Annotated in this window: 53 protein-coding genes and 1 tRNA gene (2 of these 54 only partly in view); 23 read left to right on the top strand and 31 right to left on the bottom strand. The window is 71.5% G+C overall.

All coding sequences use genetic code 11. The features are described from left to right. From ACZ5VC_RS04720 to ACZ5VC_RS04710, 3 genes are all read left to right on the top strand, one after another. Positions 1-336, top strand: partial view of a hypothetical protein gene (locus ACZ5VC_RS04720; protein ID WP_469118629.1) — the end only. 471 nt of this gene lie to the left of the window's left edge; only the last 336 of its 807 coding nucleotides appear in the window; its start codon lies beyond the left edge, outside the window; it ends in the stop codon at positions 334-336. A 41-nt stretch (positions 337-377) separates the two neighbouring features. Further along, positions 378-1,439, top strand: coding sequence for a 3-dehydroquinate synthase family protein (locus tag ACZ5VC_RS04715; protein ID WP_469118936.1), 1,062 nt, complete (start codon positions 378-380; stop codon positions 1,437-1,439). Positions 1,440-1,584: 145 nt separating this feature from the next. Beyond that, on the top strand, positions 1,585-2,247 hold the full coding sequence (locus ACZ5VC_RS04710; RefSeq protein ID WP_469118628.1) for a flavin reductase family protein: 663 nt from the start codon (positions 1,585-1,587) through the stop codon (positions 2,245-2,247). Positions 2,248-2,462: 215 nt separating this feature from the next. Here the strand turns inward: ACZ5VC_RS04710 and ACZ5VC_RS04705 are convergent, their stop codons facing one another. Beyond that, entirely contained in the window at positions 2,463-3,806 is a 1,344-nt protein-coding gene (locus ACZ5VC_RS04705) for a tetratricopeptide repeat protein (protein WP_469118627.1), read from the bottom strand. Between the two features lie 135 nt (positions 3,807-3,941). On the opposite strand from ACZ5VC_RS04705, the gene ACZ5VC_RS04700 reads away from it, so the two are divergent. The 7 genes from ACZ5VC_RS04700 to ACZ5VC_RS04670 all read left to right on the top strand — a co-directional run bounded on the left by ACZ5VC_RS04700 (position 3,942) and on the right by ACZ5VC_RS04670 (position 8,351). After that, positions 3,942-4,088: a hypothetical protein gene (locus ACZ5VC_RS04700; protein ID WP_469118626.1), complete on the top strand. Its 147-nt coding sequence runs from the start codon at positions 3,942-3,944 to the stop codon at positions 4,086-4,088. A 7-nt stretch (positions 4,089-4,095) separates the two neighbouring features. Beyond that, positions 4,096-5,262 carry a methyltransferase domain-containing protein gene (locus ACZ5VC_RS04695; protein WP_469118625.1) on the top strand — a complete coding sequence of 389 codons (1,167 nt, stop codon included), beginning with the start codon at positions 4,096-4,098 and terminating at the stop codon, positions 5,260-5,262. Between the two features lie 66 nt (positions 5,263-5,328). After that, the gene (locus ACZ5VC_RS04690; RefSeq protein WP_469118624.1) at positions 5,329-5,637 is read left to right on the top strand and encodes a hypothetical protein; all 309 of its coding nucleotides are present in this window, start codon (positions 5,329-5,331) and stop codon (positions 5,635-5,637) included. Then, a complete protein-coding gene (locus ACZ5VC_RS04685) occupies positions 5,637-5,861 on the top strand; it encodes a hypothetical protein (protein WP_469118623.1) in 225 nt (74 codons plus the stop codon). The genes ACZ5VC_RS04690 and ACZ5VC_RS04685 overlap by 1 nt, the downstream gene beginning before the upstream one ends. A 189-nt stretch (positions 5,862-6,050) precedes the next feature. After that, positions 6,051-6,467, top strand: a complete 417-nt coding sequence (locus ACZ5VC_RS04680) for an SRPBCC family protein (RefSeq protein ID WP_469118622.1) — start codon at positions 6,051-6,053, stop codon at positions 6,465-6,467. Beyond that, positions 6,467-6,895 (top strand): MarR family winged helix-turn-helix transcriptional regulator, encoded by a 429-nt coding sequence (locus ACZ5VC_RS04675; RefSeq protein WP_469118621.1) that lies wholly within the window; start codon positions 6,467-6,469, stop codon positions 6,893-6,895. The genes ACZ5VC_RS04680 and ACZ5VC_RS04675 overlap by 1 nt, the downstream gene beginning before the upstream one ends. A 778-nt stretch (positions 6,896-7,673) precedes the next feature. Continuing rightward, positions 7,674-8,351 (top strand): DUF2382 domain-containing protein, encoded by a 678-nt coding sequence (locus ACZ5VC_RS04670; RefSeq protein ID WP_469118620.1) that lies wholly within the window; start codon positions 7,674-7,676, stop codon positions 8,349-8,351. Between the two features lie 431 nt (positions 8,352-8,782). Here ACZ5VC_RS04670 and ACZ5VC_RS04665 read toward each other — a convergent pair whose 3' ends face one another. The 4 genes from ACZ5VC_RS04665 to ACZ5VC_RS04650 form a co-directional block, all read right to left on the bottom strand. Next, positions 8,783-9,313, bottom strand: a complete 531-nt coding sequence (locus tag ACZ5VC_RS04665; protein WP_469118619.1) for an LppU/SCO3897 family protein — start codon at positions 9,311-9,313, stop codon at positions 8,783-8,785. Positions 9,314-9,470: 157 nt separating this feature from the next. Next, entirely contained in the window at positions 9,471-10,142 is a 672-nt protein-coding gene (locus tag ACZ5VC_RS04660) for an HAD-IA family hydrolase (protein WP_469118618.1), read from the bottom strand. A 10-nt stretch (positions 10,143-10,152) separates the two neighbouring features. Further along, positions 10,153-11,418 carry a Gfo/Idh/MocA family protein gene (locus ACZ5VC_RS04655; protein ID WP_469118617.1) on the bottom strand — a complete coding sequence of 422 codons (1,266 nt, stop codon included), beginning with the start codon at positions 11,416-11,418 and terminating at the stop codon, positions 10,153-10,155. Continuing rightward, positions 11,415-12,578, bottom strand: coding sequence for a DegT/DnrJ/EryC1/StrS family aminotransferase (locus ACZ5VC_RS04650; RefSeq protein WP_469118616.1), 1,164 nt, complete (start codon positions 12,576-12,578; stop codon positions 11,415-11,417). The genes ACZ5VC_RS04655 and ACZ5VC_RS04650 overlap by 4 nt, the downstream gene beginning before the upstream one ends. 250 nt (positions 12,579-12,828) lie before the next feature. On the opposite strand from ACZ5VC_RS04650, the gene ACZ5VC_RS04645 reads away from it, so the two are divergent. Continuing rightward, entirely contained in the window at positions 12,829-13,269 is a 441-nt protein-coding gene (locus ACZ5VC_RS04645; protein WP_468706157.1) for a type II 3-dehydroquinate dehydratase, read from the top strand. Positions 13,270-13,391: 122 nt separating this feature from the next. Then, positions 13,392-14,180, top strand: coding sequence for a thioesterase II family protein (locus tag ACZ5VC_RS04640; protein WP_469118935.1), 789 nt, complete (start codon positions 13,392-13,394; stop codon positions 14,178-14,180). Here ACZ5VC_RS04640 and ACZ5VC_RS04635 read toward each other — a convergent pair. Then, positions 14,140-14,862: a 4'-phosphopantetheinyl transferase family protein gene (locus ACZ5VC_RS04635; protein WP_469118615.1), complete on the bottom strand. Its 723-nt coding sequence runs from the start codon at positions 14,860-14,862 to the stop codon at positions 14,140-14,142. The two genes, ACZ5VC_RS04640 and ACZ5VC_RS04635, sit on opposite strands and share 41 nt — an antisense overlap. Continuing rightward, entirely contained in the window at positions 14,859-15,089 is a 231-nt protein-coding gene (locus ACZ5VC_RS04630; protein WP_469118614.1) for a hypothetical protein, read from the bottom strand. Before ACZ5VC_RS04630 ends, ACZ5VC_RS04635 begins: the two co-directional genes overlap by 4 nt. Before the next feature lie 118 nt (positions 15,090-15,207). Here ACZ5VC_RS04630 and ACZ5VC_RS04625 point away from each other — a divergent pair, with 118 nt between their 5' ends. Then, on the top strand, positions 15,208-16,095 hold the full coding sequence (locus ACZ5VC_RS04625; RefSeq protein WP_469118613.1) for an ROK family protein: 888 nt from the start codon (positions 15,208-15,210) through the stop codon (positions 16,093-16,095). A gap of 187 nt (positions 16,096-16,282) precedes the next feature. Here ACZ5VC_RS04625 and ACZ5VC_RS04620 read toward each other — a convergent pair whose 3' ends face one another. The 4 genes from ACZ5VC_RS04620 to ACZ5VC_RS04605 form a co-directional block, all read right to left on the bottom strand. Beyond that, entirely contained in the window at positions 16,283-17,239 is a 957-nt protein-coding gene (locus ACZ5VC_RS04620; RefSeq protein ID WP_469118612.1) for an AfsR/SARP family transcriptional regulator, read from the bottom strand. Between the two features lie 344 nt (positions 17,240-17,583). Next, the gene (locus tag ACZ5VC_RS04615; protein WP_469118611.1) at positions 17,584-20,406 is read right to left on the bottom strand and encodes a helix-turn-helix transcriptional regulator; all 2,823 of its coding nucleotides are present in this window, start codon (positions 20,404-20,406) and stop codon (positions 17,584-17,586) included. A 245-nt stretch (positions 20,407-20,651) separates the two neighbouring features. Next, on the bottom strand, positions 20,652-21,734 hold the full coding sequence (gene corA, locus ACZ5VC_RS04610) for a magnesium/cobalt transporter CorA (protein WP_469118610.1): 1,083 nt from the start codon (positions 21,732-21,734) through the stop codon (positions 20,652-20,654). An 88-nt stretch (positions 21,735-21,822) separates the two neighbouring features. Then, positions 21,823-22,392 carry a histidine phosphatase family protein gene (locus tag ACZ5VC_RS04605; protein ID WP_469118609.1) on the bottom strand — a complete coding sequence of 190 codons (570 nt, stop codon included), beginning with the start codon at positions 22,390-22,392 and terminating at the stop codon, positions 21,823-21,825. Positions 22,393-22,678: 286 nt separating this feature from the next. Here ACZ5VC_RS04605 and ACZ5VC_RS04600 point away from each other — a divergent pair, with 286 nt between their 5' ends. Beyond that, on the top strand, positions 22,679-22,903 hold the full coding sequence (locus ACZ5VC_RS04600) for a CbtB domain-containing protein (RefSeq protein ID WP_469118608.1): 225 nt from the start codon (positions 22,679-22,681) through the stop codon (positions 22,901-22,903). Between the two features lie 14 nt (positions 22,904-22,917). Further along, entirely contained in the window at positions 22,918-23,709 is a 792-nt protein-coding gene (locus ACZ5VC_RS04595; protein ID WP_469118607.1) for a CbtA family protein, read from the top strand. On the opposite strand, the gene ACZ5VC_RS04590 is transcribed toward ACZ5VC_RS04595, so the two are convergent. Continuing rightward, a complete protein-coding gene (locus tag ACZ5VC_RS04590; protein ID WP_469118606.1) occupies positions 23,682-24,323 on the bottom strand; it encodes a hypothetical protein in 642 nt (213 codons plus the stop codon). The genes ACZ5VC_RS04595 and ACZ5VC_RS04590 overlap by 28 nt on opposite strands. 424 nt (positions 24,324-24,747) lie before the next feature. On the opposite strand from ACZ5VC_RS04590, the gene ACZ5VC_RS04585 reads away from it, so the two are divergent. Then, positions 24,748-25,605: a helix-turn-helix transcriptional regulator gene (locus ACZ5VC_RS04585; protein ID WP_469118605.1), complete on the top strand. Its 858-nt coding sequence runs from the start codon at positions 24,748-24,750 to the stop codon at positions 25,603-25,605. Here the strand turns inward: ACZ5VC_RS04585 and ACZ5VC_RS04580 are convergent. From ACZ5VC_RS04580 to ACZ5VC_RS04505, 16 genes are all read right to left on the bottom strand, one after another. Further along, complete coding sequence (locus tag ACZ5VC_RS04580; RefSeq protein WP_469118604.1) at positions 25,577-25,816, bottom strand: DUF397 domain-containing protein; 240 nt, start codon at positions 25,814-25,816, stop codon at positions 25,577-25,579. The genes ACZ5VC_RS04585 and ACZ5VC_RS04580 overlap by 29 nt on opposite strands. Positions 25,817-25,819: 3 nt before the next feature. Further along, complete coding sequence (locus ACZ5VC_RS04575; RefSeq protein ID WP_469118603.1) at positions 25,820-26,626, bottom strand: helix-turn-helix domain-containing protein; 807 nt, start codon at positions 26,624-26,626, stop codon at positions 25,820-25,822. Positions 26,627-26,698: 72 nt separating this feature from the next. Then, the gene (gene pepN / locus ACZ5VC_RS04570) at positions 26,699-29,290 is read right to left on the bottom strand and encodes an aminopeptidase N (RefSeq protein WP_469118602.1); all 2,592 of its coding nucleotides are present in this window, start codon (positions 29,288-29,290) and stop codon (positions 26,699-26,701) included. A 65-nt stretch (positions 29,291-29,355) separates the two neighbouring features. After that, complete coding sequence (locus ACZ5VC_RS04565; protein WP_469118601.1) at positions 29,356-30,525, bottom strand: NAD(P)/FAD-dependent oxidoreductase; 1,170 nt, start codon at positions 30,523-30,525, stop codon at positions 29,356-29,358. Continuing rightward, the gene (locus ACZ5VC_RS04560) at positions 30,518-31,765 is read right to left on the bottom strand and encodes an ATP-grasp domain-containing protein (protein ID WP_469118600.1); all 1,248 of its coding nucleotides are present in this window, start codon (positions 31,763-31,765) and stop codon (positions 30,518-30,520) included. The genes ACZ5VC_RS04565 and ACZ5VC_RS04560 overlap by 8 nt, the downstream gene beginning before the upstream one ends. Beyond that, positions 31,755-32,273, bottom strand: coding sequence for a YbaK/EbsC family protein (locus ACZ5VC_RS04555; protein ID WP_468706120.1), 519 nt, complete (start codon positions 32,271-32,273; stop codon positions 31,755-31,757). The genes ACZ5VC_RS04560 and ACZ5VC_RS04555 overlap by 11 nt, the downstream gene beginning before the upstream one ends. Continuing rightward, on the bottom strand, positions 32,245-34,050 hold the full coding sequence (locus tag ACZ5VC_RS04550) for an ABC transporter substrate-binding protein (RefSeq protein ID WP_469118599.1): 1,806 nt from the start codon (positions 34,048-34,050) through the stop codon (positions 32,245-32,247). The genes ACZ5VC_RS04555 and ACZ5VC_RS04550 overlap by 29 nt, the downstream gene beginning before the upstream one ends. Further along, on the bottom strand, positions 34,047-34,376 hold the full coding sequence (locus tag ACZ5VC_RS04545; RefSeq protein WP_468706116.1) for an avidin-fold protein: 330 nt from the start codon (positions 34,374-34,376) through the stop codon (positions 34,047-34,049). The genes ACZ5VC_RS04550 and ACZ5VC_RS04545 overlap by 4 nt, the downstream gene beginning before the upstream one ends. A 49-nt stretch (positions 34,377-34,425) precedes the next feature. Continuing rightward, positions 34,426-35,232 (bottom strand): dimethylargininase, encoded by an 807-nt coding sequence (ddaH, locus tag ACZ5VC_RS04540; protein WP_468706113.1) that lies wholly within the window; start codon positions 35,230-35,232, stop codon positions 34,426-34,428. 14 nt (positions 35,233-35,246) lie between these two features. Next, positions 35,247-36,509, bottom strand: a complete 1,263-nt coding sequence (locus tag ACZ5VC_RS04535) for an ATP-grasp domain-containing protein (protein WP_469118598.1) — start codon at positions 36,507-36,509, stop codon at positions 35,247-35,249. A 9-nt stretch (positions 36,510-36,518) separates the two neighbouring features. Next, on the bottom strand, positions 36,519-37,805 hold the full coding sequence (locus ACZ5VC_RS04530) for an MFS transporter (RefSeq protein WP_469118597.1): 1,287 nt from the start codon (positions 37,803-37,805) through the stop codon (positions 36,519-36,521). A 93-nt stretch (positions 37,806-37,898) separates the two neighbouring features. Beyond that, entirely contained in the window at positions 37,899-39,530 is a 1,632-nt protein-coding gene (locus ACZ5VC_RS04525) for a class I tRNA ligase family protein (protein WP_469118596.1), read from the bottom strand. Beyond that, positions 39,527-39,910 (bottom strand): cupin domain-containing protein, encoded by a 384-nt coding sequence (locus ACZ5VC_RS04520; RefSeq protein WP_469118595.1) that lies wholly within the window; start codon positions 39,908-39,910, stop codon positions 39,527-39,529. Before ACZ5VC_RS04520 ends, ACZ5VC_RS04525 begins: the two co-directional genes overlap by 4 nt. Continuing rightward, positions 39,892-41,208: a lysine N(6)-hydroxylase/L-ornithine N(5)-oxygenase family protein gene (locus ACZ5VC_RS04515; protein WP_468706102.1), complete on the bottom strand. Its 1,317-nt coding sequence runs from the start codon at positions 41,206-41,208 to the stop codon at positions 39,892-39,894. The genes ACZ5VC_RS04520 and ACZ5VC_RS04515 overlap by 19 nt, the downstream gene beginning before the upstream one ends. A 79-nt stretch (positions 41,209-41,287) precedes the next feature. Then, entirely contained in the window at positions 41,288-41,599 is a 312-nt protein-coding gene (locus ACZ5VC_RS04510; RefSeq protein WP_469118594.1) for a hypothetical protein, read from the bottom strand. A gap of 438 nt (positions 41,600-42,037) precedes the next feature. Next, positions 42,038-42,110, bottom strand: a tRNA-Arg gene (locus tag ACZ5VC_RS04505). Positions 42,111-42,424: 314 nt separating this feature from the next. Between ACZ5VC_RS04505 and ACZ5VC_RS04500 the strand changes: the two genes are divergently transcribed. From ACZ5VC_RS04500 to ACZ5VC_RS04470, 7 genes are all read left to right on the top strand, one after another. Beyond that, complete coding sequence (locus ACZ5VC_RS04500) at positions 42,425-44,017, top strand: dynamin family protein (protein ID WP_469118593.1); 1,593 nt, start codon at positions 42,425-42,427, stop codon at positions 44,015-44,017. Positions 44,018-44,022: 5 nt separating this feature from the next. Further along, a complete protein-coding gene (locus ACZ5VC_RS04495) occupies positions 44,023-45,735 on the top strand; it encodes a GTPase (protein ID WP_469118592.1) in 1,713 nt (570 codons plus the stop codon). A 161-nt stretch (positions 45,736-45,896) separates the two neighbouring features. Continuing rightward, positions 45,897-46,364, top strand: a complete 468-nt coding sequence (locus tag ACZ5VC_RS04490; RefSeq protein ID WP_469118591.1) for a single-stranded DNA-binding protein — start codon at positions 45,897-45,899, stop codon at positions 46,362-46,364. 227 nt (positions 46,365-46,591) lie between these two features. Next, entirely contained in the window at positions 46,592-47,989 is a 1,398-nt protein-coding gene (locus ACZ5VC_RS04485; protein WP_469118590.1) for an LAETG motif-containing sortase-dependent surface protein, read from the top strand. 238 nt (positions 47,990-48,227) lie between these two features. Beyond that, on the top strand, positions 48,228-49,892 hold the full coding sequence (gene ettA, locus ACZ5VC_RS04480) for an energy-dependent translational throttle protein EttA (protein ID WP_469118589.1): 1,665 nt from the start codon (positions 48,228-48,230) through the stop codon (positions 49,890-49,892). Positions 49,893-49,894: 2 nt separating this feature from the next. Beyond that, a complete protein-coding gene (locus ACZ5VC_RS04475) occupies positions 49,895-50,341 on the top strand; it encodes an acyl-CoA thioesterase (protein ID WP_469118588.1) in 447 nt (148 codons plus the stop codon). Further along, positions 50,338-50,997, top strand: coding sequence for a DUF8010 domain-containing protein (locus ACZ5VC_RS04470; RefSeq protein ID WP_469118587.1), 660 nt, complete (start codon positions 50,338-50,340; stop codon positions 50,995-50,997). The genes ACZ5VC_RS04475 and ACZ5VC_RS04470 overlap by 4 nt, the downstream gene beginning before the upstream one ends. A 633-nt stretch (positions 50,998-51,630) precedes the next feature. Here the strand turns inward: ACZ5VC_RS04470 and ACZ5VC_RS04465 are convergent. The 3 genes from ACZ5VC_RS04465 to ACZ5VC_RS04455 form a co-directional block, all read right to left on the bottom strand. Beyond that, positions 51,631-52,599 carry an ABC transporter ATP-binding protein gene (locus ACZ5VC_RS04465; RefSeq protein WP_469118586.1) on the bottom strand — a complete coding sequence of 323 codons (969 nt, stop codon included), beginning with the start codon at positions 52,597-52,599 and terminating at the stop codon, positions 51,631-51,633. Further along, positions 52,596-55,397 (bottom strand): ABC transporter permease, encoded by a 2,802-nt coding sequence (locus ACZ5VC_RS04460; protein WP_469118585.1) that lies wholly within the window; start codon positions 55,395-55,397, stop codon positions 52,596-52,598. The genes ACZ5VC_RS04465 and ACZ5VC_RS04460 overlap by 4 nt, the downstream gene beginning before the upstream one ends. Positions 55,398-55,468: 71 nt before the next feature. Further along, positions 55,469-55,515, bottom strand: partial view of an FtsX-like permease family protein gene (locus ACZ5VC_RS04455; protein ID WP_469118584.1) — the 3' portion only. It continues 3,238 nt past the right edge of the window; the window shows 47 of its 3,285 coding nt (coding positions 3,239-3,285); its start codon lies beyond the right edge, outside the window — the gene reads right to left on this strand; it ends in the stop codon at positions 55,469-55,471.

Genomic DNA, 55,515 nt, shown 5'->3' with positions numbered 1-55,515 from the left:
TCCGGAATACGTCCCGACCTACGCCTGGAACTCGGCCGCAGAGCCACCGTCGAGGGCCGCGACCGGCTCGCGGCCCCGGCCGCCCTGCCGGTGTCCGTCGCCGACGAGCGCACGTCCGAGGCCTGGCGCGCCTACCTGCGCACCCTCGACACGGCCGTCGGCGACCAGGAGGTCTCCGGCGAACTCCCCGGCAACTACCTGCTGTTCGAGCACACACACCTGACCCACCAGCGGCTCGGTGTGTCCCAGGAGTCCGAAGCGCTCGCCGCGCTGATCCTGCGGACCGCCCCCGAGTCCGCCCTCGCTTCACCCCTACCGGTCTTCCAGACGGCGTGACCGGAACGACAACCCACCACGGGAGGACCTCCATGGCCTTGATGACCGCGCCGGAGACCGGCGCCTCGTCCACGGACCCGGGCGAACGAAGGAGCGTCGACGTCGACCTCGGCGACCGCTCGTACACCGTCCACATCGGCCCCGGAGTACGGCACCTGCTCCCCGGGATCGTCGCGGAGACCGGCGCCCACCGCGTGGTGGTCGTCTCCGCCCGCCCCGAGGACTGGGTGCCCGACCCCGGCGTACCGTCCCTGCTGATCCGGGCCCGCGACGGCGAGGTCGACAAGAACCTCGTCACCGTCGACGAACTCTGCCGTGCCTTCGCCGGGTTCGGGCTCACCCGGCAGGACGTGGTGATCAGCTGCGGCGGGGGGACCACCACGGACACGGTGGGCCTCGCCGCGGCCCTCTTCCACCGTGGGGTCCCCGTCATCCATCTGCCGACCTCCCTGCTCGCCCAGGTCGACGCGAGCATCGGCGGGAAAACGGCGGTGAACCTCCCCGAGGGGAAGAACCTCGTCGGGACGTACTGGCAGCCCAAGGCGGTCCTGTGCGACACGGACTACCTGAGCACGCTCCCGGAACGGGAAATGATCAACGGCTACGGGGAGCTGGCGCGGGCCGCGTTCATCGGCGCCGGCGACCTCAGGCACCTTCCGCTGCACCAGCAGATCGCGGCGAGCGTCGCGCTCAAGGCGTCCGTCGTGATGACCGACGAGCGGGACGCCGGCCCGCGCCACCTCCTCAACTACGGGCACACGCTGGGCCACGCCCTCGAGATCGCGACGGACTTCGCCCTCAAGCACGGCGAGGCGGTCGCCATCGGCACGGTCTTCGCGGGCCGCCTGGCCGGAGCCCTGGGCCGCATCGACGGAGGCCGGGTCGCCACGCACCTGGAGATCGTCTCGGGCTACGGCCTGCCGACGGAGCTCCCGGAGGGGCCGACGGCGTCGGAACTGATGGCCCTGATGCGGCTCGACAAGAAGGCGGAACAGGGGCTGGCGTTCGTCCTCGACGGGCCGAGGGGCGCGGAACTGGTCCAGGACGTGGCGGAGGAGGTGGTCCGAGCCACCTTGGAATCGATGCCGCGCCGCCGCTTCTGACGACGGCGGCGCCGCGACTGGGGCCCGGCCCCCCCGGACTCCGTCCGGGGGGCCGGCCTCTCAGGTTGTCCCCGTCCCCGCGTGCGTCCCTTGACTCGTGACACTTCGGCCCGGGCCGAAACGTCCGGTTCCTAGGCTGCCCGCCATGAACATTTCCCACCGGGTGATCGAACCGAGCATCCTGTACTTCGGAACGCCAGTGGTGCTCCTGTCGACGGAGAACGAGGACGGGTCCTTCAATCTCGCCCCGATGTCCTCCGCCTGGGCACTGGGCCGGACCGTCGTGCTCGGGCTGGGCCGCGACGGCCAGACCGCGCACAACCTCCGCAGCAGGCCCGATCTGGTGATCAGCCTGCCGGCCCCGGACCAGTGGCCGGCGGTGGAGCGGCTGGCGCCGCTGACCGGCCGTCATCCCGTGCCCTCCACCAAGCCCATGGGCTGCCGCTTCGAACCGGACAAGTTCGCCGCGGCCGGGCTGAGCAGCGTGCCCTCCCTGGTGGTGAGGCCGCCTCGCGTCGCCGAATGCCCGATCCAGCTGGAGGCCCACGCGGAACGGGTGCGGCCGGACGTCTCCGGAGAATGCGTCATCGTCGAGGCCATCGTGCGCAAGGTCCACGCCGACTGCCGCATCGCCGTCCCCGGCACCGACCACATCGACCCGGCCGCGTGGAGCCCCCTCATCTACAACTTCCGCCACTACTTCGGCCTCGGCCCGGAGCTCGGCCACTCCTACCGCACCCAGACTCCCCGCGTGCTGGACGGCCCCGCCGTCGAGGACGCCCTGGCCGGCACCGCACCCCACTCCTGATCCCGGACCGACCACCGCATCTCTGCGACATGCGGCACGCGTAGCCCGGCATCGGAGCGTGGGTGGTGGCGGGGGCCGGGGCCTCCGGTGGGGGGTGCCCGGACTGCAGCCTCACCGCGCTCCGCGCGAGCTCCGGTGCTTTACGTCCGGACACCCCCCACCTGCGACCCCGACCCCCTCCCGTACGTCGGCCGCGGTCCCACCCGGGAAGTCCCTCACACGCTCTGCGCCCTGAGCATGGGACGCGCCCGGTCGTACAGCTCCCGGGCGGGCGCGTTCTGCAGGTACGGACGGATGGCGGAAATCATGACCCGGACCCGGTCGTCACAGCGGCCGGACTGAACGTGCGGATAGTCGTCGAGGGCCTGGTGCCAGTCGATGCATGCCTCTTCGAGCCGGCCGATCTCGAGCTTCCGCTCGGCGAGCATCGCGTTGTACCGGACGCGTGTGCGCCGGAAGACGGGCTCCCGCAAGCGGTTCGCCAGCTCGAGGGACTCGATCGAACCCCTGACGTCGCCCAGTTCATATCGGACTTGCCCGATGTGGTAGTTCAGCGAGGAGGGATCGTAGGAGCCGAACGCCTTCGCGCGGGATTCGGCCTTCTCCATCGCGTCCTCGGCTTCCTTGACCTTCCGTAGCGCCCGAGTCCGGTCGCCCGTCCGTGCCGCTGCGTGGGCCTGCTGCCCGGTCAGGAACGCCAGCATCCGAGGACCGGCCTGCGGGGCGGCGGCGGATGCGGCGTCCGCGAGCCGCACGGACGTCTGTCCGTGACCGAGGTCGACTGCTTGCACACTCATCCCGCGCAGGGTCGTGCAGTAGGTCAGGTGATCGCCCGCGGCCCCCGCCAGCTCCAGGGCCTTGGTGTAATACCGCTGAGCCAGGCCGTCCGCGCGTTCGTCCATCGCCATGTACCCCGTGAGGTACAGATGATCGGAGGCAGCGGAGAGCATGGCCCTCCGTACCTCGTCCGGCGCTGCGGCCTTCAGGTACGGAGCGATCGTGTTGACGAGGAACGCGGCCGCCAGGGGGCGGGCCATCCGGCCGCCGAAACGGTCGTCGATATCGCTTATGTGCCCGGTCATCGAAACCACCGCATCGACCTCGGCGAATCCGATACGGGTGTGCGGGTCGCTGCGCAGCAGCGCGAAACGCTCAAGCACGTCCGGCCAGCCGGGGATCGCCAGAGCGGCGGAAAAGAGCCCTGCTCCCAGCACCGCCCGCCGCGACGGGTCCATGTCCGCGCTCCCCAGGTCGATCAGGCCTGCCACGGTATCCGTAGGTTCCGGCGAGAGATCGGGAGATGTCGAGAATCCCGCCTCGAAAGCGGTGATCGGCCTGTTGAGCCTGCGTGCCAGCGCTTCGAGGATGAGTGGGCGAACCGCCTTCCGGGGCATCGTGCCCGTCATCCAGTGAGGGACCGCGGACTCGTCGTAATCCGCGTTGACTCCCGACTCGACGCCCGCTCGACCGATCGCACGGACGAACTGACCGTTGGTCCATCCGGTCTCGGCGAAGAGCCGGGCGAGAGACGTATTCGGCGTGCGGGTCGGTCGTGTCACGGTGAGCTCCCCCGAACTTTCAAGGCTTTCAAGGTTCCGCGCCTCTCCCACCGTACTCACTTTCCGTTGCGGCCAGTTGACTTGATGTCATGGCAGGGCGGGGCCAACCGCACTGTACGAAGAGAGGAGAGGGTCATGGGTGGACAGCACGGCGGAGGCACGGGATCCGGTCAGGGCGGCAGCCAGCAGGACGACTCCAACAGCGGGGCTGGACACGGTGGCGGCGGGTCCGACGAAGGTGGCAACACCTCCGACGGCTCCGGCCCGACCACCGGGAAGTAGAGGGCCGGTGACCACGCGCGCGGAGGAGGCGCGGCCCGAGGACCTTGCCTCCCTTCTCGTCGAAGCGGGCGCGCTGAGCTCCGATTGGCTGCCTTCGTTCAAGGCGGTCCCCCGAGAGCTGTTCGTGCCGGACCGCATCTGGCCGGGCATCCCCGACGGCACTCGCCAGCGAGCCCTCATCTCGCGTGAAGAGGACCCTCAGGCGTGGCGTGCCGCCGTGTACTCCGACATTCCGCTGACGACTCAGTGGGACGACGGCCGGCACCGGGGCGACGGTCTCGGCACCATGCCCACCAGCTCCAACTCCATGCCGCGGATGGTCTTCTCCATGCTCGCCGACCTCGACGTCCAGGAGGGCCACAGGGTGCTGGAGATCGGCACCGGTACGGGCTGGAATGCCGGACTGCTCGCCCACCGCCTCGGTGACGGCAACGTCGTGAGCATCGAGTACGACGAAGGCGTAGCGCGGAGCGCGGAGGAGAACCTGCACCGGGCAGGACTGCGTCCGCCGGTGGTCGTGGGGGACGGCCGCCTCGGATACGGCGACCGAGCCCCGTATGACCGGGTCATCGCCACGTGTTCCGTCGGAGTCGTCCCGTACCCCTGGGTCTCACAGACCCGCGCCGGCGGGGTCGTCCTCGCCCCCTGGGGGCCGGAGTACGGAGGGGAGCACATCGTGCGGCTGGTCGTCTCCGGCGACGGCACGGCCACGGGTCACTTCACCCGCTCCTCCGCTTTCATGCGGCTTCGCCAACAGCGGGGGCAGCGACCGCCGTTCGACGCCTATCTGAAGGGCAGGTCCTGGCCCGCCGAAGGCCGGAAGAGCACGACCGCTCTCTCCCCGGCGGCCACCGGAGGCTGGCTTGCCCAGTTCGTGATCGGCCTGCGTGTTCGGGGCACCTTCTGGCGCGCTGAGCGCTACGAGGGGGGCGCTTACACCTTGTGGCTCTACAGCACGGACACCGCGTCCTGGGCCTCCGCGGATTTCGTACCGGACGCCGACATGTACGAGGTCTACCAGTCGGGCCCCCGGCAGTTGTGGGACGAAGTAGAGACCGCGTACCGATGGTGGCAGCGAAGGGGGCGGCCGGACCACGACCGATTCGGGCTCACCGTCACCCCGGACGGGACCCGCGCGTGGCTCGACGATCCAGCCGACCACTGGACCGTATGACGCCAGGGCCCCGGTGACGGAGGCACCCGTCCCGGGGCATGGCCGATCTGAATGGAGCAGACCGACATGACCGACCTTATCCGCGCGCTCGCCCGGTGGGCGAGGCCGCTGTTGGCGCCGCGTGGCCGCCGCCCCGTAGCCGCCTGCCAACCCGTCCGGGTGACGCGCCTCGTACCCGGACGGGTACGGCCACCCCTTCCGGCGCCGCGCTCGCCGTACGGGCTCGACACACCGCTGGACGGCGGTGCCACCGCTCTGGTCCGTCCGTACCTGACGGCCCACGAGCAGCGGCACCGTCGGCTCGCTCTGGTGCTCGCGGCGGACTTCGGCATCGATGTGGACGCGCACGTCGTCAGCGGACAGGGGGCGGTCTGATGGCAGTACCCGAACGCCTCCCCCTGCGCATGTGCGTGCGGTGCGAGAGGTTCAGCCCGAATCCGGTGGTCGTCTCCGAGGTGCACGCCGGCTCCGGGCCGGGCTTCAACGTCTACGCCTGTACGGCGTGCGCGCCGTACTACCCGGCGCCGCCGGACGTACTGGAGCTGTTCGAACCCCGCGACCGGAACGGGCGGAAGGAGAGCGACCGGCCGGCCAATTGAGCCCCGGGGCCCTGGGTTCACTCGGTCCCGGTCACTTCTGGTGGTGGCTGCCCTCTCCCCGCCTGCGGCGGTCTTCGCGGCCCCTCAAGGGCGCGCTCCCCGTCGCGTCGCTGCCCGAGGGAGGGCACTCGACAGATAGTCTTCGTGGAGATAATCTATGGACACATCATTTGGACGAGGAGGCCCCGCATGTGGGAGTACGAGCACAGCATCGAGACCGGTGCCACCCCCGAGGCGATCTGGCGACTCTGGGCCGATGTCGCGAACTGGGGCACCTGGAACGCCGAGATCGAGAAGATCGAGATCAGCGGCCCGTTCGCGGTCGGCACGGAGATCACGATGACGCCGGCCGGGGACGACCCGGTACTGCTGCGCGTCGCCGAGGTCGTCGAAGGTGAACTGTTCGTCGACGAGGTCCGCTTCGGCGACCTGCTGCTGCGCACCGTCCACCGGATCGACCGGGTCGACGAGGCCCGGAGCCGGGTGGTCTACCGCATGGAGATCACCGGCACCGGCGCGGACGAGGCCGGCCCGCAGATCGGCCCGGGCATCACCGCCGACTGGCCCGACACCATGGCCTCGCTGGTCGGGCTGGCTCTGCGCTGATGCCTCTCAGCCCCGGCGAGAGTCCAGGATTCCTGCTGTGGCACGCCACACTGCGCTGGCAGCGTGACATCGCCACAGCCCTGGCCCCCCTCGGTCTCACCCACGTGCAGTTCGTGCTGCTCGCCTGCGCCTGGTGGCTCAACACCCAGGGCGAGCACCCCAACCAGCTGACCCTCGCCCGCCAGGCCGGCACCGACGTCAAGATGACCTCCCAGGTGCTGCGCACCCTGGAACAGAAAGGACTCATCGAGCGCGAAGTCGACCCGGCCGACACCCGCGCCAAGCGACTGCGCGTCACCGACACCGGCGCCGACCTGGCCCCGCGCGCGATTGCCGCGGTCGAGCGCGCCGACGCGCTGTTCTTCCAGCCGGTGCCCCTCGACGAGGCGGTAGCCCTGCTCGGCCGCCTGGCTCACCCCGAACCCTGAAAAGCCCTTTCCGGGCGGTCCAGGGTGGTACGACTGAGGTTTTCGGTCTGGCATCGGGTAGGGACGGTCGGTGACCCCTGCGGTATGCCGGTGGTATGCGTTATGCCGAGGGTGGGTCGGAGGCCCTGCGTTCGGCGGAGCTGAGGCGTGAGCCACCAGGTCATCTGGGAACCCGAGGCCCTCGGCCAGGCGGAAAGTTCTCCGCAAGGGACGCCCCCGCCGGGTTGCGGCCGGTCTTCACGGCCGTCGACCACCTCGTCGGCGACCCCCGGCCCGATGGCGCGTTCGGCAACGCCGACGGCTGCGCATCCATGTCGGCGCCTGCCGCGTGATGTACGAGATCAACGACCAGCAGGTCCGGATCAGCGTCATCCATCTCGGACGCCTGCGCTGAAGCGCAACCGAAGGGACGGTCTTCGCGGAGGCCGCCGCCTTCGGCGTTCCCGCACTTCCCTAGGCCGGAATGGGACGGGCCGGGGAGCTGGAGCCGCCGGTCCTCGCCAGCCGTCACATTGGCGGCGAAACGGCCGCTCCGTGGGAAGGCGGGGCCAGCGCGTGCTCCCCGCCATGAGCCTCTGATGAGCCCCGCCACCACACCTGTCCGCCCTGCTCGGGTCCTTCCGGGGCTGCCTGAGACGCGTGAGGGCAGACAGGCGCGGGCGGTAGCGGGATTCCAGAAACCCGACCAATATGGGAAGGAAAGTTCCGTAAGCGTGCTTCCACGCGATTCCTCCGGGTTAGGCGAAACGGTGACCGCGTGGGCAGGAGGCACACCGAGATGATCACTCAGGCACAGATTGCCACCGTGTTGGACCACTCGGTCCATGACGCCGTTGGAAACAAGATTGGCGACGCCAAACATATCTTCCTCGATGCTGTCACCGGCCAGCCCGAGTGGGTCAGCGTCAAGACGGGTCTGTTCGGCGCCAGTGAATCTTTCGTTCCCCTTCATGAGGCCACCATGGTCGAGGACCACCTTGAGGTTCCCTACGCCAAGGACACGGTCAAAGACGCCCCCAATGCCGACGTCGACGCCGGGGGCGCTCTCTCATCTGACGAGGAACACCGCCTGTACGAGCACTACGGCATCAAATGGGAGGACGGCGGGCAGCAGGCCAGCCAGCCTGGCCAGGGCAGACGGACCCCCACTGACTCCCGGGCCGTCACCGACGCCTCCACTGCAGAGGCCTCGCTCCACTACGACGACACGACCGCCTCAGGCATCGCCCGCAGCGGCAAAGAGGACGTCGACACCAGCGCGCCCCAGCGCGATTACGACGGCACCACCGCCTCAGGCATCGCCCGCAGCGGAACAGCGTCTGCCCGATCTGACAGCTCCGAACGGCGTGAGGCAACGGCGGACTCCGAGGAACAGGGGCGCGCCGCCACGGAACAACCTGGTACAGGGCGAGCACGGCTGCGTATGTACGTGGCTCCCGAAGAGCGGCGAACGTAACTGGACGAAGAGACCAAACGCCGCCGTGAGGAAGACCTCGTGCACGAGGGAGACGTCGAGGGCGACGAGCTGTAGCAGCCCCACACACCAAGGCCGACCGGACGGCAGCCACCCGGCCGGGCCTTGACACGTCCCGCCCCCAGGCGCCTCCTGCTGCCCGGCGCTGTCCGCCATTACTGAGGTCTTGAGGGTGGGGTCGGTGGGCTCCAGGCCAGGCTGGCGGTAAGGGCATCCGTCGATGAGGCGGGGGTCGAAGCTGGGTGGGCCGTAGGCCTCGTTTACGGCTGGCGATACCTGCGACGCCGCCCCATTCCACCGCCGCCCAGCTCTGACCCGCACACGCCAACCCCGCCGGCCCGGGTCAGCCCGGGGGCCGGGCCCGCACCCCCGACCCGGCCCACCCCTACGCGCGGGGCCTCGCGGCCGCCCGTCTACTTCTTGATCTCGTCGATGCAGAGCACGAACTGCTTGCCCGAGCTGCGCCGTCCACCGCGGGTCTGTTCCTGGTAGCCGATGTCCGACGTGCCCTTGCACTGGGCGGTGTCCAGGGTGTCGGGGATCACCTTGACCACCTTGTACGTGGCCTCGGCGCCCCCGCACTCCACGACCTGCAGGTCGGGCGAGATCGTGGACCCGTTGTTCTTGAGGCAGTCCCCGGCCTCCGCGTGGTCGGCGTCGTCCTGGCTCGCGAAGTAGCCCACCACACACATGATGAGGACGACCACGGCGCCGATGCCCTTGAGGATCTTCATGATGCCTATGCCCCCGCTCCGGGACGGCGGAGCCGGAGCCGGCGGCGGGGGAGCGGACCATTGCTGTTGCTGCTGGGGCGGGTACGGCTGCTGTGGCTGCTGCTGGGGGTACCCGTACCCCGGCTGGGGCGAATACCCCTGCGGCGGCTGCTGTGCGTACGGGCCGGGCTGACCGTACGGGCCGGGGCCCTGTTGCGGCGGATGGGTCATGTGGGAGTCCCCCGTGAGCGTGTGTACGTCCTTTTGACGCGAGCACGCTATAGCAACCGCTCAACGGTCCACGCACCCGGGAGCATTGAGGCGAGCACGCGCAGGCCCCGGCCCCCGTTCGTGGGGGTCGGGGCCAGGGCCCACGCGGGAGGAGCGGTTACACCGTGTCCAGGACCGGGAGCAGGGCCAGCAGGTCCGACGGGGAGTGGAGGATCGCGTCGGGTGCCGCCGCCACCAGGTCCGCCTCGTCGACGTCCGCCCACATCGCCGCGACCGCCGCGACCCCCGCGCCCCGCGCGCTCGTCAGGTCCGTGACCGCGTCGCCGACCATCAGGGCCCTCTCCGGGGCGACGTCCATCAGCCGCAGGGCCAGGCGCACGATGTCCGGTGCGGGCTTGGGGCGGTCGACCTCGTCCGAGCCGATGATGTGCTCGAAGACGTCGGCGATGCCCAGCGAGGCCAGGAGCGAGCGGGCCCGCGGGCCGCTCTTCCCGGTCGCGACGGCCATCCGTATGCCCCTGGCGTGCAGTTCGCGCAGGAGGTCGACCACGCCGTCGAAGACCGGCACCTGGTGTTCCAGGCGATAGCTCTCCCGGACGAAGGGTGCCTCCATCTCCTTGGGAAGCCCCATGATCCGCATGATGTCGGGGAAATATCGGCCCTGGTGCCGGTTGTACTCCTCGAAGGGCGCGGGGCCGTCGCCGACGGCCTCCGCGTACGCCACCGTGAACGCCTGGCGCATCACCTCGAAGCTGTCCACGAGGACGCCGTCCAGGTCGAACACGATCGCCCGGGTGCCGCGGTTGTGCCAGTCGATGTTCTGGGTCATGGGGCTTTCCTCACCGGTGAGTCGGGGCGGGGGTCGCCCGCCCGTTCGTGGGGACGTCGGCGCTGCCCGGACGTACCGGAGATGCGATACGTACGACGGGCGCCGGATGTGCGGTCACTGCCTTGTCCTGCTGGGCGGCCTCCGCCGCCTCCGCGGCTGCTGCCGCCGCCACGGCCGCCCGCGCCTCGCGGGCCTCCCGCGCCGTCGCGTAGATCCGCTCGATCACGGTGATCGTCCGCCGTGTCTCGCGCACCGCCCGCCCGTGGCTCGCCGGGTCGGCGAGCAGCGCCGGCAGTTCGTCGAGCTGCCGCATGTACTCCGCGCCGATGGGCTCCACGGGGAAGGGGATCTCCGTGACCGTGCCGTCCTTCGTCAGCGTCAGCTCCGCGGACTCGACGCGGTTGGGGCTGAACCCGAAGGTGCAGCGAAGCGTCGCCGTGCCCTCGCTGCCGTCGACCCGGATCACGGTGACGTCGTGCGGCTCGTGCGAGGCCCAGCTCGCCCGCAGCCCCACGGAGACGCCGCTGTCGGTGACGAGGAAGCCGCGTGCGGTGTCCTCGACGTCGCCCTCGGCCTCGGGGGCGTCCTCGGGCCGGTCCTCGCGCCAGGCGGCGCGGGCCGCGGCGCTGCGGACGAAGTCGTCGGAGACCGTGCCGAGCGCCTGGTCGAAGCTGACGTCGCCGAGCAGCGGCGCCACCGTGTCCAGGAGGTGCCAGCCGAGGTCGACGAGGGCCCCGCCGCCGGAGTACTGGCGCTGGGTGAACCAGCCGCCCGCGTCCGGGATGCCCCGCGCCCGGACCCAGGAGAGGTCCACGTGCCGGATGTGCCCGAGATTGGCGACGAGTTCCCGCAGTGCGAGAACATCGGCGCGGTAGCGCGCGGCGCTTCCGGCGAGCAGCAGGGACCCCCCGCCGGTCTCCGCCGCCGCGAGCTGCTCGGCCTCCTCAGAGTTGAGGCAGACCGGCTTCTCCAGGAAGACGGGGATGCCGTTGACCAGGAGCCGGCAGGCGATCGTCGCGTGCAGATGGTTCGGTACGGCGACGACGGCCAGGTCGGCGATCTCAGGCGTCAGTTCGTCGACGCTGGTGAGCAGCTGGGTGCCGGTGCGGTCGTGTACGGCCGCGGCCAGGGCGGCCCGGTCCGGGTCGACGACCGCGGTGACGGCGAAGGAGAGGTGTTCGCGCAGCCGCGGCAGCCAGATGGACTTGGCGGCCCAGCCGAGCCCCACGACGGCGACGCGGACGACGCGGCCTCCGCCGGACGGCGCGGCGCTCATGCCTCCGCCAGTGTGTCCGCGATGATCTCGGCGACCTGGTGCATCTGCTGCGGCGTGCCGAGCAGCGTGCGGTGGTGCAGCCAGATGGCGTCGTTGTTGATGGCCTCGGTGTTGGGGCAGCGGGCCGCCACCTGCTCGACCGTCTCGTCCGGGGCGCCGGACTCCCAGAAGCCGTCCGAGCGGTAGATGGCGCGGAAGGCGATGAACGCGGGCAGGCCGCGCTCGATGAGCTTGTCGACGAGCTCGTTGCGCTTATCCTCGGCCAGGCCCGGGATGCGGAACATCGCCATGTAGTGGGGGTGCGAGGTGACGCGCGGGTCGTGCTTCTGCGGGACGACGCCGGGGATTTCGGCGAGCAGTGAGTCGAGCAGCTCGGAGCGGGCCTGCCGGGTGGCGAGCTGGGAGGGGTAACGGGCCAGCTGGGCGCGGAGCACGGAGGCGGAGAACTCGTTCATCCGGAAGTTGGAACCGGACGTCTGGTGGTAGTACTTGCGGTCGGTGCGCGGCCGGCCGCAGGAGTGGCGCAGGAAGGCCTCCTCGTACAGCTCGCGGGTGGGGAACAGCACCAGACCGCCCTCGCCGGCCGTCATCAGCTTGCCGTTCTGGAAGCTGAACGCGGCGACCGAGCCGAGCTCGCCGTAGTTGCGGCCCTGCCATTCGCCGCCCTGGCCGTGGCAGGCGTCCTGGATGATCGGGATGCCCTTGTCGGCGGAGAGCTTCTCCAGCGCGTCCATGTCCGAGAAGTGACCGGCCATGTGCACCGGCATGATCGCCTTGGTGCGCGGGGTGATGGCCGCCTCGGTGGCGGCGACGTCCAGGCAGTACGTCTCGGGGTCGACGTCGACCGGGACGGCGACGGCGCCCAGGCGCTGGGCCGCCTGCGACGAGGAGATGAAGGTGAAGGCGGGCACGATGACCTCGGTGCCGGGGCCGACGCCGAGCACCTGGAGGGCCAGCTCCAGGGCGTGCGTGCCGTTGGTGACGGCGAGGGCGTACTGCGCGCCGTGGAACTCGGCGAACTCCCGCTCGAAGGAGTCGACTTCGCTGCCTCCCATCCGCCACCACTGCCCCTGCTCCAGCGCGCGGATCAGGCCGGCCCGCTCCTCGTCGCCGTACTGGGGCCACTGGGGAAGTTCGAGAGGCTGTCGGTTACCAGACATGCTCAACCAATCCTTCTTTTCGAGGGGAACCTGTGCCGGGTAATGAATTCGGCATAGAATTCAACCGGTCTGGCGGGGGCCTTTCCACGCCGCGGTTATCACGCTACCCCACGGATAACGACGCTTCCCATCCCCTAGGCACCCCCCTGTATACCCCCTTGAATTTCCCGCTCCACCCCCTGCGGTTTCCCGCCGATGGAAAAGGGTGCTAGAAATTCTGCATTCTCCCCGAATGCAGAGAGGTGGGACCGTGAGCGCAATACTCCTGGTCAACGGCCCGAACCTGGGCATACTCGGCCGCCGTGAACCCGAGGTCTACGGAACGGCCACCCTGTTCGACATCGAGCAGGCCATCGAGAAGGAGCTCGCCGAGCGTGGGTACGACCTCGTGTCCGTACAGCGCGAATCGGAGGGCGAGCTGATCAAGGCGATCCAGGAGCACTACTACACGGTGGGCGCCATCGTGAATCCCGGTGCTCTCATGATCAATGGCTGGGGGCTGCGGGACGCTCTGGCGAGCTATCCGCGTCCCTGGATCGAAGTGCATCTGTCGAACGTCTGGGCGCGCGAGCAGTTCCGGCACGAGTCGGTACTCGCCCCGCTCGCGCACGGCGTGATCGTCGGCATGGGGGCGCTCGGCTATCCCCTCGCCGCGCGTGCGCTGCTCGGCATGACCTCGCCCGGCATGTGACGAGCGTCGACGCTCCCCGGGGGCCGGCCCCGTCCACCGGCCCCGGCCCCCGGACCCAGGCACCCCCTCGGTCCGGCCAGGACGGCCGGACCGCCATCGTGAGGTGAACTCCCGTGACACCCCTGACCGTTGAATCGACATCCCCGACCGGTGGTCCGACCGGCGCCGCGTTCGACCGCGACGCGTGGATCCGGCGCTACCACCCGGCGCCGGACGCCGCCGTGCGACTGGTGACGCTGCCGCACGCGGGCGGCTCCGCGCCCTGGTTCCGCCCCTTCTCGGCCGCGCTCTCCCCGGACATCGAGGTGCTGTCTGTGCAGTACCCGGGCCGCCAGGACCGGTTCCGCGAGGAGCCCGTCACGGACGTCGGCGCCCTCGCCGACCTGATCACGGAGGCGCTCGAGCCGTGGACCGACGCGCCGCTGGCCCTCTTCGGGCACAGCATGGGCGCCACCGTCGGCTTCGAGGTCGTCCAGCGGCTGGAGCGCCGGGGCACCCCGCCGGTGGCGTTCTTCGCCTCCGGCCGCCCGGCCCCGGGCCTCGACCGAGAGCACCTGATCCACCGCCTCGACGACGCCGGCCTGCTGAAGGAGCTGGAGGCGCTCAGCGGGACGGACCCCCGGGTTTTCCAGGACGAGGAACTGCTGCGGCTGATGCTGCCGGTGATCCGTGGCGACTACCGCGCCGTGGAGACCTACCGCTGCGCGCCCGGCGCGACGATCGGCTGCCCCGTGACCGTACTGGTGGGGGACAGCGACCCGCGCGTCTCCGTCGACGACGCGGCCGCCTGGGAGCAGCACGTGCCCGCGGGCATCGACTTCCATGTGTTCCCCGGAGGGCACTTCTTCCTCGCCGACCACCCGCAGGCCATCACCGCGCTGGTCCGCGATGCGCTCGTGCCGGGACGCTGAGGGCCACCGCCGACAGCAGCAGACCACGGTCCGCCGCCCACCGTCCGTCGAAGCGGGTGACCTTCTCGCCGCCGAGCGGCAGACCGGGCACCAGCAGCCTGGCGGAGAACGTTCCGGCGCTCCCGCCGGCCGGGTCGAAGGCGATCTCGGCGTCCGGGAAGTCCAGCTCCCGCCCCGACAGCGGGAACCACGTCTTGTACACCGCCTCCTTGGCGCTGAAAAGCAGCCGGTCCCAGGCCACCGCGGGCCGCGCGGCGGCCAGCGCCGCCACGTGTCGCAGCTCGGCGGGCCGGGCCACGCTCGCCAACACCCCGTCGGGGAGCGGCAGATCCGGCTCGGCGTCGATCCCGAGGCCGGCCAGATCGTCGCGCCGGGCGAGCGCGGCGGCGCGGTAGCCGGTCGTGTGGGTCATGCTGCCGATGACGCCGTCGGGCCAGACGACGGCGTTGCGGCGGCCGTGCAGCAGGGGTACGGGAGGCAGCCCGAGGTCGGCGAGCGCGCGCCGCGCACACCGTCGTACGACGGTGAACTCCCGCTGCCGGGAGGGCACGGCGCCGGCGACGACCGCCCACTCCTCCTCGTACAGGCCGTCCGGCCGCGGCCCGGACCCGGTGACGGGTCCGGGATCGTCACCGAAGGCCTCGGCCCAGACGGCGACCCGCGGCAGCAGCCCTTCGATCACGGCGTACCGCTCCCGCCCTCCGCCGCGCTCGGCAGCGGACGGCCGGTCGCGGCGGCGATCACCGCCTCGACGGACTGGAGGACCACCACCCGCAGTGCCTCCAGCGGAGCCGGGGGCGCCGGAGCGGCCCCGAGGCCCCCCGCGCCCCCCGGATCTCCCGTGAAAATACGCAGAGCTGTTTCGCAGGAATTGCCGGTATCCGCCGTACGCCATTCTTCGGTGAACATGTTCCCTCCCGCTTCCGAGTGCCTGAGAAGAAGCTAGTTCGAGACATGTCCGACCGGTCCCCTATGGACCCCCCAACGCCGCCCTGCACCCTGATGGGTCATCCTCGGAGGAGAAGCCGTGAGTTATCTGGGAATAGATGTCGGAGGCACGAAGGTCGCCTTCCGCACGGAGAATTCCGGGGACGCGGGGGAGGAGACGGAATCGTCGTTCCGCTGGCCCGCGAGCCGTTGCGTTCGCGACGACCTCGCCGCGCTGGCCGAGCACACGGCCGCCCTGCGGGCGCGTCTTCCGCGGCCCGTCGAGGCGGTCGGTGTGGCGATGCCCGCGACGCTCGCCCCGGACGGGCGGGTGCGCACCTGGCCGGGCCGGCCGTTCTGGCAGGGGGTCGACCTGACGGCCGAGTTGGGGCGGCTGCTGCCGGGCGCGCGGGTGCGCTGCGCCGACGACGGCGATCTCGCGGCGCTCGCCGAGGCGGACGCGGCCCACTGCCGGGACCTGGTCTATCTGGGCGTGGGTACGGGAATCGGCGGCGGCATCGTCCTCGACGGCCGTCCGGTACCAGGGTCGGGCTCCTGCGAGGTGGGCCACACGATCGTGGACCGGCTCGCGGGCGAGCTCTGCGACTGCGGCCGCCGGGGATGCGTCCAGGCCGTCGCCTCGGGCCCCGCGACGCTGCGGCGGGCGGCGGAACTACGGGGCGTGCCGGTCGAGTTCACCGTCCTGCGGGACGGGTACGCGGCGGGTCTGCCCTGGGCCGTCGAGGCCGTCGAGGAGGGCTGCGCCGCGCTGGCCGCGGCGGCGGTGAGCCTCAGCGAACTGGTCCACCCCACGCGGATCGTGGTGGGCGGCGGCTTCGCGGCGGGCATCCCGGGCCTCGTCGACGAGGTCGCGGCCCAGGTGTCGCGTCTCGGCCGCCCCGGATGGACGCCGCCACCGGTCCACGCGGCCGTATTGGGAGGGCTGTCCTCCCTGCGCGGAGCGGTACTGCTGGCCCGCAGGCCGTGAACGCCCGTTCGGCCGCCGCCCCGGCGACGCACGTTCCGTGAAGGCCCGGCCCGTGGACCAGTGGGCCGCCCGCCGGCCGCGCCCACCGCCCCGGGAAGGGCCCCGGACAGGTGGGCCGCCGAGGCCGCCTCCCCGTCGACGCGGGGGCCGACGCCACCCATGCCCGCGCGCTCGCCCGCGCCGGGCCTCACCACAAGGACGCCCACAGCGGGTCCGCGCCCCGCCAGCGGTGGGCCATGACCAGTTCCTCGCTGCGGTCCCGGGCCGGGCGGGTGTGGGGCGTCACCGCTCCCATGGCCGCCGTGAACTGCCGGGGCGCCGGCGCCGCCTGGGGCGTCCGCTGCGGCGTGGGGGCCGGGGCGGGGGAGGGGAGCCGGCCCGGCGTGGCCAGGGACTCGTCGTGCTGGAGGATCTTCATCTCCAGGGACTGCAGTTCGCGGCCCGGGTCGAGACCGAAGGTCTCCACGAGCGCCATCCGGGTCCGCTGGTAGACGGCGAGGGCCTCGCGCTGCCGGTGGCAGCGGTAGAGCGCCACCATGAGCTGGCCGCACAGCCGCTCCCGCGTCGGCTCCGCCTCCGTCATGGCCTCGAGTTCGCGGACGATCTCGAAGTGGCGTCCGAGCGTCAGGCTCGCCTCGGCGCTGTCCTCGAACGCGGCCAGCCGCTCGTTCTCCAGCAGCGTGGTCTGCGGCCACTCGATCCCGACCTCGGTGAGGTCGGCGAGCGCGGGGCCCCGCCACTGGGCGAGCGCCTCGGCGAGGGTCGCCGCCGCCCGGTCCTGCCGGCCGTGGGACAGCTCGGCGCGCCCCCGCTCGGCCAGCGTCCGGAACCGGTGGACGTCGACCGTGTCGGGGTCGATGCGCAGCAGGTAGCCGGGCGAGCAGGTGGTGAGTTCGACGGCGCCGGCGTCCAGATCACCCTCGGCGAGCGTGCGGCGCAGGCGCGAGACCGCGTTCTGCACCATCTTGCGGGCCGTGGGCGGCGCGTCGTGGCCCCAGACCGCCCGTACGAGGGCGCTGGTGGCGACGACCTTGTTGCTGTGGAGCAGCAGGTACCCGAGCGCCGCGCGCTGGACCATGCCGCCCAGGGCCAGGGGCGTACCGCCGCTGAGGACTTCGACCGGACCGAGGACTCCGAACTTCACCGTGACCACCGTCTCTGGCAGGGCTGGAGGACAACTGACGACTGCACCCCCTTAAGAAACCAACCGCCCGGTCCTTTTGTCAATGTGGAAACGGTTAAATCTGCTGTCATGTAGCGGCGGTTGGGCTGGTGCCGTTCGTGCCTGTGCCTGTGCCTCGTGTCTGGCAGGCAGGCCGGGTAGAGGGCGAACTCGCAGGTGGAAGTGGGTCTATGGTCGGTCTGGTGATCCCTGACGGGAGGGCGCGCACCTGCCGCACCCCGTCCCGTCCGACCCAGGAAACGTACCAACTGCACGGTTTCGTATCTGCCGTGAAGACCGACACCTCGGTCGCGTCGCACCCGTCCTCACGCGGCGCGTCCACTGCCCGCCTCCGTACCGAGACCGGCCGGCAGCTCCCTGCGGTGCTTGATGCCGAGCTTCCGGTACGTACGGGTCAGGTGCTGCTCCACCGTGCTGGGAGTGACGTACAGCTTGGTCGCGATCTCCCTGTTGGTGTAGCCGCGCACGGCGAGCGCCGCGACGCGCCGCTCCGACTCGGTGAGCGCGGCGCCGGCCGCGTCGGACTCCGGCCCCTTGGCAGCCGAGTCGCCGCCGAGCTCCTCCGGGGCGGACAGCAACTCCTCGGAGAGCGGCCCGGCGTCGCACAGCCGCGCCATGTGACGCGCCCGGCGGAACAGCATCCGGGCCCTGCGGCTGTCGCGCACCGCGTAGTGGGCATGGCTCAGATCGGCCAGCACCCGCGCCTGTTCGTACCGGTCGCCGCACTCCTCGAAGAGGTCCAGCGCCTCCGCGAGGAGCTGCGGTCTGCGCTTCGTCGGCCCCGACGCCGCCATCAGCCGCAGCGCGAGACCCCGGGAGTACGGCGCGGCCGCGTCGGGCCGGCCCAGCTGGTCGTACGCGAGCTTCTTGGCCTGGTCGGTGTTGCCGAGCCGCAGCCATGCCTCGGCCGCGCCGATCCGCCACTGCGGCAGCCCCGGGACGTCCAGACCCCATGCCCGCATCCGCTCACCGCAGGACAGGAAGTCGGCCAGCGCTGCATGGCAGTGATTGGTGGCCAACTGGTAGTGGCCGCGGGCGTGGAGATACGTCAGCCCGTGCCGGGTCTCGAACATCTGCTCAGGCACCGACTGCGTCAGCCGCCGTGCGACCTCCGCGTGGTCGCCGGTCCGGGTCGCCGCCAGGATCAGGGTGCCCAGCGGGAGCCCGACCAGCGTGCCCCACGCCTTCGGCGGCAGGACGGCGAGCGCGAGCCGGGACTCGGCCAGCGCGGTCGTCAGCTCGCCGGTGCGCAGCGCCGCCTCCGCCTTCGCGGCGGCCAGGAAGGCGCGCAGCGTGGCGGGCAGCCGGTGGGGGTCCCTGGCGGTGAGCCGGTCGCACCAGGCCAGCGTGTCCGCGGGCCGCCCTGCGGCCGTGAGGACGCCGAGCGCGGTGAGCGCGGCCTCCTCGGCCCACTCGTCCGTACGGACCCGCTCCAGGTCGCCGAGCAGCCACTCCGCCCGCTCGGCGGCCTCCTGCGGCCGGCCGCGGGTCAGGGCGTCGGCGAGCAGGCCCGTGGAGTGCAGCAGCGGTCCCGTGCGGGCCGGGAACCCGGCGCCGGGCAGGGCGCCGCCGGCCGCTTCGTTCTGGGGCGCCGCCTGGGGGCGGCTCTCCAGCGCCAGCGAGGGGTGCGTCCAGGCGATCCAGTGCTCGAAGTCCGGGAGTTCGGTGGACTGACCGGGCAGCGGGACCCGGCTCGTGGCCCGCAGCCGCTGGAGCGTCCGGCCCGCCTCCTCGGTGCGGCCGTGCCACAGCAGCCGGCGTATCAGCGCGATCCGCTCCGGTTGCCCCAGACGGCCCGCGCCCGCCGCGGTGGTGAGGGTGGAGAGGTGGCGGCCGGCCGCGGAGGGATTGCCGAGCCACTCGACATGGAGGAGCCGGGCAAGGATGGACGTACGCCCGGCCCCGTCTTCGCAGAAACGATGCGCCAGTTCGAGGCACGCGGTCGCGGTGGGCCGCCGGTCGGCCAGCAGGGCGCGCTCGGCCGCCTCGCGCAGCGCGTCCACGGCCCACGCGCCGGGTGCCGACTGCGCCTCGACGAGATGCGCGGCGACCCGCTGCACCGTCGCTCCCCGCTGGTGCAGCAGCCGGGCGGCGGCGAGCTGGAGGGCGTCGCGGTCGGTGCGCGACAGGGACTCCAGAACCGCGAGCCGGGCGACCTCGGAGCGGAACCAGCCGCTTTCGAGGAGCCCCGCGTCGTTCAGCGCCGCCCGGACGGCGGTCGCCTCTGCCGCCGACACGCCTGCCAGCTCGGCCAGTTCCCCCTCGCCCGTCTCACCGTGCTCCTCGTGACCGAGGACCGCGAGCGCCCGGACCACGGCGAGCGCGGTCGCGTCCCCGCGCTCCAGATGGCCGGCGAACGCCAGACCGTAGCCCTGGGGCCGGATGCCGCCGGAGACGAGATGGTCCTCGACCAGCGCGGCGAGCAGCAGCGCGTTGCCGCCCGACACGGCATGGAACTCCGGCGCGAGCGTGCGCGCCTCGTCCGCCCCGAGCCGCTCGGTGAGCAGTTCGCGCACGCCCTCCGGGGTGAGCGGATCGACCCGCAGCCGGTGGCAGTACGGACGCCGCTGCAACTCGGCACGGAACAGCGGAAGTTCCGGGCGGATACTGGTGTCGTCCGCGAGCACCAGCAGAATCGGCACCGGGCCGATACGCCGGGCCAGATGCAGCAGACAGTGCAGCGTCGCCGCGTCGGCGTGGTGGACGTCGTCCACGGCGATCAAAAGCGGCTCCCGGGCGGCCAGTTCGAGCAGGACCCGGCAGACCCGGTCGAAGACCTGCACCAGTCCGGCCCCCGGGACCTCCGCGGCCTCGCTCTCCCCGGCGGCCTCGGCGCCCCTCTCCAGCCACGGGGTCACCTCGCGCACGACCCCCTCGGGAAGCGCGGCCCCGTGGAAGAGCTGCGCCAGGACGCCGAACCCCAGCGCCCGCTCCGCCCGCGCCCCCACCGCCCGCAGCACCCTCACACCGGCGTTTTCCGCCTGTGCGATCGCATAGTGCAACAGCTCGGTCTTCCCGTTCGGTCCGGGTCCGTCCAATGCCACCGCGCTGCCCTTGTAAGCCGCACATTCGGCCAGCAGACGGTCGAGCAATTCCGTATGTCCGTTCCGCTCAACGAGTCCCACCATTTCCCCCTCGCTCGCCTTGCTCCGCGCACCGCACGGAATTGGGTTCGAGAACACATGAGCGAGCCTAGGCATGGCCGGTAATCGCACCGGCCCTGAGATGCAACCCCCCAGTAATCGGGCATCCTCCCGGCTGGTGGGGGACGCCTAGGGGGTGGGGGATGGCCGGATTCCGTTCCGGCGGCGGCCGGGAGGACAGCCCGGCCGGGTGTCCGGTAAGCCGCTGACGCGCCGTCCGGACACGGGTGTCACAGCCAGCCGTTGCGGCGGAAGCTCCTGTGCACCAGGAAGCACGCCACCGCCATCACGCCCATGACGAGGTAGTAGCCGTAGGTCCAGCGCAGCTCGGGCATGTGCTCGAAGTTCATGCCGTACACCCCGCAGACCATGGTCGGCACGGCGACGATCGCCGCCCACGCCGTGATCTTCCGCATGTCCTCGTTCTGCGCCACGGTCACCTGCGCCAGGTGGGCCTGCAGGATCGAGTCCAGGAGGCCGTCGTAGGAGGCGATCTGCTCGGAGATTCGGGAGAGATGGTCGGCGACGTCACGGAAGTACGGGTGCATGTCCGGGCCCACCGGTGGCAGGGTCCGGGTCGCCAGGGCCTGCAGCGGGCGGTCCAGGGGCGCCACCGCCCGCTTCAGCTCCAGCAGTTCCCGCTTCAGCTGGTAGACCCGGCCCGCGTCACCCCGGCTCGCCTGCTCGCTGAAGACGGCGCTCTCGACGGCGTCGAGGTCGTTGCGCACGGCGTCGGTGACGGCCAGGTAGTCGTCCACGACGTGGTCCGCTATGGCGTGGAGCACGGCGGCGGGCCCCATCGCCAGCTGCTCGGGCGAGGCCTCCAGCTGCTCCCGCAGCGGGCCGAGCGAACCATGCATGCCGTGCCGGACGGTGATGACGAAATCGGGACCGGTGAACACCATCAGTTCACCGGTGTCGACCACCTCGCTGGTCGCGGTGAGCTCCTCGTGCTCGACGTACCGGACCGTCTTGAAGACGGCGAACAGCGTGTCGTCGTACCGCTCCAGCTTGGGCCGCTGATGCGCCTGTACGGCATCCTCCACGGCCAGCGGATGCAGCCCGAAGAGCTCGGCGAGCCCGGCGAACTCCTCCGCGGACGGCTCGTGCAGCCCGATCCAGACGAATCCCGCGCCGGACTTGCGGGCCCGCCGCACCGCCTCCTCGGCCGGGCACGAGCCGGTCTGCCGTGCCCCGCCCTCGTACAGCACGCAGTTGACCACCGAGCTGCCCAGCGGAGATCGCGCGGGGTGGCTCAGGTCCACGGTGCGGTGGTAGGCGCGGCGCACCACGCGCCGGAGGTTGCTGATCATCGGCACGGCAGGCTCCTCGAAACGACCGGCGGACCAGTGTGCCACCGGCTCGGCGCGCCGTCGCCCCGACGGGCGGGGTGCCCGGCCGTCAGGCGTCCAGCGGACGGCCCGTCCGGAGGTTCCAGCGTCCGGACCGGCCACTGAGGTCGGTGGCGGTGAGCGGGCGGACGTCCAGGCGCCAGAAGGTCGCGTCGGGGAGGGCCAGGGCGTGGACGACGGCGGCCCGCACCACGTCCGGTTCGACGACGGCGACGACACGGCCGCCGCCTTCGGGCAGCGCGTCGAGCCAGGCGCCGACCCGGGCGCGCAGGTCCCGCAGCGGCTCGCCGCCGTGCGGCGCGGCGGCGGGGTCGGACAGCCACGCGGCGACGGCGTCCGGTTCGGCGGCCATGACCTCCTCGAGGGTCCGTCCCCTCCACCGGCCCATCGCGCAGCCGGCGAGGGCGTCCGCGGGCACGGCCCGCAGACCGAGCGCCTCGGCGGTCCGCAGGCAGCGGGCGGACGGTGAGGCGTGCACCCGCTCGGCCCCGGCGAGGGAGCCCGCCGCCGCCCCGGCGCGCGCGAGCCCCGCCGGATCGAGGGGGCCGTCGTCGTCGAACCGGGCTTCCCGCAGGGCCTGGTTGACCGCCGGGGACACGAGCGTGATGTGTACGGTCATCGTTCCTTCAGAGGGCCGGGTCGGCGGCGTGATCAGGGGGGATCGGGGGTGTTCAGGAGTGATAACGGACTCACGCCCTTGGCGGGGTGCCCTCCGCGCGGTACGGTCACGGCGACATCTGAACATCGTGACGACGGCGAGACGGAAGTCCGGTGGAAATCCGGCACGGTCGCGCCACTGTGAACCACGGCGGTGTCCCGACAGGGACGGCGCCGGGGCGAGTCAGACCCGTGGACCGTCGTCGTGCACCACCATATGGGACGCGTGTTCCCCGAGGAGGTTCCCCATGGCCGAGGCGATCGTCTCCGCTTCCGCATCCACCCCTTCCCTGCCCGTCCCGGCGCTGCCCGTACGCGCCGTGCTCCCCTGGGCCGTGTTCGTCGGTCTTCTGGCGCTGATCGCGCTGTACTTCGTGGGCGCCGAGCAGGGAGCCACCTCCGTCTTCGCCGGGGCGGACGTGCACGAATGGGTCCACGACGGGCGTCACCTGCTCGGTTTCCCCTGCCACTGAGAGGCACCGAGCACATGTACGCCTCAACTGTCAGAGGCCTCCTGGTCCGCGGCATGCTCGCGGGCCTGATCGCCGGACTGTTCGCCTTCGCCGTCGCCTACGCGGTCGGTGAGCCCCCGGTGGACGGCTCCATCGCGGTGGAGGAGACCCAGGCCGCGGCCCAGCATGCCCACGCCGGACACGGCGCGGGCGCCGCTCCCGCCGGGGAGGAAGCCGGGGAGGAAGAGGAACTGGTCAGCCGTGCGGTGCAGTCGACCGCGGGGCTGGCCACCGGTGTCCTCGTCTACGGCGTCGCCCTCGGCGGCATCGCGGCCCTGGTCTTCTGCTTCGCCATGGGACGGCTCGGCCGGTTCAGCCCCCGGGCGACGGCCGCGCTCACCGCGGCTGCCGCCTTCACCACCGTCTATCTGGTGCCCTTCCTGAAGTACCCGGCGACACCGCCGGCGGTCGGCAATCCGGACACCATCGGCAAGCGCACCACGCTGTTCTTCCTGATGATCCTGCTCAGTGTGCTGCTCGGCATCGCCGCCGTGATCGCCGGCCGCAGGCTGGCGCCCCGCCTCGGCAACTGGAACGCGACCCTCGTCGCGGCGGCGGGCTTCGTCGCCGCGGTGGTCGTCGCCTTCGTCTTCCTGCCGTCGAACGGTGACGCGGTCCAGGCCGGGTTCCCGGCCGCGCTGCTGTGGGAGTTCAGGGTGGCGTCGCTGGCCATTCAGGCCGTGCTCTGGGCCGTTTTCGGCGTCGTCTTCGGCGTACTGGCCCAGCGTGTCCTGGCGTCTCACTCACCCGCGGTGAGCACCAGGTAGCAGTAGTCGTCCAGCATCTTGGCCAGTGGCCGCCCGGCCACACCCAGGGCGCCGGCGAGGGACGCCTCGTCGGCGCCCGCCTCTTTGAGTACCGCCCGGCCCCATGCGCGGCCGATCGTCTGGTGCCGGGCGAAGGCGGCGCCGTCCCGGCTGCCGTGCAGGGCCTGGGCGATGGCCGCGTCCCACGGCATCAGCGCCTGCGGGCGCAGCGCGTGCAGGAGTTTCGACGCCGCGGTCGGGCCGAGCGGGCGGGGCCGGCGGGCCAGCGCCGCCGGAGTCGCGCTCAGTTCCCCGAAGCAGGCCCCGGCCCATTCGATCTGCTGATCGGTGAGATCCGTCAAAGCGACGCCGGGAAGCGGGAGTCGGCTGCCCCAGCGCTGCCACCAGCCGGCGATGCCGGTGTGGAACAGATCGGGCTCTCCCTCGCGCGGGTAGCGGATGCGGCAGCCGGCCGCGTTCAGCCAGCGCAGCAGAGCGTCGCGATGTCCGGCGACGGCGGGGTCGGCGTGCGGCCCGGTTTCCCCGGTGAACGTGCGCCAGGACCGCTCGGCGGCCGTGTAGCGGGTGTAGGCGGTCACCGCCCGGCGCAGTTCGGCGAGTGTCGGTCCGTCCACGGGGTCACCTCATTGAAGAGAAGATGAAGAGAAATGGAAAAGGCCCCGCCGCCGCCACTCGGGGACGGTCACGCGGCCGGATGGACGTAGAAATGTTTAGCAGAGAATTAATATTCGGTCCGGGCGGCGGTCGCCGGTAATGGTGCTGGGCAAGCGAGTTGGGAGTCTCCTGGCTGAAAGCTTGCCTCCGGGCAGGGGCGGCGCCATTATGCTCCAGGAGGGCGAGTTACGGGGGGCAATAGTGGACAAACGGGATTTTATCGGTGATCCCGCGTCCGGTCAGCGGCTTGATGACACCCATATGCGGGTCTACAAGTGGGCCATCGGACGGGACTTGGTGGCCGTCGATCAAATAGCGGATGTCCTGAGCCTTTCCCGCGAGTCGGCTCAAGAGGCCCTTGAGAGGCTCGCATCTGTCCAGTTGATGGAGGAATTCCCGGTCGAGAACCCAAGGGGAACGGGTTCCTCCAGTTCTCTCTGGCGGGTACTCAACCCGCAGATCGCGGCGGCCCGTCTGGCGGCGACGGAGTCACGGCTCCGCAGTCTGATGGTCGATCTGAGGATTTCTCGCCAGAATTTCGACGAGTTGTCCGACCTCTACTCGATTCACGGGGACGTCAATACCACCGCGGCATCCGTCGAGGTCCTCGGCGCCGCCTCCGACGTGGTCTCCCTCGTCGACGAGGCGAGCGCCCGCGCGAAGCTGGAGATGATCTCCTGCCAGCCCGGCGGCGGGCGCCCGCCGGAACAGCTGGAACAGGCCCTCACCCGCGACATGGAGCTGATCAAGCGGGGGGTGCGGATGCGGACGCTCTATCAGCACTCGGCCCGCCACCACGCCCCGACCCGCACCTATGTCGACCAGGTCACGGCCCTCGGTGCGGAGGTGCGCACCAGCGCCGAACTCTTCGGCCGGCTCATCTCGTTCGACCGCACCATCGCCTTCATCCCGCACCACTCGGTCACCGGGGCCGCGGCCATCATCCGGGACCCGTCGATGATCGCGTTCCTCTACAGCGTGTTCAACTCCGCCTGGGACCAGGCCACACCGTTCGGGCAGGCCATCACCACCGAACCCGAGGAGTCCGCGCAGCTCAACGACACCCACCAGGTGATCCTGCGGTTACTCAGCGAGGGCCTGCGGGACGAGACGATCGCCCGGCGGCTCGGCGTGTCCCTGCGCACGTGCCGCAAGTACATCGCGGAGATCTTCGAACAGCTCGGCGCCGAGAGCAGGTTCCAGGCCGGATACATCAGCGGACGCGGTCTGCACCTGAACTGAACGCACCAGCCGGCGCGCCCGCGACGCCGGCGACGAACGCCGACCACGCACGGCCGTGGAAGACGATCACCCGGCCCGCGGGCACCTTGCTGTCCCGTACCGGGACCGCGTCGCACAGGCCGTCGCCGACCATGACGCAGTCCCCTCCGTTTCCACTGCTGTAACTGCTGGTGCGCCACGTCACGCCCCCGAGGCGCGGTGCGTCGTTCATCGGTCACAGCTCCTTCATGACGGTTCTGATCAAATCCCGCGAGGCGTCGGGTGCCAGGGCGGTCCGCCGCAGGAGTTCGTGCGTCTCGACGGCGGCCTGGAGCTCGTCCGGCTCGACGAGGATCCGGCCGCGGAAACAGCCGTCCTCGTACCCCGTGTCGTCCCCGTGCACCGAGGACAGCACGGTGAACGAGCCGTACCCCGCGTGCGCCCCCGAGGAGTAGGGGATCACCTGGATCACGGTGCCCGGCGTGGCGGACGCGTCGAGCAGCCGGCCCAGCTGTGACCGCATCACCGCACGGCCCCCGATCTCCCGGCGCAGCACGCTCTCGTCGAGCACCGACAGCAGCACCGGCGGGTTCTTCCGGGCCAGGACCCGCTGGCGCGCCAGGCGCGCGGTCACCAGATCCTCCACGGCGCCGAGCGGCCCCGAGGAGAGCACCGACCGCGCGTAGTCCTCGGTCTGCAGCAGACCGGGGACGAACTGCGCCTGGAAGGTGCGGATCAGCCCGGCCGACGCCTCCTTCTCGACGAACGGCCTGAACCACGCCGGGTAGGCGTACTTCACCACCCGTGGCCACAGCCGCTGGAAATGACCATGGGTGGCGAAGAGTTCGTCGAGGCGCACGGCGAAGGGGAGATCGGGGATCCGCTTCGCGGTCTCGATCTCGCCCAGCACCGCCTGCACCACACCCACCATCCTCGCCAGCTCCGGCTGGGACAGCCGCTCCCTGGTCCGCAGCTGCAGCAACTCCGAGGAGAAATGGGCCAGCACGGACGATCTGGGGTCCGGTACGTCGTGGGTGTTCATCAACGGGTCACCCCTCCCTTCCTGCTCGCCGGCGTCGCGGCCCGCCTGGCCGCGATCTGCCCGGATGGGGCCTCAGCCGCGTGCCGCGTCGACCCGGCGGGCACGCAGGGAGCGGATGACCTCGTCGCGTCCTTCGATCAGCAGCCGGCGCAGCGCGGCGGGGGTCTCCCGGGCGAGATGGGCGTCGGTACGGTCGACGGTCTCCTGCTCGACCAGCAGCCGGGGGTAGAGACCGATCACGACATTGCGGGCCACCTCCGGCGAGCGTTCGGACCAGACACGGCCGATCTCGGCGAAGTACCGCTCGGCGTGGTCGCGCAGCAGCTCGGGCCGGTCGCCCTGGACGACTCCGAGGCCGATGGAGCTGAAGGGGCCGCCGATCAGGGCGCGCTGGGTGCCGTTGCTGACCTCACCGCGCACGGCGGCCTCCCACGCCTCGGCCCTGGCCGACAGGTCCGGCCGCGCGGCCAGCGCCCCGGCTGCGTTCTCCGCGCCCGTCGTGGTGCCGTCCCGCTCCCGCTCGGCCTCGATCTCCGCCTCTCCCGCCTCTCCCGCCCGTACCAGCGCGGCCAGCAGGGCCCAGCGCAGCTCGGTGTCGACCACGAGGCCGTCGACCGTGACCGTGCCGTCGCGCAGGTCCGCGATCAGCCGCAGGTCGGCGGGGCGGTTCGCCACCCGCGCCAGCAGCAGCGCCCAGGAGAGCTGGACGTCACTGCCGGGCACCGAGGAGGTCAGCCGCTGCCGCGCCGCGTCGGCCACGGCGTCGCTCGATTGCTGCCGTGCCTCCGGGGCCACGTACTGGTCGAGGCTGGTCAGCAGGGAGCTGTGCAGGGTCTGGACAACCTCGGTGTCGGTCTCGCTGTCCGCGCCGGCCAGGACCAGGCGGATGTAGTCGCGGGCGGCCAGTTCGCCGGCCCGGACCATGTCCCAGGCGGCGGCCCAGCTCAGGGCGCGCGGCAGCCCGTCGGTGAACTCGCCGACACCACGCGGCGATTCGAGGAGCGTGGCCAGTGAGTGCGGGTCGAGCCGGAGTAGGGCGTAGGTGAGGTCGTCGTCGTTGAGCAGCACCACGTCCGGCCTGGCCGTGCCGATGAGCGCGGGGACCTCCGTGCGCGCCCCGGTCACATCCACCTCGACCCGGCCGACCCGTTCCAGGCCGGAGTCCCGGCGGGAGTAGAGGCCCACGGCCAGCCGGTGCGAGCGCAGCGCGGGGTGCTCGGCGGGCGCCTCCTGGAGGACGGCGAACGAGGCGAACGCGCCGTCGGCGTCGAGGGTGTACTCGGGCCGCAGTGTGTTCACGCCCGCCTGCCCCAGCCACTCGCGCGACCAGGCGCCCAGGTCACGGCCCGAGGCCTCCTCCAGCGCGCCGAGCAGATCGGCGAGGGTGCTGTTGCCCCACTCGTGCGCGGCGAAGTACTTCCGCATCCCGGTGAAGAACGCCTCGTCGCCCACCCAGGTCACCAGCTGCTTGATGGCCGAGGCGCCCTTGTAGTAGGTGATGTGGTCGAAGTTCTCCAGCGCCTGCTCGATGTCGCCCGCGGGGCTCGCGATGGGATGGGTGGACGGCAGCTGGTCCTGACGGTAGGCATTGGCCTTGTCGGCGTTGGCGAAGCCGGTCCAGGAATCGGTCCAGCGGGTCGTCGCCACCTGGGCGCGCACCGACATGTAGGTGGCGAACGTCTCCTTCAGCCAGATGTCGTCCCACCAGCGCATCGTCACGAGATCGCCGAACCACATGTGGGCCATCTCGTGCAGCATCGTCGCGGCGCGCCGGTGGCGCACCGCGTCGGTCACCTTGGACCGGAAGACGAACGTCTCCCGCAGGATCACCGTCGCCGCGTTCTCCATGGCGCTGAGGTTGTACTCGGGCACGAAGATCTGGTCGTACTTGGCGAAGGGGAAGGCCGTCTCGAAGACCTCGAGGTAGTAGTCGAGGCCGCGCTTGGTGATGTCGAAGATCTCGTCGGCGTCCAGATGTTCGGCCACCGAGGCACGGGCGGCCACCCGCAGCGGGATCTCCTGCCCGGACTTGGCGGTATAGCTGTCGCGCACCACGTGGTAGTCACCGGCCGCGAGTGAGGTCAGATAGGTGGGCAGCGGGGGCGTCGGGGCGAACCGCCAGACGGCGGCGTCGGCCGACACCGGCTCCGGCTCGGGAGTGGGGGAGGCGGAGAAGACCGTCCAGCCGGCGGGCGCGGTCACGGTGAAGGTGAAGGGCGCCTTCAGATCAGGCTGTTCGAAGGTGGTGAAGACCCGGCGGGCCTCCTGCACCTCGAAGTGCGTGAAGAGATAGACCCGGCCGTCCACCGGGTCGACGGAACGGTGCAGCCCGGCACCCGAGTTGGTGTACGCGCAGTCCGCCACGACCCGCAGCACGTTCTCGGCGGCCAGCCCGTCCAGGGCGATCCGCTCGCCGCGGTGGACGGCCGCGGGGTCGAGCGACCGCCCGTTGAGGGTGATCTCGTGGACATGGGTCGCCAGCAGGTCCGCGAAGGTCGACGCCGCCTCGGCCGCGCCGTCCTGGTGGGCCGTGAAGGTGAGCGTGGTGGTGGAGCGGAAGGTGTCCGCGCCACGCGTGAGGTCGAGTTCCACCTCGTACGACGTCACGTCGAGCAGCGCGCCGCGGACGGTCGCTTCCTCATGGGTCAGATTGGTGCCGGTCACGGGGGAGGCTCCTTCGGCGTTACGGGGAGAAGGACGAGTCGGGGGGAGACTCGTCGGCGTACGGGTCAGGCGGTGAGCGCCGGAACCCGCGAGCCGGTGAGCGCGGTCGCCGCGATGCGGCTGGCGGCCAGGGCCGTCTTGGCCGCGCCGCCACTGCCGCCGGTGAAGCTGAACAGTCCGGCCACCTCGGACACCGGCCGCAGGGCGAGCCCCGCCGGGTCGTGGTAGCAGTCGGCGGCGGCGACGGTGTGCACCAGGGCGCTGCCCGTCGACGGCAGGTCGAGACCGAGCCGGATGTTCGCCACGAGCCGGACCCTGGCCGCCAGTTCGCAGTCGATCCGCAGCTGGTCGGGGTCCACCCCCCACCGGTCGCTGGGCAGCCCGAGCAGCAGTCCGTTCTTCCCCGCGGTCCTGCCGTACAGGCCGCTGATGTCGTCGGTGAAGCAGCCCAGTTCGGGGACGGCCCCCGGGAAGAGGGTGTACTGGATGTGCTTGGTCCGCAGCCCCGGATCGGTGAGGCCGCTGGTGGTGAGCAGCCGGGGCGTCCAGGCGCCGACGGCGACGACGACGGTGTCGTACTCCCGGACCGTCCCGTCGGCGAGCCGCACCGTGAGCTCCGGTGTGACCGTGCTGACCGGGGTGCGCACCAGGTCCGCCAGGTCGGCGGAGCCCGCGAGGCAGGCGAGGACGGCGTCGCGGAACGAGGCGGGCGAGATGTATCCGCCCCGTGGTTCGACGATGCCGACGGCCGTGTCGGGAAGGCCCCGGAACGGGTAGTGGCGGCGCAGTTCCTCCAGCGTCTCGACCCGGATCCCGCCGGGCATCCACTGCTCGACGGAGTCCACCAGACCGGTGAGGTCGGGGACCTCGCTCTCGGAGGGCAGGACGTAGACCGAGCCGGTCTCGCGGTACTCCGCCCAGCGGTTGAGCCGGGCGTCGCCGAGGAGTTCGGCCAGGCTGGCGGCGGCCAGCGTCGCCGAGTGGGGGTGCCTCTCGAATCCCCGGACCAGACCGCCGGACGCGCCGGTGGCGTCGGGGGCCGTGGCCGCGGGGCGGCCGGGGGCGGCGGCCTTGCCCGGGTGCCCGCCCGGGTACTGGTCGGTGAATCCGCCGGTGAACAGGTCCACCTTGGAGCGGTACGGCGCCCGGGACAGCCGCCAGGTCAGCAGGGTGCCGGCGAGTCCGGCACCGACCACCGCGATACGCCGGCGGCCGGGGTCACGTGCGTCAGTCATCGTCCAGCACCGCCGTGGTCAGGGCCGCGGACTTGCCGAGAGCGGTGTCGACGGCGTCCTTGTCGGCGCCCTCGGCGACGACGTAGGCGTAGCGGGTGAGATAGCCGTCCGGCGGCAGCAGCAGCCGGGCGCCCGGCTCGGCCAGCGTCTTCGCCTCGACGAGGCCTTCGGCGTCCGCCGGCGCGGGCAGGGAGACGGAGCGGAGGGTGCCGTTGGCCGCCGGGTAGAGGAAGCGGATGCCGACGGTCGTGGCCCGCTCGGGCACGGGCAGCGGACGGGTGCCGGTCGCCACGTCCACGGCGACGGAACCGGGGTCGATCCCGGTGGCCAGCCGGCCCAGGTACGGGATGAGGTCGCCGCCGAGACGCGCGTTGACCTCCACGATGGCCGGGCCGCGCCGGGTGAGCTTCACCTCGGTGTGCGTGATCCCGTAGCCGACGCCGAGCGCCCGGTGCGCGGTGGCGAGCATGCCGATCAGCGCCTGGTCGGTCAGCAGCGGATCGGTGGCGCTCACGACATGCCCGGTCTCCTCGAAGTAGGGAGCCAGACCGGTCTCCTTGCGGGCGAGGAACAGCGGGGTGTAGTCGCCGTCGAAGACCGCGCCGTCCACACTGATCTCGGGCCCGTCGAGGAACTCCTCGACCAGGATGCCGCCTTCGTACGAGGGCGAGCCGCCGTGGCCGGCCGCGTCCGCCACCTCGAAGCCGGCCGCCAGCCCGGACTCGTCGTCGATCCGTACGACGCCGATGCTGGCGCCCATGCCGCGCGGCTTCAGCACGACCGGGTAGCCGAAGGACCCGGCCGCCGCGCGGGCGTCCTCCAGATCCGTCACATAGGCGAAGCGGGGCTGCACCAGCCCGGCGTCGGTCAGTACCTGCCGGCTCAGATGCTTGTTGCGGCAGTTCTCCACGCCGCGGACCGTCAGCCCGGGAAGGCCGAGCCGCTCAGCGATGTGCGCGGTGGCCACCACCTGGGTCTCGTCGTAGGAGAAGACGCCCTTCACCTCGCGGGTCCTCGCCACCGCCTCGGCGGCCGCGATCAGGCCCTCCTGGTCGGGGATGAGCCGGGCCCGGTCGCGCAGCGGGACCACCGTGCTCCCGGCCACGTACTCCTTCTGCCAGGTCGGCCCGGCGGCGTCCAGGAGCCAGACGGGGGCCCGGCGGGCCGCCCCTGCCAGGAGATACTCCCGGTACGCGCGGCCGCCGCTGCCGACCAGCAACACCACACCTTCATCGCTCATCGCTACCTCCAGTGGTCACCAAAGTCATCGGTCGTCGGTCGGCGGCGATCTCGGCCACGCGCGGCCCTGCCAGCGCGAGGTAGTCGGTGGTGGCGACGGCCACGGACCGGTCGAGACGTGCCGCGTTGAAGAAGATCTCGTCGTGGACCAGCAGGCTGCGGTCGACGACGAGGTCGAGGTCGGGGTCGAAGGAGAAGGGCATGATCGAGCCGCTGACGCTGCCCGCCATCCGCTCGGCCACCTCACGGGTGGCGAAGGCGGCCTTGGTGCCGCCGGCCAGGCGGCTCACGGCGTCCAGGTCCACCTGACGGTCGCCCGGGACCACCGCGAGCACATAGCGCCGCTGGCGCTTGGTCACGCTCACCCGCACGACGATGCATTTGGCCGCCTGCGACAGCGGGTGGCCCCGCAGGATGCTCGCGATGTCCGTGCGGCCCTCGGCCGGGTGGTCGATCAGCCGGTAGGCCGCACGGCGGGCGTCAAGGAGTGCTATCAACCGGTGATACATGGGGCTCCTCGACGTAGTACCAGTCCTCGGGGTTGATCAGGCCGAACGGGTTGATCGGCGTCACACCCCGGAGGTTGTTGGCGACTTCCAGCAACCGGAAGGGGAAGTTGGGCATCCAGATGACCGGGACCTGCTCGGCGATGTAGTCCTGGTACGCGTACAGATCCTCCAGCCGGTCCCCGGCGACGGTCCTGGCGATCAGCTCGTCGGCGTGCGCGTCGCTGTAGCTGCCGAAGTTGACCGGGGAGCCGCTCGCGTACAGCGCCTCGCCGGTGGGGTAGAAGCCGGGGCCGTAACCCCAGCCGCCGTTCCAGTCGCTGAACTGCCACAGGCAGGGCGAGTCGGGACCCGGCACACAGGTGGTGTCCTCCAGGACCAGGACGCTCGCCTCGACCTCGGAGAGTTCCAGCAGGATGCCGGCCTCCGCGGCGTCGGCCGCGAACTTCCGCATCACCTCGGTGAGCGTGGGGTGCCCCGCGGCGTACCGCATCGAGAAGCGGAGCTCGGTGCCGGCCGGGATGCCCTCCCCGGCCTCGCCCGGCCCGGTGCCGGGCCGGACGCAGACGCCGGGGGTGGAGGACACGTCCCAGCCGTTGTCGGTCAGGTACCGGCGTGCTCGCTCGACGTCGAAGGGGTACGGGTCGTCCTTGCGCGCCGGCGAGAGGAGCTCGCTGTCCGGGAGCACCGGGATGGGGCCCGTCGTCGGGTAGCCGTACCCCTTGTAGACATCACGGATGGCGCCGCGCGAGTCGAGTGTGGACTGGAGCGCCTGGCGGAAGTAGAGCTCCTTGAAGATCCGCCCGGAGACCGTCGGGTTGTTGAAGTTGATAGGGAAGTAATGGATTTTGTAGGTGAGTTGGGGAACCAGGGTGTAGTCGTCCTCGAGCGGGTTGGGGCCGCCCGTGGTCGGGTCGCCGTCCTCGGTCACCTCGTCGAACGGCAGGAAACCGATCTGGACCGAGTCCTCCCCGCGCGGGCCCCGCCGCAGCGCCTCGTACTGATCGGCGTCCGACCCGGTGGGAATGAGACGGAACTCGTCGAGGTGCGGCTTGTCACTGCCCGAGTAGCTCTCGTTGGGGACCAGTACGGCTTCCCCGGAGACCCCGTCGATGGTGTAACGGCGCAGCCTCCAGGGTCCGTTGACCACTCTCCAGATGGGGCTGCTGTCCCAGGTCGTCCGCTCGTCGTTGCGGGCGCGGAGATAGGCGTGGACCGCGGACGCCTGCGCCGGGTCGTGCGTGGCGTCGGCGGGCCCGTCCTCCGTCCGGTCCCAGGCCTTCGGCAGCGGGGTGATGGTGCTGAACTGGTTCATCAGCACCCAGTTCTGCGAGTAGACCCGGTCGAAGGTGAAGGAGACCTTGTCGTCGGCGACCTTGCGGTATCCGGTGAGGTTGTCGGGGAAGAAGCCCGGCGAGTAGCCGCCGAACTTCTCCTTCTCCGCCTCCAGCAGATGCATCCAGAACATCACGCTGTCTGCGTCGACCGTCTCGCCGTTGGACCACTTGTAGGGCTTGATGGTCAGCGTGGCGGTCAGCCCGTCCTCGTCCCACTCCGGCGGCTGGGCGAGGCTGCGCTCGTAGTCCACCGTGGGGGTGCCGTGCGAGCCGTACCAGTACAGCGGCCGGTACATCAGCGTCTGGAACTCGTGCAGATTGGCGATGCCGTAGTAGTCACCCGGGGTGAACGGGAAGATGAACACCGGCGAGAAGCCGTTGGTGCAGGCCCACGTCACGCTGCCGCCGCTGAGCGGCCGCGCGGCGGCCGCGGCGCCGGTCACTGGATCTCCTCCAGTTCCGATTCGCCGCGGTCGGGGCGGTCGCCGTAGCGCTCCCAGGTCTCCCGCAGACGGATGCGTCCGTCCGCGAGGACCTCGGGAGTGCTCCAGCACCGCCCGGCGACCACCTCGCCATCGACGAGGACCATGGTGTACGTGAATTCAAGGCGTCCGTCCGCGTCCGCGCGGCCGCTCAGCGCACCCCGGCGGACATTGCCGCCGGCGAAGTCGCCCCACAGCAGCTCCCCTGCCTGGTGGTAGCGGGCGGTGGGGGCGGATCCGGGTGCATAGGCCGTGTTGCGGAACAGTCGGCCGTCGTAGTCGACCACGGGATGACCTTCCTGGTCTCGTCGATGGATGAGTGGTGCAGCTCAGCTGCTACTGGCGGATTTCCAAGGTGCAGCACTTCACGGCGCCGCCGGCCTTGAGGAGTTCGGAGACCTCAACGCCGTGCGGCTCGAAGCCGTGGGCCCGCAGCTCCTCGATGAGGTGGGTCGCCGCCTGCGGCAGGACGACATGGAGGCCGTCGCTGACCGCGTTGAGCCCGAACACCTCGGCGTCCGCCTCGGTGGCGATGATCGCGTCGGGGTAGAGCGTCTCCAGGACCTTCCGGCTCTCCTCGGAGAACGCCCCCGGGTAGTACATGACCTGGTCCTCGTCCAGGACGCCGAGGGCGGTGTCCAGGTGGTAGAAGCGCGGGTCGACCAGCGTCAGCCCGACGACCTCCCGGCCGAAGAAGGCGCGAAGTTCGTCATGGGCGACCGGGTCGCTGCGGAAGCCGGTTCCCGCCAGGATCCGCTCGCCCACCAGCAGGAAGTCGCCCTCGCCCTCGTTGACGTGCTCGGGGTCGAGCACCTCGTCGAAGCCGTTCTCGCCGAACCACTTCTGGTACGCCGGCGCCTCGGCCGCACGCTCCTTGTGGCGGAACCGGGCGAGGAGGACCTTCCCGTCGATCACCGTTGCCCCGTTGGCCGAGAACACCATGTCCGGCAGGCCCTCGACCGGGTCGATGAACTCGACCTCGTGGCCGAACTGCAGGTACAGGTCCCGCATCCGCTCCCACTGGGCGAGCGCCAGGCCCGTGTCGACGGGCTTCTCCGGCTCCATCCACGGGTTGATCGAGTAGGTGACCTCGAAGTGGGTCGGACGGCACATCAGGTAACGGTGGGTCTTCTTCGCGCGCATGTGATCTGCTCCAGTCAGGTCGTGCTGGGATCGGTGAGAGTGGTCCTGATCCGGGTGGCCAGGTCCGTGGCCAGCCGCATCGCATCGTCGAACGAGGTGCCGGTGGCACCCAGGAATCCGAGGATGTTGTTGCCGTCCGGCGGTCGCCTGATGAGGTCGCCGGGCTTGGCAGTGATCTTGAGGAACATGAGTCCGTCGGCCTGCGCGACCTCGTCGGGCACCTCGACGGACTCGATGACACCCGCGCCGCTGACGAGGCACATGGCGGCGGTGTGCCGCTCGGTCGGGGAGTAATGCGACACATCCGGCCGCACCCCCCTGGCCACGTCGAGGACGGCCCGGATCGGGTCGTGACCGGCGCTGATGCGCGCCATGTGGTCGAGACCGCCGCCGCCGGGGCGTACCGCGATCTCCAGGATGAACGGCTCCCCCTGGTGGAACCGGACCTCCGCGTGCAGGACCGCGCGGCGCAGCCCCTGGGCGTGCACGGCGGCCCGTACGGCCCGGTGCACGGCCGCCACCTGATCGCCGGTGAGGGCGGTCGGGGCATGGTGCACGTCGTCGTCGAAGGTGCCGCCCTCGACGGTGACCCGGTCCACGATCGAGCCGAGGTACACCTCGTCGTCCCAGGCCACGGCCTCGATCAGATGCTCGTGGCCGTCCAGGAAGGACTCGATGAGCAGTCCGTGCGGACCGAGGTCGAGTCCGTCGGCCTCCATCAGCGCCCAGGACATGGTCCGGATGCCGCGGACCGCGTCCTGGTAGCGCTCGCGCAGCTCCTGCGCGCTGTCGACGCGGAAGACGAAGTTGCTCGCGGCGCCCAGGGTGGGCTTCAGGATCAGCGGGTAGCCGACCTCCTCCGCCGCGGCGAGCGCCGCCTCCACGTCACCCACGAACCGGAAGGCCGGGTGCGGCACCCCGCCCTCGGCGTGGGCCTGGCGCATCAGGAGCTTGTTGCGGCTGGTGCGGGCGGCTTCGGTGCCCACGCTCGGCAGGCCCAGGGCGTCGGCCACCGCGGCCACCGCGACCACACCGGACTCGGAGAAGGTGAGCACCCCCTCGAACCCGACCTCGGCGTGCCAGCCGCGGGCCACTTCGATGATGTCGTCGATCTTCTTGGAGCCGGCGATCCGGTAGCGGTCGGCGGGCCAGAAGTCCTCGGTGCCCTCGCCGTTCAGGACGTACAGCTCCGCTCCGAGCCCCTCGATCTGCTGGTAGCGGGAGACGTAGTAGGTGGCGTTCTGGCTGGCTTCGAGCGCGAGCAGTCTGACGGTCATGACGCCCCCTCAGGCGGTGGTCTCGGCCACCGGGGTCTCGGCGGTGGCCGGACCGGCGACGGGGGCGGAGGCCTTCTTGATGGACAGGCTGGTGACCAGGACGACCGCCAGGACCGAGATGAGGCCGGCCAGGATCCAGTAGCCGGGGCGGGCGTCGTCGACCTTGTCGACCAGGAGCGAGATCAGCACGGTGGCGACCGTTCCGGCACCGAGCCCGAAGGCGTTGGTGGCACCGAAGATGAAGCCGGCCCGGTGCTCGGGCGCCGCGGTCATCAGGGCCGTCCGGGCCGCGATGCGGGCGACGCAGAAGGTGATGCCGGCCAGCGGGATGACGGCCATCATGATCCACAGGTGCGTGGTCTCCAGGGCCAGCACCACGGAGAAGGAGATGTATCCGGCGAGCGCGACCTTCAGGGTCGTGGCCCGGGCACTGGCCTTCTTGAACACGAAGCCCGCCATCAGCGCGCCGATGCCGAAGAGGGCGTCGACGATGCCCAGGACACCGACCGTGCTGTTGAAGGTGTCCACGACCAGGATCAACAGGATGCTGTTTCCGACGATGATGACGATGTTGCCCAGCGCGTAGAGCAGGGCCAGACGCTTCAGCGGCGGACGGTTGGTGCCGTTGGCGTGTGCGACGTCGGAGGCGGCGGCCTTCGCGGCGGCCGACGCGGCTGCCTCGGCGCTGACCGCCGGCCGGCGGCCGATGAAGAACAGCAGCGCCGCGGAGAGGGCGAAGGTGACGGCGTTGAAGTAGAAGACCGGCTGGACACCGAAGGCGGCGATGAAGAAACCACCGACGGCCGCCGAGAGCAGCGTGCCCGCCTGGAGCGCCACTTCGAAGTTGCCGTTGAACCGGCCGAGCCGGGCCTCCGGGATGCGCTCCTTGATGAGCGCGTTGCTGGCCGGCATGAAGAGCGCGGCCGACACCGCGAGTACGGCGCTCGCCACGTACGACACGACGTCCGGCGAACCGCCCATGAAGAGCGCGACCGGCAGGGCCAGGGCGGCGACGGCGCTGACGACGTCCGAGATGACGGCCAGCATGCGGCGGTCGAAGCGGTCGGCGAGCTTGCCGAAGAAGAGCGACAGGGCGACCTGCGGCGCCATGACGGCGATGACCAGCCAGCTGACCGAGAGCATGGTGTTCTGGTCGGTGAAGACGAGGTAGGTGGCGGCGGTCAGCTGGATGCCGTTGCCGAGGTTGGTGATGAAGGTCGCCGGGAGAAGCAACCGCTCGGCGCGGTTGACTCCGGGCGTGACGGGATTGCCCGTCGCTGCGGATGCAGTGGACACGATGCTCCTCGGGACTGATACGTACGGAGGGGATGCGGGGGGACGGGGGTGCGGGGAGGCGGTGGGGAAACGGGAGGCGTCGCGGGCCGACGGTCAGGCGCGGCTCTCCACCAGGCCGCCGGCCGGCTCGTCCACGCCGGGCTTGGTGCTCAGCCGGGGCAGGGACAGCGGCTCGACCTCGGTGGCATCGGACCTGTCCGCGATGGTCAGGTCGATTCCGGCGCGCTCCGCGCGGCCGGCGACGTCGACGAGGAGCGGGGCCGCGCACGCCAGCAGCGTGCGGGCGGCGAGCACCAGGTCGCCGGTCTGCCGCGGGTCGCCGCCGTCGACGCGCTCCGACTGGCGGACCAGCCGGTCGAGATAGGTCACCACGGCGTCCGCCGAGCGGTGCAGGCTGTACGCGGACAGCTCGTAGCCGGCCCGGAACCGCTCGGTGACGATCGCCGCCTGGCGGGCGCCGGTGGCGGAGACGGGCAGCGGCCCCTCGGGCGCGCCGTCGAGCAGCGCCTCGAGCCGGTCCGCGAGCCGGTTCCACGGCTCCACCAGCCGGGAGGCGGCGATGGAGTCGAGCGCGGCGCGGCTGAAGTTCGTCCGCGAGTGCTCGGGCGCGCTCAGCGCCAGATAGAAGCGGACCAGGTCCCGGGGGACCTCCGCCACCAGGTCCGCCGCCCACACGACATGGCCGCGGCTGGTGGAGAACTTCTCGTTCTCCAGCTCGTAGAACTCGTTGGAGACGATGGCGTGCGGTTGGACGTAACGGTCACCGTGCGCCATCAGCAGCGCCAGGTGGGTCATGCCCCAGAAATAGGTGTTGTCGAAGCCGAGGAAGTAGACCAGCTCGATGCCGTGCTCGGCCTGCCACTGCTCGTCGAACCGGTCGGCGTGCTCGCCCAGTTGGCTCGCCGCGTACCAGGTGCAGTACATCGACGCGGCCATTCCCTCGACCCAGGCGTTGATGACCTGGCCCGGGGTCTCGGCGAACGGGGCGGGGATGCCCCACCCGGTGGGGTAGGTGACCGGGAAGTCCGGGAGGGGACGGCTGAGCGCCTCGCGGACGAGCTGGGCCATGTGCGGGCGCAGCGTGTCCTGGTGCTCCTCGTAGTACGCGGTCAGACGCTCGCGGTACTCCTCCATCGGGAGCACCAGGATCGTCGCCTCGCGATAGGTGACCTCGGCGGACGGGTCCACGGTCGAGTAGGGGCGCAGCAGCCCGTCGGGCTCGATGGGATGCCCGCACGACTCGCACAGGGCGCCGCGGCTCTCCAGGAGGCAGACCGGGCAGTCCCCGGCGACCAGGCCCTCCATCAGGTACTCGCCGGTCGCCTCCACGTACGGCAGGCGTACGACGCGCTCCTGGAACTTCCCCGCCGAGTGCAGGTCGGTCACGAAGTCGAGCACGGTCTGCCGGTAGCCGTTGTCGAACGGCGCGAAGCCGTCCACGGCGATCCCGGCCGCCTCCAGCGTGGTGCGTATCTGCTCCCAGCAACGGGCGGCCAGTTCCTCGGGAGTGGTGCCCGAGCGGTGGGCGCTGCCCACCACATAGGTCTGGCTGTCGTCGGTCCCGGTCGCGAAGATCACGGGCCGGCCGGAGGCGCGGAGGTAGCGCGCGTAGACGTCACTCGCGAGATACGGGCCCGCGAGATGCCCCACGTGGAGGTCTCCGTTGGGCGTGGGCGGCGGGGCGATGATGACCGTGCGGCGCGGGGCCGCGGAAGCCTCGGTCATGCGCTCTCCCCTCCCGGCGCGCTCTGCGCGTGGCGCTTGGCGAAAGCCTCGGTCATGTCCAGGTCCCACCAGACGCTGTACATCTGGAAGTCGGCGTCGGACTCATTGACCACCCGGTGCGCGATCCCCGGCGGGAAGTGCACGATGTCGCCCTCCACGAAGGGTCTGCGCTCGCCCTCGGACTCCAGGAACGCGGAGCCGGACAGGGCGATGAAGATCTCGTACTCGTGGTGGGAGTGCGGGGTGGATGCGGTGCCCGGCGCGATCACACACCAGGAGCCCTCGAAGGGGGCGTTGAGCGCGGGCCACGGAACCAGTCGCTGGGCGTCCAGACCGTTCTCGTGAACCAGTGCGTCGCGGTCTAGGCTGCGTAGTTCCATGAGCGGTTCTCCTCCGTGGAGTCGGGTACGAGCTGCGCATCGTCGGCCAGGTGGCCGAGGATGTCCTGGACGATCTCCCCGGCCCGCGACGCGAGGACGCTGAGCAGGGAGTCGGAGATGCCGTGCGTGGCCTCGTTGACGCCCTGCAGGTAGCAGGCGGCGCCACCCGAAGCGGGCGTCTCCAGCTGGTAGTTGCGGGTGACCGAGATCTCCTCGGTGCCCAGCGTGGCGGCGAGCCCGCGCACCAGCTTCGGCATCGACCGGTCGAATCCGGTGCCCAGCAGCACCACGTCGCCCTCGAGTTCGGTGCTCCGGCCGGTCTTGCGGTCACGGACGGTCAGCACCACACCGTCGCCCTCGTCGCGGGCCTCGGTGATGTCGTGCATCGTGAGCATCCGCAGCCGCTGGGTGCCGGCGAGCTTCTCCTCGTACATGCGGCGGTAGAGCGAGTCGAGCAACGACGGCGCCAGGCCCGCGTAGTTGGAGCGGTGCATCTCCGTGAGCATCTGCTCGCGCGCCTCGGGCAGCGCGGAGTGGAAGTCGCTGGTGAACGTGGGGTAGAAGAGCTCGTTGGTGAACTTGCTGCCGTCGTAGACGGACAGACCGATGGAGCGCATCACCATGGTGCAGTCCGCTTCGGGGAAGCGGTTGTAGGCGGTCCACAGCATCTCCGCCGCGCTCTGCGCGCCACCGATGACCAGGACCTTGCGCGGCGCGTCCTTCAGTGCCTCGAGGCCCTGGAGGAACTCGGTGCTGTGGATCAGGCGCCGGCGGTCCACGGTGGAGAGGACCTCGGGGATGTGGGCGTCGCGCCCGGCACCGACGACGAGGTAGCGGCAGCTGATCGAGGAGCCGTCGGAGAGCTCCACGAGCCAGCGCTGAGGAGTGCCGTTCTCGTCGAGGACGGCCTGGGTGGACGTGACCTGCCGGCCGTACTCGATGTTGACCAGGCTCAGTGAGCGGGCGACCCAGTTGAGATAGTCGGAGATCTCGCGCCGGTAAGGCGTGAACGTGCCGAGATTGATGAACTCGTTGAGCTTGTTGTTGCTGTGCAGGAAGTTGATGAAGGAGAACCGGCTCACCGGATTCCGGACGGTCACCAGGTCCTTGAGGAAGGACACCTGGCTCTGCGTCCACGGCAGCAGCATTCCGGGCTGCCAGACCACCGAGTCGTTCTGCTCGATCAGCAAAGTATTTCTGGCAACGTCCTCCGGTGCCAATTCTTCCAACGCCACCGCCAGCGCGAGGTTGGAGGGGCCCGCCCCAATGGCGAGTATCTCTACTTCTCTCCTACTCAAGACAGCCTCCAGGCATGGTGAGGTCACCGGTCGGGCGGATCGCGCGCCGGTCCGGATCTTCTGAGTGAATTTCTGGGGTCTATCCCCAGCCGCTGTCGTTCGGGTTCACCGGGACAGTTCCCCAGCCGCTGTCGTCCGGGCGGGCCGGGGCGACGCCCCAGCCGCTGTCGTCCACGTGCGCGGGGGAGACCCCCCAGCCGCTGTCGTCCGCCTTGGCCGGGGCGACGCCCCAGCCGCTGTCATCGGGCTTTCCCGGGGCCGTTCCCCAGCCGCTGTCGTCCGGGTTCACCCGGATAATCGTTTCCGCAGTCTTCGTCACGCCGGTGAAAAGCGCGGCCGCCTCGATGTCGGCCGGCGCACGGTCCACGATGTTCGCTCCCAGAAGCAGCATCGCCGCAACCATCCCCCCCAGGACAGCTTTACGTATCGACCTCATTCTTTTCCCGCCCCCATTTAGTTTTCGTCGTGGCGTTTTCTGGCCACGAGATGATCCTGCTGGGAGCGCCGGGCGCTTTCAACCGGTGGTGCAGGTCACCTTGATGCAAGCAGGAAGATGCAGAGCGAAGAAGCCCATCAATTCGGACATATGTGCCCCTGGGGGGTTTATCGGAGCGTCGAATTCCGGCCCGGAACCCCTGCGGGCGGGTCTGCGCGATGCGTCCAATGGTCCGGGTTCGGGCGATCCGCCCGCGCTGTTTCAGGTCGGGTCCGCCCGAATGGCCCCTGTGCCGCCCGTGGGGCAGGGGTGCATGCAGGGGGGCCCGCGCCACGGGAAAGGCCCTCCCGGAGGGAGGGCCTATTCGGTCAGGCGGCATGTGCCCGGCGTGTGCGCCCCCGGCAGGACTCGAACCTGCGGCCAAGCGCTTAGAAGGCGCCTGCTCTATCCACTGAGCTACGGGGGCCGGATCGCGGCCGTGGTGGCCTGGAGCCCCGTTGGGTGGTCCGTGACCTTGCCGGGACAAGGATAGGGCTCCGGTCGCCTTGGCCTGGTTGCTTCACCTCCGTGGCACGATGTGGAGGTTCGGTGAAGCGGAACGATAATCGCAGGCAGGTGCGATTCCCGCAGCGCTTTTCGCGTCTCACGGCCCGGGTGTTGTGCACTCGTTATGCCTGAGACCTACTCATCCCCTGTGTCCCAAGTGTCCGATCGGCGCGCAGAGAATGCTATACGCTTCAAAAAGGCGCCAAAGTTGGGCATTCTTCACATGTGGTGACCATGGACGTACGGCCTCAGCTCATCGACGCACTTTCCGCCCTGCGCGACCGTGTCGCCGCCGTGCGTCTTCCACTTCCTCTTCCCGGTGCGCCCCGGGCCCGGCAGACCCGGGCCGAGCTGCTCGCCCAGCTCGACGACTATCTGGTTCCCCGGCTCAAAGACCCCGAAGCCCCACTCCTGACCGTCATCGGCGGTTCCACCGGTGCCGGAAAGTCCACGCTCGTCAACTCGCTGGTGGGGCGCCGGGTCAGCGAGGCGGGGGTGCTGCGGCCCACGACCCGCACCCCCGTGCTCGTCTGCCACCCCGAGGACCACCACTGGTTCGCCGGAATGCGGGTCCTGCCGCAACTCACCCGTGTCTGGCTGCCGCAGCAGGACGAGACCGACGGCGCCGGGCAGTCCTCGGCGGCCGACACCCTGCGCGTCGAGACCGCGTCCTCGCTCCCGCGCGGGCTGGCACTCCTCGACGCGCCCGACATCGATTCCCTCGTCGTCGAGAACCGCGTACTCGCAGCCGAGTTGATCTGCGCCGCCGACGTGTGGGTGATGGTCACCACCGCGTCCCGGTACGCCGACGCCGTGCCCTGGCACCTGCTGCGCACGGCCAAGGAGTACGACGCCACCCTCATCACCGTCCTCGACCGTGTCCCGCACCAGGTGATCGGCGAGGTGTCGCGCCAGTACGAGGCGCTGCTCCGCAAGGCCGGGCTCGGCGAGGTGCCCCGGTTCACCATCCCCGAGCTGCCCGAGTCGGCCGGTGGCGGCACCGGACTGCTGCCCGACACCGCCGTCGCCCCGCTGCGCGACTGGCTGGCCCACCTGGCGCTGGACCCGGCCGCCCGCCAGCAGGCCGTCGTCAGGACCGCCGTCGGCGTCATCGACTCCCTCAACGCCCGGATGCCCGAGCTCGCGGGCGCCGTGGCCGCCCAGTACGCCGCCGCCGTACGCCTCAGCTCCGCCGTGGAAAGGGCGTACGAGCAGGAGGGTGAGCGGGTCCGCAGCAGGCTCCAGCGCGGGTCGGTGCTCGCCGGCGACGCCCGTACCCGCTGGCGCGGCTTCCCCCGCGACAGCACCGCCGACGAGCTCCTCGACGCGCTCGTCGAGTCACTGATCGCGCTGCTCCAGTGCGCGGTCGCCGCCGCCGACGAGCAGGTGCGCGAGGCATGGCGGCGCGAGCCCGCCGCCGGGGCCCTCGCCACCCGCCGGATCGGCGGCGACCGGGAGGCGACCGAGCGGATCGGGATGGCCGTACGGCGCTGGCGGCGGGAGCTGGAGGAGCTGACCGAGGAGGAGCTGCGGGGGCAGGAGCGCGGCACGCCCCCCGAGCCGGACACCATCGCCGCCCTCCTCGCCTGCGCCCTGCTCGGCGGCCGGCGCACCCGGGGCGCCGGCGACCGGCTCGCCGAACTGCTCGGCGCCCAGAGCGCACTGCGTCTGCGCGACAGGGGCGGCGCGCTCATGACGTCCTACCTCGACCGCGTCCTGCACACCGAACGGGACCAGCGCCTGGCGCCGCTGCGGGCGCTCGATGTGACCCCCGAGCCACAGGCCGAGCTGATCGCCGCGTTGTCCGTACTTCAGAAGCAGAGGTGACAGTGGTGAGTGCGGTGGACGATCGCTGGGACGACGGGCTGATCGCCCGGCGCGCGAACGAGCAGGCCGAAAGGGCGGAGCAGGAGGCGCAGGGGCCGACGGACGCCGAGGGGGAGCCCTATGTGCCGATCGGCGGCGCGTACGGGGGGCCGCTGCGGGCTCGTCTGGACGCCCTGCGGGAACTGATCGGCCTCTCCCGCACCCGGCTGGACGGCGCGACCCTCGCCGAGGCCGGACGGGTCCTTGACGAGGCCGCCGCCCGGCAGCGGCTCTCCTCGCGCCACACCGTCGTGGCCATCGCGGGCGCCACCGGCAGCGGCAAGTCCATGCTCTTCAACGCCCTCGCCGGGGTCCCGGTCTCCGAGACCGGGCTCCGCCGCCCCACCACTTCCGCGCCGATCGCGCTGAGCTGGTCGGAGGGGTCCGCCGGGCTCCTCGACCGGCTCGCCATCCCCGGCCGGCTGCGCCGCAGGCCCCTCGCGGGCGGCGCGGGCGACGAGGCGCTCCAGGGACTGGTCCTCGTCGACCTGCCCGACCACGACTCGGCCCTCACCCAGCACCGGGACACGGTGGACCGGATCCTGGCCCTGGTCGACGCGGTGATCTGGGTCGTCGACCCGGAGAAGTACGCGGACGCGGCACTCCACGAGCGGTATCTGAGGCCGCTCGCCGGACACGCCGAAGTCACGTTCATGGTGCTCAACCAGATCGACCGGCTGCCCGGCGAGGCCGCCGACCAGGTCCTGGACGACCTGCGCCGCCTCCTGGACGAGGACGGCATCGCCCTCGGCGAACACGGCGAGCCCGGTGCCACCGTGCTCGCCCTCTCGGCGCTCACCGGCGAGGGCGTCGGAGAACTGCGTGAGGTCCTGGGGAAGTTCGTCCAGGAGCGGAACGCGGCGGCGCGGCGCCTCTCCGCCGATGTGGACGCGGCCGCGGTCCGGCTGCGCCCGGTCTATGTGGCCGAGGGCCGTCCGGGGCTGGACGAGCGGTCTCGGGAGGACTTCGCGGCCCGCCTCGCGGTGGCCGTCGGCGCCACGGCGGCGGGGGAGTCGGCGGAGCGCGCCTGGCGGCGCAACGCGAACCGGGCCTGTGGCACGCCCTGGCTGCGGCTGTGGCGCTGGTACGAGCGGGTACGGATCCCGGGCGGCATGGGTACGCGCGCCCAGGTGCCCGTCGAGGACGAACTGACGGCGCGCCAGCGCGTCGAGCAGGCGGTACGGATGGTGGCCGACGATGCCGCGCACGGGCTGCCCGCACCATGGGCACAGGCGGTACGGGAGGCGGCGGTCCGCGGTGCCGAGGGGCTGCCCGAGGCCCTCGACGAGCTGGCGGTGACGGCGGCGGAACCGGCCGTCAAGCCGCCGCGGCCCGCGTGGTGGCCGGCCGCGGTGCTCACCCAGGCGACGATGACGCTGCTTCAGATCTTCGGCGCCCTCTGGCTGGTGGGCCAGATCGTCGGCGTACTCGAACCGGAGCTGCTTCCTCCCGTCCTGGTGATGCTCGCCGGGATCGTGGGCGGCCCGCTGGTGGAGTGGGCGTGTGCGGCGGCGGCGAACGGGCCCGCGCGCCGGTACGGCCAGGAGACCGAGCGGCGTCTGAAGGAGGCGGCGGCCGCCTGCGGACGGGCCCGGGTGCTCGACCCGGTGGCGGCGGAACTGATGCGCTACCGCGAAGTGCGGGAGCAGTACGTGGCGGTGGCGGGGAGCCGCGCGTAACGCCGCCCGCCGGAGCGTCTGCCTCTCTCTCCCCTTCGCAAGCCCCTCGCACGGGTGACGGAGTTTTCCCCAGTGTCCCGCTCGTCCACAGGCCCCGGCGGGATCGTCCCGGCCCGTCCAGCATGGGGACACGGCAACAGCAGCAGGGCGGGAGGGGCGTCATGAACGACACGCTGGTGACGCTGGTCGGCAATGTCGCGACCGGTGTGGACTACCGGGAGACGGGGACGGGCGGGGTGGCGAGGTTCCGGTTCGCGGTGACCGCGCGCCGCTGGGACCGCGAGAGGAGCGCCTGGGCCGACGGGAACACCAGTTTCTACACCGTCTGGGCCTGGCGGACGCTCGGCGCCAACCTGGCCGCGTCCGTGACGGTCGGTGAACCTCTGGTGGTGCACGGCAGGTTGAAGGTGCGCGAGGAGGAGCGGGACGGGCAGCGCAAGACCTTCGTGGACATCGACGCCATGGCGGTCGGACACGATCTGACGCGCGGGACCTCGGCGTTCAGGAGAGTGGTGAGGGCCGGGCCGCGTCCCGTGGACAGCCCGGGGGAGGGGTCGCGGGACGACTCGGAGTCCCTGAATCCGGAGCCGGAGGTCAGAGGGCGGCAGGCCCTGGAGTCCGTGCTGTGAACGGGAGTTGCAGGGATTTGTCGCTCGTGCGACCAGGGTCCCCGCGGTCTAATCCGTTCCGCTGATAACGATTCCGAGTCGGAATGGTTATCGGATGACATGGTCGAGGCCAGAGGTGATCCGCATCCCTAGGATTTCCGCGTACTCACGCGGCACTTGAGTCTGCAGGCGAAGCGCTCCCCCCACGCGTAACGAGACGCGGGTCGCCTCGCCCAGAGGGGAATTCCATGTTTTCTGTACGGAGGCGCGGCACTGCCCGCCTTGCCGTCGCGACCCTGGCCACCGGCCTCGTCGCGGCGGGTGCGATAGCCGCCGCAGGACCGGCGGCGGCCGACGAGGGCGTGCAAAGCTCCGGCGGCGCCACGGCCAAGCTCGGCAGACTCACGCTCCACGACACCGTCACCATCCATGAGCCGGGTGGCGGCAAGCCGTGGCAGGCCGAGGCGGGTCTCTTCGAGATGGCCGTCCAGCCCGGCGGCGCGATCCAGACCTACTGCATCGACCTGCGCACCGGTGCCATCAAGAACACGGTGTACAAGGAGGTCGGCTGGGAGCAGTCCTCGCTCCACAACAACGCCGACGCCGGCAAGATCCGGTGGATCCTGCAGAACTCCTTCCCGCAGGTGAACGACCTCGCCGCGCTCGCGGACAAGGTCGGCGCCGACAAGCTCACCGAGGGCACCGCGGCGGCCGGCACCCAGGCCGCGATCTGGCACTTCTCCGACAAGGTCGAGGCGGAGCCGGTCGACGAGAACGCCCGCAAGCTCACCGCGTACCTGGAGAAGGAGGCGAAGAACCTCAACGAACCGGGTGCTTCGCTGAAGCTGGACCCGCCCTCGGTCGCCGGTCACCCCGGTGAGCGCCTCGGCCCGGTGACCGTGCAGACCAACGCCGCCAGGGCGACGGTCAGCCTCGCCCCGGGCGCCCCCGCCGGTGTGAGGATCGTCGACAAGGACGGCAAGGTCGTCACCGACGTCGCCAACGGCGCCAAGGTCTTCTTCGACGTGCCCGCCGGCACCGCCGACGCGTCGACCTCGCTGAGCGTCCAGGCCGACACCACCGTCCCGATCGGCCGCGCGTTCGTCAGCGAGACGAAGAGCCAGACACTGATCCTGGCCGGTACGAGCACCTCCACGGTGTCCGCGACCGCCGCCGCGACCTGGGCGAAGAAGGGCCCGATCCCGGCCCTGTCCGCGGAGAAGAACTGCGCCAAGGGCGGCGTGGACATCACCGCCGCCAACAAGGGCGACGAGCCGTTCACCTTCGAGCTCAAGGGTCTGAAGTACACGATCGCCGCCGGCCGGTCCAAGACCGTCACCATCCCGGTCGCCGAGGACCAGGCGTACGACTTCACCATCACCGGCCCGAACGGCTTCAAGAAGACGTTCAAGGGCGTTCTCGACTGCAAGACGGCCACACCGGCCCCCTCCGAGCCGCCGTCCTCGCAGCCCAGCCCCGCCTCGGCGGGCGGCACCTCCACCGGTGGCGGCACCGGCGGCGGTGACCTCGCCGAGACGGGCAGCTCCAACGCCACCCCGATGATCGCCGGGGTCGCCGTGGCCCTGGTGCTGGTCGGCGGCGGCGCGGTCTTCTTCCTCCGCAGGCGGAAGCCCGCCGGCGAGTAGAGGACGGCGAACAGCCGAAACGGCCGGTAGTCGCGTGGCTACCGGCCGAGGACGAGGGCCCCGGTGCGGGAATAAGCACCGGGGCCCCGGTCGTTCCGGTCCTTGGCAGGTGCCCTGTGCCCGGTACTCATTTCCGTCGCGGGATGGACGTACGGCAAGATGGGGTGTATCTGCCCTGACGCTGACGCCGAGGCGGCGGAGCGTATGTCGACCCCTACTGATTGCCGGACGGTTTCTCTTGGCTGAGTACATCTACACGATGCGCAAGACGCGCAAGGCGCACGGCGACAAGGTCATCCTCGATGACGTGACGCTGAGCTTCCTGCCCGGCGCGAAGATCGGTGTGGTCGGCCCGAACGGTGCCGGTAAGTCCACCGTCCTCAAGATCATGGCGGGCCTTGAGCAGCCCTCCAACGGTGACGCGTTCCTGTCGCCCGGCTACACCGTCGGCATGCTCCTCCAGGAGCCGCCGCTGGACGAGTCCAAGACGGTCCTGCAGAACGTCCAGGACGGCGCCGCCGAGATCATGGGCAAGCTCCACCGCTTCAACGAGGTCGCCGAGCTCATGGCGACCGACTACTCCGACGCGCTGATGGAGGAGATGGGCAAGCTCCAGGAGGACCTGGACCACGCCAACGCGTGGGACCTGGACGCCCAGCTGGAGCAGGCCATGGACGCCCTGGGCTGCCCGCCCGGCGACTGGGCCGTCACCAACCTCTCCGGTGGCGAGAAGCGCCGCGTCGCGCTCTGCAAGCTCCTCCTCGAAGCCCCTGACCTGCTGCTCCTCGACGAGCCCACCAACCACCTGGACGCCGAGTCCGTGCAGTGGCTGGAGCAGCACCTCGCCAAGTACCCCGGCACCGTCGTCGCCGTCACCCACGACCGGTACTTCCTCGACAACGTCGCAGGCTGGATCCTGGAGCTCGACCGAGGCCGTGCCATCGGCTACGAGGGCAACTACTCCACCTACCTCGAGACCAAGCAGACCCGTCTCAAGGTCGAGGGCCAGAAGGACGCCAAGCGCGCCAAGCGGCTCAAGGAAGAACTGGAGTGGGTCCGCTCCAACGCCAAGGGCCGCCAGGCCAAGTCCAAGGCCCGTCTCGCTCGCTACGAGGAGATGGCCGCCGAGGCCGACAAGATGCGGAAGCTGGACTTCGAGGAGATCCAGATCCCGCCGGGCCCGCGTCTGGGCTCGATCGTGGTCGAGGTCAACAACCTCTCCAAGGCGTTCGGCGAGAAGGTCCTCATCGACGACCTGTCCTTCACCCTGCCGCGCAACGGCATCGTCGGCGTCATCGGCCCGAACGGCGCCGGCAAGACCACGCTCTTCAAGATGATCCAGGGCCTCGAGACCCCGGACTCCGGCGAGATCAAGGTCGGCGAGACCGTCAAGATCTCGTACGTCGACCAGAGCCGCGCCAACATCGACCCCAAGAAGACGCTGTGGGCCGTCGTCTCCGACGAGCTGGACTACATCAACGTCGGCCAGGTCGAGATGCCGTCCCGCGCCTACGTCAGCGCCTTCGGCTTCAAGGGCCCGGACCAGCAGAAGCCGGCCGGTGTTCTCTCCGGTGGTGAGCGCAACCGCCTCAACCTGGCGCTCACCCTCAAGCAGGGCGGCAACCTGCTGCTCCTCGACGAGCCCACCAACGACCTCGACGTCGAGACGCTCTCCTCGCTGGAGAACGCGCTGCTCGAGTTCCCCGGTGCGGCCGTGGTCGTCTCCCACGACCGCTGGTTCCTGGACCGCGTCGCCACGCACATCCTGGCGTACGAGGGCGAGTCGAAGTGGTTCTGGTTCGAGGGCAACTTCGAGTCGTACGAGAAGAACAAGATCGAGCGCCTCGGCGCCGACGCGACCCGCCCGCACCGCGCCACCTACAAGAAGCTGACGCGAGGCTGATCGTGGCCCGCCACTTCTACAGCTGCCCTCTGCGCTGGTCGGACATGGACGCCTTCGGGCACGTCAACAACGTCGTCTTCCTCCGGTACCTGGAAGAGGCGCGGATCGACTTCATGTTCCGGCTGGCGCCGGGGGACGGCTCTCCGTCGTTCTCCGGCGGGTCCGTCGTGGCCCGTCACGAGATCGACTACGTACGCCCGCTGGTGCACCGGCACGAGCCGGTGACCGTCGAGTCCTGGGTGACGAAGATCGGCGCGGCGTCGCTGACGATCGCGTACGAGGTCAAGGACCCGGAGCAGGTGTACGTCCGCGCCTCGACCGTCGTGGTGCCGTTCGACCTCGCCGCGCAGCGGCCGCGCCGCATCACGGCGGAGGAGAAGTCGTTCCTCCTGGAGTACCTGGACGACGGCACGGCGAAGGACAGGCCTAAGCAGGCCGCCGCCGCATGACGGCGCCGCTGCTGTTCGCCGACGCCAGGGAGGCGGCGGACCTCGCCGCGTTCCTGGCCCGGCTGATCCACTACGACAGGGCCGCCGCGGTCCGCCTCCAGGGAGGCGGCGGGGCCCTGGCCGTGTTCGGCCGCCCGCCGTCGTTCGAGGTCCTGGCCATCCGTACGGCCAGGCTCGCCCACCCGGTCGACCTCGACCGTACGGTCTCCGCCGGTGAACTCCTCGAAGGCATCGAGGAGGGCGCGGGCAAGGCCGTCGTGCCGGACACGGTCACCGGCCCGCCCTGGGCCGGGGTGCTGCCGCCGCGCGGCGGCTGGCGGGAGGTCCCGGGCCTGCCCGGGGTCACCGCGATGCGGGCGGCGGTCGCCGCGGCCGTCGCCGAGTTCCGCGCCCGCGACGAGGCGCTCCCTCAGGAGCGCCGCACCCGGGCGGAGCGGGATCTGATCGGCCGCGACATCTGGTCCAGGACCCTCGGTACCACGGGCCTCCCCCTCCGGGCGGTCCACGCGGCCCAGTCCCTGGGCTTCCTCCCACCCCAGGAGGCCCCCACGGCCCTCCTCACCACGCCCGCCTGGCTCCGCCTGCGCACCCCGTACGGCTCCATCGCCCTGCGCACGGCGGGCGGCCTCGGCCTGACGGTCACGCCCAGGGTCTGAGACCGACGCGGGTCCGCCCGCCGAGGGCGGTGCTGCCCCGACCGCCGACCGCCGGCCACCGGCCCTTCGTCACGCTCCCGCCGGTCACGCATGTCCTCAGGCCGACGGGCCGACCTGTCCCGGCCTTGCGCCGCCGCCCTGCACCCTTGAGGACCGGCGGCGACCGCGCGCGTCGCTCGCGCACCCGGCGCGGTTGCACCCTTGAGGGCCCGCGGGACGACCGCGCGCGTCGCTCGCGCACCCGGCGCCGGAGCCCGGCCCTGGGCCCCAACGCCTACGCGCCGCGCACCGCGCGCGGGAGGCGCTCCCGCCCATCGCGGGCACCCGGCGCCGGAGCCCGGCCCTGGGCCCCAACGCCTACGCGCCGCGCACCGCGCGCGGGAGGCGCTCCCGCCCATCGCGGGTCTGCCCCCACGGTGCCAGGCCGGACCGGCCTGGCCGCCCGCCGGGCCGCCTTCCCCGGCTCACGGCGGGGCTCCCCGTCGGGCCGCCCGCAGGGAGCCGGCCGACGTGGGCACAGTGCGGCGCCCCCGCCTGCCTGCGTTCCGGCGTGTCCGGCCGGTGCCGGAAAGGTCCTGTTCCGCCGGCCCGCAGCCGTGCGGCGGGGGGCGCCGGGCGGGCCGGCCCACCCGGCTACGCTCCCGGCGTGTCCGGCCAGACGCCGATGTGGTCCTGTTCCAGCTCCAGCATCACCCGGTGTTCCATGCCAAGCGTCTCCGTGTACTCCGCCGGCAGCTGGAGTCGGCCCGCGCGGTCGAGCATCGCGTACTCACGGGCCACCACCGACTCCTGGCCCTCCTCGTCGACCTCCGTGCGGCGCAGGACCTCGGAGGAGGTGCGGCCGTCGCGGATGGCGACCGTGCGGCGGACCTGGGAGGCGACCGTCTGGTCGTGGGTGACGATCACGATCGTCGTGCCCAGCTCCTCGTTGGCCCGGCGGAACGCCGCGAACACCTGCTCCCCCGTCGCCGAGTCCAGCTCTCCGGTCGGCTCGTCGGCCAGCAGGACGGACGGCGCGTTCGCCAGCGCCACCGCGATCGCGACGCGCTGCTGCTGGCCGCCGGACATCTGGTGCGGCCGACGGTCGCGGCAGTCCGCGACCTCCAGCATCGCCAGCAGCGACTCCACCCGCTCGGCCTTCCTCTTCGAGCGGCCCCGCAACTGCATGGGCAGTGCCACGTTCTGGGCGGCCGTCAGATACGGCAGCAGATTGCGCGCGGTCTGCTGCCACACGAAACCGACCACCTCCCGCCGGTACCGCAGCCGCGCCTTCGCGTCCATGGCCAGCAGGTCGCAGCCCGCGACCTTCGCCGCCCCCGCCGTCGGCACATCCAGCCCCGCCAGGATGTTCATCAGCGTCGACTTGCCGCTGCCGGACGCGCCGACCAGCGCCATCAACTCGCCCTCCCGGACCAGCAGGTCGAGCCCCTGCAGCGCCTGCACCTCCACCCCGTCGGTCGTGAAGATCCGTACGAGGCGGTCGCAGGCGATCAGTGCGTCGTGTCCGTACGAGGGCCGGTGGCGCCGCGCCGTCGCCCGCCGCTCCAGCTCCGCCAAGGTCGTGCCCGCGCCCCCGCCCGCCCCTGCTCCCGTGCCGGTCATCGCATGTCTCCCGCCCTGAGTTCTCTGATCGATCCCCGTCGCGCCGCCCACCACGCCTGCCCCATCGCCGCCACGCCCGCCAGGACCACCACCCCGGCCGCCGGCAGGGCCAGCGACCACGGATCGGCGCGCAGCGGCACTCCGTCCGGGCCGCCGCTTCCCGCCGCCGTCGCCAGCGCGAGGCGGCCCAGGTCGATGCCGGGGGAGAGCAGCGCGATGGTCGCCCAGCCGACGAGTGTGCCGCCGACCGCCGCCAACAGCGCCTGCGGCACCGCTTCCAGGCCCAGGAGCCGCCGCCCCTGCCGGGCGGTCAGGCCCATCGTGCGCAGCCGTGCCAGCAGTGCGGCCCGCTCCGGGGAGGTCTGGAGCAGTGACAGCAGGACGGCCAGGAGGGCGTATCCCGCCCCGGCCCCGATCCCCGCCGCATAGATCCGCTCGGCGCCCGACTGCATCGGCGAGTCCACGAACGCCGCGCGCTGCTCGGTGCGCAGCAGCACGGTGAACGACGCGTCCTCGTCCCGTACCGCCGCCCGCAGCGCCGCCCCGTCCAGCGCGGGCCCGGTGGCCAGTACCGCTGTCGGTGCGCGATGGGTCAGATCGGCGGCGTTCACGAGCAGGAAGTCGGACCCCGGCACCGCCGGGGTCCGCGGGCGTACCGCCACGACCTTCACCGAGAAGTCCCCGGACAGCGACTCGATGGCCCCGGCGTCCCCGCCGAGCCGCTCGGCGACCGCCGGGGACGCGATGGCGGGCAGCACCCGGTCCTTCGCGCCGCGGCCACTGCCCGGCGGTCCCACCCCGCCCGTCCCCGTGGACCCGAGCGCGGCCGGCGGGAACGCGCCGAGCCCGGTGCGCCGGGCCAGCCGCGCGTACGACTCCGGCTCGACGCCGACCAGCGTCACGTTCCTGCCCTCCTGCGAACCGCCCTCCCGGGCCGGCAGCGCCACCCCGTACTCGATCTGGACGACCGTCAGGTCCCGTACGCCCGCCGACCCGCGGACCGCTTCCGCCAGACCGGCCGGCAGCGCCACCCCCTCACCGGGCCCCGTCACCCGCGCGTCCGCGCCGGTCGCCATGACCGCCGCCCGGTCACGCGCGTCCGACACGCCCGCGAGCACCGAACCGCCGAACGCCGCCGTCGTCAGCGCCACGAGCAGCGCCAGCAGCGGCAGCGCGCCCGTCGCCGACGAACGCCCGGCCCGCGCCAGCGACAGATAACCGACCGCGCCGCGCAGTCGGCGGGCCGGCCGGGCGGCCCAGCGCAGGGGCAGGGGATACAGCCGTACGAGAACGAGCGCGGCGATCAGCCCCACCAGAACCGGGGCCGCGCTCACCAGATGGTCACCCGCGTCACCCGTGCCCCGGCGGCGCAGCGCGGCGACCGCGCCGACGGCGAGGGCCAGCACGGTCAGTTCGACGACGGTACGGCGCCGGGACGGCCGGGCGGCGGCGAGGTCGTCGCGGCCGCCGTGCGTCCGCGGCCCGCGGTGCAGATGGACCGCGCGCAGCGGCAGCGCGGCGCACGCGACGAGGGTGACGGCCGCCGCGCCCATGAGCGCGGGCAGGAGACGGGCCTCTCCCACGGCGGCCACGGCCAGCAGCAGACCCAGGGCGGCGGCCGGGACCGCGACGACCGCGGTCTCGGCGAGCAGCCGTCCGCCGATGCCGGCCAGCGACCCGCCCCGGGAGCGCAACAGCGCCAGCTCGTCGGCGCGGCGCGCGGCGAGCAGCCCCCCGGACATGGCGAGGACCACGGCGGCGACCGCCCCGATTCCGAACGCGGCCACCGCGACCACCGGGGCGATCGACGTCCGCATCCCGCTGTAGCCGTCGAGGATCGTGCCCAGGCCGGTGGTGAGCGCGCCGGTGGTGCCGACCACCTCGCGGATCCGCAGCAGTTCGGGACCCGCGGACAAGGAGGCGATCGCGGCCGACAGCCCGGGCGCGTCCTGCGCGGTCAGCTGCCCGGCGTCGGGCGCGAGCCGCCAGTAGAGCTCCGGTTCGCCGGTGGTGGCGAGGAGGACGGGGGCCGCGTCGGGGGGCAGCAGCAACGCGGCCTGCCAGTAGAAGCGCGGGGCGTCGCTCGCCGGGAGCGCGGCGTAAGTAGGCGTGCGCAGCAGCGGCTCGACGGACCAGTAGCCGCCCTGCGGACGAAGGGGCTCCACAACGCCCGTGATCCGCACGGCGAGAGGCGTGGCACCGCTCGCCGGCACATGCACCACGGAACCGGCCTTCAGATGAAGGGCCTCGGCCGTACGGGCGGTGACCGCGGCCTCCACCTCGGTGGTGCCCGCGGACGTGCCGGGCCGCGCGAGGGGCAGCCGACCGGAGCGCAGCGTGGAGTGCCGGTCGAGCGCCGACCGGGTCGACAGGACGAACTGGGGCGGCAGGCCGTACGGCCTGGGCAGCCAGCCGTCCAGGCCCTCCAGCCGCTGCGCCGTCCGCACCCCGTGCGCCGATTCGGCGGGGTCCGTCCGGACCGGCGCGGGCAGCAGCCCGGTGATCGCCCGGTAGTCCCGCTCCAGCGGCGCGGCGCGCAGCGCTGCCTCACGGGCGGCCTGCGGATGCTCGAGCCCGAGGGGAGGGCTGGTCACTTCGAGGACGCTGGTGTGCGGGGCGGCGGTGCGGATGTCGTGCCGCAGGCCCTCGGTCTCGTACACGTCGACGGCGCGCGGCAGGGCGGCCGCGAGGAACGCCGTGAACAGCACGAGCAACGCGAACGCGCAGGCAGCCCCGGGTGCGGTCCGCAACCGGGTCCGCACCCAGGGCGCCACGACGGCAACGGGCTCGGGGCGCATCTCGGTTGCCTTCCCGGGGACAGAGGTGCGGAGCGGGGTGGGCCTTCGGCGACGCCACGGCGGTCCGCCCCTCACCGTGCCGCCCCCTGCCGCAGGCTCGCCACGGGGTCCGTGCGGC

Source organism: Streptomyces sp. NPDC033174, from assembly GCF_055577795.1.
Note: the sequence above shows the minus strand (reverse complement) of the source record. Positions and strands in the feature narration are given on the sequence as shown.

Excerpts from the sequence above, each read along its gene's own strand:
- ACZ5VC_RS04715 (WP_469118936.1), top strand. The coding sequence starts at position 378 with ATGACCGCGCCGGAGACCGGCGCCTCGTCCACGGACCCGGGCGAACGA.
- ACZ5VC_RS04710 (WP_469118628.1), top strand. The coding sequence starts at position 1,585 with ATGAACATTTCCCACCGGGTGATCGAACCGAGCATCCTGTACTTCGGA.
- ACZ5VC_RS04700 (WP_469118626.1), top strand. The coding sequence starts at position 3,942 with ATGGGTGGACAGCACGGCGGAGGCACGGGATCCGGTCAGGGCGGCAGC.
- ACZ5VC_RS04690 (WP_469118624.1), top strand. The coding sequence starts at position 5,329 with ATGACCGACCTTATCCGCGCGCTCGCCCGGTGGGCGAGGCCGCTGTTG.
- ACZ5VC_RS04685 (WP_469118623.1), top strand. The coding sequence starts at position 5,637 with ATGGCAGTACCCGAACGCCTCCCCCTGCGCATGTGCGTGCGGTGCGAG.
- ACZ5VC_RS04680 (WP_469118622.1), top strand. The coding sequence starts at position 6,051 with ATGTGGGAGTACGAGCACAGCATCGAGACCGGTGCCACCCCCGAGGCG.
- ACZ5VC_RS04675 (WP_469118621.1), top strand. The coding sequence starts at position 6,467 with ATGCCTCTCAGCCCCGGCGAGAGTCCAGGATTCCTGCTGTGGCACGCC.
- ACZ5VC_RS04670 (WP_469118620.1), top strand. The coding sequence starts at position 7,674 with ATGATCACTCAGGCACAGATTGCCACCGTGTTGGACCACTCGGTCCAT.
- ACZ5VC_RS04665 (WP_469118619.1), bottom strand. The coding sequence starts at position 9,313 with ATGACCCATCCGCCGCAACAGGGCCCCGGCCCGTACGGTCAGCCCGGC.
- ACZ5VC_RS04660 (WP_469118618.1), bottom strand. The coding sequence starts at position 10,142 with ATGACCCAGAACATCGACTGGCACAACCGCGGCACCCGGGCGATCGTG.
- ACZ5VC_RS04655 (WP_469118617.1), bottom strand. The coding sequence starts at position 11,418 with ATGAGCGCCGCGCCGTCCGGCGGAGGCCGCGTCGTCCGCGTCGCCGTC.
- ACZ5VC_RS04650 (WP_469118616.1), bottom strand. The coding sequence starts at position 12,578 with ATGTCTGGTAACCGACAGCCTCTCGAACTTCCCCAGTGGCCCCAGTAC.
- ACZ5VC_RS04630 (WP_469118614.1), bottom strand. The coding sequence starts at position 15,089 with ATGTTCACCGAAGAATGGCGTACGGCGGATACCGGCAATTCCTGCGAA.
- ACZ5VC_RS04615 (WP_469118611.1), bottom strand. The coding sequence starts at position 20,406 with ATGGTGGGACTCGTTGAGCGGAACGGACATACGGAATTGCTCGACCGT.
- corA (WP_469118610.1), bottom strand. The coding sequence starts at position 21,734 with ATGATCAGCAACCTCCGGCGCGTGGTGCGCCGCGCCTACCACCGCACC.
- ACZ5VC_RS04605 (WP_469118609.1), bottom strand. The coding sequence starts at position 22,392 with ATGACCGTACACATCACGCTCGTGTCCCCGGCGGTCAACCAGGCCCTG.
- ACZ5VC_RS04600 (WP_469118608.1), top strand. The coding sequence starts at position 22,679 with ATGGCCGAGGCGATCGTCTCCGCTTCCGCATCCACCCCTTCCCTGCCC.
- ACZ5VC_RS04595 (WP_469118607.1), top strand. The coding sequence starts at position 22,918 with ATGTACGCCTCAACTGTCAGAGGCCTCCTGGTCCGCGGCATGCTCGCG.
- ACZ5VC_RS04585 (WP_469118605.1), top strand. The coding sequence starts at position 24,748 with ATGGAGGAATTCCCGGTCGAGAACCCAAGGGGAACGGGTTCCTCCAGT.
- ACZ5VC_RS04580 (WP_469118604.1), bottom strand. The coding sequence starts at position 25,816 with ATGAACGACGCACCGCGCCTCGGGGGCGTGACGTGGCGCACCAGCAGT.
- ACZ5VC_RS04575 (WP_469118603.1), bottom strand. The coding sequence starts at position 26,626 with ATGAACACCCACGACGTACCGGACCCCAGATCGTCCGTGCTGGCCCAT.
- ACZ5VC_RS04565 (WP_469118601.1), bottom strand. The coding sequence starts at position 30,525 with ATGACTGACGCACGTGACCCCGGCCGCCGGCGTATCGCGGTGGTCGGT.
- ACZ5VC_RS04560 (WP_469118600.1), bottom strand. The coding sequence starts at position 31,765 with ATGAGCGATGAAGGTGTGGTGTTGCTGGTCGGCAGCGGCGGCCGCGCG.
- ACZ5VC_RS04555 (WP_468706120.1), bottom strand. The coding sequence starts at position 32,273 with ATGTATCACCGGTTGATAGCACTCCTTGACGCCCGCCGTGCGGCCTAC.
- ddaH (WP_468706113.1), bottom strand. The coding sequence starts at position 35,232 with ATGCGCGCGAAGAAGACCCACCGTTACCTGATGTGCCGTCCGACCCAC.
- ACZ5VC_RS04535 (WP_469118598.1), bottom strand. The coding sequence starts at position 36,509 with ATGACCGTCAGACTGCTCGCGCTCGAAGCCAGCCAGAACGCCACCTAC.
- ACZ5VC_RS04525 (WP_469118596.1), bottom strand. The coding sequence starts at position 39,530 with ATGACCGAGGCTTCCGCGGCCCCGCGCCGCACGGTCATCATCGCCCCG.
- ACZ5VC_RS04520 (WP_469118595.1), bottom strand. The coding sequence starts at position 39,910 with ATGGAACTACGCAGCCTAGACCGCGACGCACTGGTTCACGAGAACGGT.
- ACZ5VC_RS04510 (WP_469118594.1), bottom strand. The coding sequence starts at position 41,599 with ATGCTGCTTCTGGGAGCGAACATCGTGGACCGTGCGCCGGCCGACATC.
- ACZ5VC_RS04500 (WP_469118593.1), top strand. The coding sequence starts at position 42,425 with ATGGACGTACGGCCTCAGCTCATCGACGCACTTTCCGCCCTGCGCGAC.
- ACZ5VC_RS04490 (WP_469118591.1), top strand. The coding sequence starts at position 45,897 with ATGAACGACACGCTGGTGACGCTGGTCGGCAATGTCGCGACCGGTGTG.
- ACZ5VC_RS04485 (WP_469118590.1), top strand. The coding sequence starts at position 46,592 with ATGTTTTCTGTACGGAGGCGCGGCACTGCCCGCCTTGCCGTCGCGACC.
- ACZ5VC_RS04470 (WP_469118587.1), top strand. The coding sequence starts at position 50,338 with ATGACGGCGCCGCTGCTGTTCGCCGACGCCAGGGAGGCGGCGGACCTC.
- ACZ5VC_RS04465 (WP_469118586.1), bottom strand. The coding sequence starts at position 52,599 with ATGACCGGCACGGGAGCAGGGGCGGGCGGGGGCGCGGGCACGACCTTG.
- ACZ5VC_RS04460 (WP_469118585.1), bottom strand. The coding sequence starts at position 55,397 with ATGCGCCCCGAGCCCGTTGCCGTCGTGGCGCCCTGGGTGCGGACCCGG.